Here is a 54,676-nt window from a genome sequence, read left to right on the forward strand (position 1 = left end):
CCGTTGAGCCGCAGCCGGCCGCGCTCGCGGATGGTCTCCACGCGGGCGTCGACGGAGTGCGTGGCGACGGTCTCCGGATCCTCGCCCTCGAGACCGAGCAGGACCGCCTTGTTACTGCCGTGGCCGTGCCCGGTCGCGCCGAGCGAGCCGAACAGCTGCGACTCGACGCGGGCGGTCGCGGTCAGCAGGCCGGCGTCCGCCAGGCCGTGCACGAAGGTCCGGGCCGCTCGCATCGGGCCCACGGTGTGTGAGCTCGACGGGCCGATCCCGATACTGAACAGGTCGAAAACACTGATCGCCATCCGTGTGGAGGTCCCTTCCGGTCGTCGTTGACCGAGTGGTGTCCTCCCCACTCTGTTGGACCGATGTCCTCCAGAGGTGCCTCGCCCGTACGGTGAAGGTGCCTGAGAGATTCTTGGGGAGAGTTGCTCCTACGGCGCCCGGGTCCGAGGGCGTCTCTCCCAATTCCACGCCGTAGCGAGCATGTGCTCGGTGCGGTGCATCGGTGTGCGGGGGCGGAGGGTTCGATGCGGAGCATCGTGCCCTTCGCACCCGTGCGGCGAGGTGCCGTGCCGAGTGCAGCGCAGTAGGCGTGGGATTGGGAGAGACGCCCTTTGCCCGGGTCTCTCCCGCACGGGTTCATGCGGCTGTTGAATTAGCTTCCGCACGCGACGGTACGGCGGCCTCCCGGCTGCCGTCAATCCGGCCGGTCCGCGCGGCCCAGATCTCGAAGAACCAGGTGAACAGCGGCGGAACACTCGCGGCCAGCGCGACCAGCGTGACCGGCCACGACCAGCGCAACGGGCCGCGGACGAGCAGCACCGTCAGCACGTAGACGACGAAGATGCCGCCGTGGATCGGGCCAAAGATCTTGACCCCGAGCTCGTTGTCGGACAGCACGTACTTGAACAGCATGCCGATCAGCAGGCCTGTCCAGGAGACCGCCTCGGCGATCGCCACCACCCGGAACCACCGTGAGTGTGTCATCGCGCCCGACCCTAACAAGCCCCGCAAACGACGACCGGGGTGGTCCAGGGGCGTTCCCCGATGCCGACGAGCAAGCGATTGCCGAAGGATCGGGGGAATGAAACCGAGAACATTGGCGTGGACTGTCGCCCTGACCGTCGCCGCCGCCAGCCTGACCGTCCTCCCGGCCTCGGCCGCCGTGCAGTGGCGGGACTGCGTCGCCGAGGGCAACGACGACCCAGCGGTCGTCCAGGGTTCCGAATGCGCGACACTCCAGCTGCCCGTCGACTGGCGGAACCCGGACGGCCCGACGTTCGGGTTCGAGATCGCCCGCCGGACGGCGAAGCAGCAGCGCGTCGGCGTCCTCGTCTTCGGCCCCGGCGGCCCGGGCGACTCCGGCGTCGACCGGATCAAGACCGGGATCAGCCGGTTCAGCCCGCAACTGCAGGACCGCTTCGACATCGTCAGCTTCGACCCGCGCGGGATCGCCCGCAGCAACCCGGTGCGCTGCTCGGCCGAGCTGATGGCCAAGCTGCCGTCCCCGATCATCAAGAGCCCCGCGGAGTTCACTGCGGCGGTCGACTTCAACCGCCGCCTCGCCGACGACTGCCGCACGCACACCGGCCCGCTCTACGACCATGTCGACAGCTGGCAGACCGTCCGGGACGTCGACGCCATTCGCCGCGCCCTCGGCGAGCGCCAGATCTCCTTCCACGGCAGCTCGTACGGCACGCTGCTCGGCGCCCAGTACGCCGAGACCTACCCGCGCAACGTCCGGGCGATGGTGCTGGAGAGCGTGCTCGACCACAGCCTGGCCGGGCCGCGCGAGTTCCTCGACGTCCAGGCCGCCGGCGTCCAGGACTCGTTCGACGAGTTCGTGAAGTGGTGCGATCGGACGACGTCGTGCGCGCTGCACGGCCAGGACGTCCGGGCCATCTGGGCCGATGCGCTGGCCCGGGCGGGCAACCAGTTCCAGCTCAGCTTCAGCACCTTCCGGATGCTCTACGGGCCGCAGTGGAACGCGCTCGCGGAGTCCCTGCAGAAGCTTGCCGTCAGCAAGCAATCCGCCGCGCTGGCCGCGCACCCCTTCATCCCGTTCTGCCAGGACTGGAATCTGCGCATCACCAACTACCGTGACTACGCGAGCCTTCTCGACCGGTTGGCCCGCAAGAACCCCGACATGCCCTATCCGGGTCAGCTGATGGCCGTCTCGGTCTGCCTCGGCGCACCGAAGGCCAACAACCCCCAGCACCGCCTCGACGTCCGCAACCTGAAGACGCCGATCCTGCTGGCGAACGCGCTGCACGACCCGGCGACGGCGTACCCGATGGCCCGCAGCGTCGAGCGCCAGCTCGGCCGGCACGGTGTGCTGCTCACCTACGAGGGCTGGGGACACGGCAGTTACAACAAGGGCGCCTGCATGCTGTCGACGGTCGACAGCTACCTCATCGACCGCTCGGTGCCGAAGCGCGGTACGTCGTGCCCCGCGATCCCGCCGACCGGCTGAGACTCAGACCGCGACGCCGGTGATCTCGAGCACCCGGTGCAGGTGATCGCCGCGGCGAGCGCGCTTCGACAAGGCGCTCAGCTCGGTGCAGGCGGCGTCGAGCGCCTGGGCCTGCGTCCGGCAGCGATCGACGTACCAGAACGGATCGTCCGGCTGCGGATCATCCGCGTCGTCGATATCGGCGTACCAATGCGCCTGGCCGTAGTGGACGACTCGCACTCGCAGGTTCATGACTGCTCCCCCGTTGGATCTCCCCTGATCCTGAATCCGAATCCGGCCGGCGCGTGACCGCGGCCCCCCACTGTCACGCGCCGGGCCGAGTTCGACCCTCCCCGACGACTACATCGTGCGAGCACCCACTTGTGTTACCGCAAGTGATTGCTAATTTTAAGTGATCGAATGACTACTGTCCGTTGAGGTGCTGCCGGGTCCAGGCCTCGAGCCCGTCGGTGGTGATCGGCAGCGCCTCGGTGAGGATCTCCAGCCGGTCGGCGTGCACGACGACGTTGTCCTCGATCCGGATGCCGATCCCGCGCAGCTCGGGCGGCACGGTCTCGTCGTTCGGGTGGAAGTACAGCCCCGGCTCGACCGCGAGCGCCATCCCGGCCTCGATGTCGCCGGCGAAGTACGTCTCCGGGCGCGCGGCGTCGCAGTCGTGGACGTCGAGGCCGATGTAGTGCCCGGTGCCGCAGACGATGAACCGGCGGTGCTGCTGACCGTCCGGCCCGAGCAGCTCGTCGATCGACGTGTCGAGGATGCCCCAGTCGCGCAGTCCTTCGGCCAGCACGACCATCGCCTCGTACTGGAAGGCCCGGTACGGCGCTCCGGCCTTGACCGCCCCCAAGGCGGCGAGCTGCGCCTTGTGCACCAGGTCGTGGACCTGCCGCTGGGCCGCGGTGTATTCACCGGTGGCCGGGAACGTCCGCGTCACGTCGGCGGTGTAGAGCGTGCGGGTCTCGACGCCGGCGTCGAGCAGGATCACGTCACCCTCGTTGACGGCGCCGTCGTTGCGAACCCAGTGCAGCACCGGCGCATGCTTGCCGGCGGCAACAATCGATGCATAGCCGACGCCGTTGCCCGCCGTCCGGGCGCGACGGTCGAAGGTGCCCTGCAGCCAGCGCTCACCGCCGCCGCGAATCGCCTCCGGCAGCTCGCGCGCGACGTCCCCGAAGGCGAGCACGCTGGCCGCGACGGCCTCGCGCAGCTGATCCAGCTCCCAGTCGTCCTTGATCCGGCGCAGCTCGGCCAGCGTCTGGCGCAGCGAGTTCCCGTCGTACGGCGACGTCTGCACCAACGCGTCCAGCATCGGCTCCACACCGGGCACCGACAACATGTACGGAACCGCGCCGCGGACCGCGGAAGGCAGCTCCTCGATCGGCCGGCAAGCGATCTGCAGCGCATCCGACCAGTCCTTCAGGCCGGGCACCGGGCCGATCCACAACTCGCCGTCGCGCGCGTTCGCGAAGAAGTCGGCCTCCTCCGGCCCGGCGGTCTCGCGCAGGTACAGCGTCGCGTCGCCGTCCGCCGACAGCACCAGGACGGCGCCCTCCGCCTGGCAGCCCGTCAGCCAGACGAAATCGCTGTCGGCGCGGAATTCGTAGTCGGTGTCGTTCGAGCGCACCGGCGCCCGGCCGGCCGCGAGCGCGATCCGGCGGCCCGGCAGCGCCGCGCTGAGCTTGCGCCGATGCTCGGCGGCCGCCTCGGCCAGCCCGGCGGGCACGGTGATCGAGCGGTCCACCGGCCCCCAGCCGCGCGCGATGGACTCGCGGAAACCCTTCGCGTCGATCGGGCGGTAGGACTTGGGCGTCGGGTCGGTCCGCTCTTCCTCGGTCATGCGCTGCGCTCCCCTGGGCTGCTGACGGCTGTACACCTCATCAACTCAGGTCGCGGTGACTGAAATCAAGCCTTTAACGACTCCGGAACGCGGCCAGAATCGCCACCTCGGAGTCGGTCAGGTACTGATGCAGGTCGGTCGCCGCTTCGGCGTACTTACGAGCCTCCAGCAGGTCGAAAAGTGCCCGATTCCGGGCAATGTAGGGCTCGTGCAGCTCGCGCGGCGCGGCGATCACGTGGAAGAGCAGGCGCAGCTCGGCGAGCAGGCGGCCGGTCATCGCGTCCATCCGGGCGCTGTCGGCCAGGCCGATCAGGTGCTGGTGGAAGCGCATGTTCGCCGTCCCGACCGCGGCCCAGCGGTCGGCGAGAGCCGCGGCCTCGGCGGCCTCGACGTCGTCGAGCAGCGGTTCGAGCCGGGCGGCCGGCAGCTCGGGCTCCCGGTCGGCCAGGCCGCGGACGACGTCCACCTCGAGGACCCGGCGGAGCCGGTAGAGGTCGACGACGTCGTGCTCGTCCAGCTCCGGGACGAAGACGCCGCGGTGCAGTTTGTAGATCAGCAGACCCTCGTGGGTGAGCAGCCGGAAGGCCTCGCGGAGCGTGTTCCGGCTGACCTCCAGCACCTCGGTCAGCTCGACCTCGGACAGCTGGGCGCCGGGCGGCAGCGCACCCTCGGTGATACTGCGGCGGAGGATGTCGGCGGCGCGCTCCGCGGAACTGCTGCGATCCAGCCGGGCCACGTCGGCGGCCACCGTCCGCAGCCACGCCTGGCGGCTCTCATCCACCTCACCGGTGCTCATGGGCCGCATCATAGAACAAACCTCTTGCAGGATTGTTCAACAATCTCTTAGCATGACGTATGGATCTCAACGCGGATCTCGGGGAAGGTTTCGGCTCCTGGCCGATGGGTGACGACAGCGCGCTGCTCGACGTCGTCACCAGTGCGAACATCGCCTGCGGTTTCCACGCCGGCGATCCCTCGATCATGCGCCGCGTGACCGGCCAGGCGGTCGAGCGCGGCGTCGCGATCGGCGCCCACGTCGGGTACGCCGACAAGGCCGGCTTCGGCCGCCGGTTCGTCGACATCGAGCCGGATGCGCTGCGCGACGAGGTCGTCTACCAGATCGGCGCGCTGGACGCGTTCGCCCGGATCGCCGGAGACCGCGTCCGGTACGTGAAGCCGCACGGCGCGCTCTACAACACGATCGGCCACCACGAGGCCCAAGCGGCCGCCGTGGTCGGCGCCGTCGCCGACTACGACCGATCCCTGCCCGTTCTCGGTCTGCCCGGCTCGGCCTGGCTGCGGCTCGCGGCCGAAGCCGGGCTGACCGTCGTCCACGAAGCCTTCGCGGACCGCGCGTACACGCCGGAGGGGACGCTGGTCTCGCGCCGCGAACCGGGCTCGGTGCTGCACGACGCCGACGAGATCGCGGCCCGCTGTACGGCGATGGCGACCGGGCAGCCGATCAAGGACCGCACCGGCGCGGACCTGACCGTCGAAGCGGCGTCCATCTGCGTGCACGGCGACACCCCGGGCGCGGTCGACATCGCCCGCCGCGTGCGGGCCGCGCTGACCGACGCCGGCGTCCGGCTGAGCCCGTTCTGATGCGCATCCTGCCTGCGGGCGACCGGGCCCTCCTGGTCGAGCTCGACGACCTCGACGAAGTCCTCGGGTACTACGCCGCCCTGCTCGCGGAGCACCCCGCGGACGTCGTCGACATCGTCCCCGCCGCACGGACCGTGCTCGTCACCACCAGCGGCAGCCTGGAGCCCTTGGAGCGACACCTGCGCGCCGTCCGGCCGACGCAAGCCGCGCGGAACGCCGGCGACCTGCTGGAAGTCCCGGTCGTGTACGACGGCGCAGATCTCGCCGACGTGGCCGAACTGCTCGGCTGCAGCACTGCCGAGGTCGTCGAGCGGCACACTCAGGAGGAGTGGACGGTCGCGTTCTGCGGCTTCGCCCCCGGCTTCGGCTACCTGACCGGGACGGCCGACTGGAGCATCCCCCGCCGGTCGTCGCCGCGGACGAAGGTCCCGGTCGGCGCGGTCGGGCTGGCCGGTGAGTTCAGCGGCGTCTACCCCCGCGAGTCGCCCGGCGGCTGGCAGCTGATCGGACGGACGTCGTTGCAGATCTTCGATCAGTCCCGCGACCCGGCCGCGCTGTTCCACCCCGGCCGCCAGGTTCGCTTCGTGGACGCCGGATGCTGACCGTTCTGGAAACCGGGCCGTTGGCAACCATTCAGGACCGCGGCCGGATCGGCCAAGCCGCATTGGGGATTCCGGCCTCGGGCGCCTGCGACGCTTCGGCGTACGCGTTGGCGAACCGGCTGGTCGGCAACCATCCGGGTGCTGCCGCGGTGGAGCTCACCTTCGGTGGTCTCGTCCTGCACGCGGACGCCGATCTCACGCTCGCGATCACCGGCGCGCCCTGCTCCGGCGTACCGCTGAATGCGCCGGCCGTTATCCGCGCCGGGACTGTGCTGCGCTTCGGCCCGCCGCGCTCCGGGCTCCGCACGTACGTCGCTGTCCGCGGGGGCATCGACGTACCGGCCGTCCTCGGCTCGCGGTCGACCGATCTGCTGTCCGGCCTCGGCCCGGAACCGCTGCAGACTGGGCAATCGCTGCCGATCGGGTCCAGCTGTGGGCCGATGCCGGGTGTCGACCTTGCCCCGGTCGCCGCCCCGGCCACCGGCAAGGTCGACATCCGGGTCACCCCCGGCCCGCGCCGGGACTGGTTCTCCGACGCGGGCTGGAAGTCCTTCCTCGGCCAGACCTACTCCGTGAGCGCCAACAGCAACCGCGTCGGCGCGCGTCTCGACGGCGACCCGCTGGAACGCTCCCGCACCGGCGAGCTCTCCAGCGAAGGCATGGCCCTGGGCGCCATCCAGATCCCGCCCTCGGGCCTCCCCGTCGTCTTCCTCGCCGACCACCCCGTCACCGGCGGCTACCCGGTCATCGCCTACGTCGCGACGCCGTCCCTGCCCGCCTGCGCCCAGCTCCGCCCCGGCCAGCCCGTCCGCTTCAGCGTCTGATCAGGACGGCCAGGAGTAGACCTCCTTGCACTGCGTGACGCTGCCGCGGATCGGTGTGGGCTGCTTGAAGCCAGGAGTCTCCGGGAGTTTGACCCAGCAATCGGACCTCGGCTTGGTGCTCAGATAGATCTGCTTCCCGTTGGCGTAGCCGCGGATCACGTACGCGTTCGCCTTGGGGTCGTCCGCGTCGTAGCGGCCCCAGTCGACCCGCCCCTCGGTCGGCGCGAAGTAGAAGCCGTCCGTCAGATATGCCTCGATCGCCGGCTTTCCGGGAACCTCGACGGTCACCCGATCCACCGGCCCCGCGAAGATACCCGCGTTGCGGGCGACCGACCGCATCGGATCGCCGCCGAGGTACTGCTGCTGGCTCCGGAGGCTCGACTCGCTGATCTTGCCGCCCGCCGTGCGGCTGCACAGCCAGAACCCGGTCTTCGGCGTGAGGACGTCGGACGCCGGCGGCTGGGTGTCGTCCTGCCATTCGTCGACCTTGCCCTCAGCGATCAGCCAGGTGTCGACGACCTTCGGGTCCAAGATGTCGGTGAACTGGAACGCGCGGATCGGCTGGTAGCCGCGGAACGGCTTCGGGAGTTGCTTGACGGTGATCTCGTCGGCCTCGGCGAGGCACTCCTGCTGGAGCTTGGCGGTCTCCGCCGCCGTCAGCTGCCGCACCCGCTCCTGCCCGGCGGCCGGCGCGTCGGCGTCACGGAGCGCCGGTACGGCGACGGCCAGGCCACCGCCGACCGCGAGGACGGCCACCGCGGCGGCGATCGGGACCAGGGCGCGGCGCTTCGGCCGGGACTGCTCGTCCTCGAGGGCTTCCAGGAGTTCGGCGCGGAGTTCGTCGTGGCGCGGCAGCGGGCGGTCGGGCCGCGGGTTCAGCAGCTCTCTCATGACAGGTTCTCCAAGGACTCGGTGCTGACGACGCTGAGGTCGCGAAGACGTTTGCGGGCGCGCGAGAGCCGCGACTTGACGGTGCCGAGCGGGACGTCGAGCGCCACGGCGGCGGACTGCGCGTCCAGGCCGCTCCAGAAGCAGAGCTCGACGATCTCCTGCTCGTGTTTCGGCAGCTTGCGCAGCAGGGCGCGCAGCCGCTGGGCCTCGCGCTCGTCGTCGATCCGCGCGGCCACGCCCTCGGCGTGATCCGGCTCGTCCACCGCGGTCTGCCGGAGCAGGTTCAGCCGCCGGAAGCGCTGCCGCCGGAACTCGTTGCGCAGCACGTAGTCGGCGGTTCGCAACAGCCAGGGCAGCGCGGAGTCGTGCACCAGCTCGACCTCGGCGCGCCGCCGCCAGCCGTGCAGGAAGACCAGCGACGTCAGGTCCTCGGCGTCACTCCAGGACGCCGTCCGCCGGAACAGGAAGTTGTAGACGGCGGTGGCGTGGCGGTCGAACAGGGAACCGAATGCCTCGGTTTCGCCGTCGACCGCCCGCCGCCACAACTCCTGGTCACTCATCGTCGCGGGCAACCCCTCTGGTCCGCCTGGTCTGGCCGCAAGGACCATCACGTCACCACCTCCAGATCGTCCCCCGCCAGGGGGTCTCACTGGATATATGTCGTGAGTGGCGAACCGGGATCCCGGTCAGTTCGGATAGACCGCGATCTCGTCCACGAAGACCCAGTCCGCGGCGTTGCCTTGGGCGTACTTCTCGTATTCGACCTGGACGTACCGCGCCGTGGCCTGCACCGGCAGCCGGAACCATTGGGCCGACGAGACCGAGGTCGCGGCCAGCTCGGTGAGCGCCGTCGGGCTGTTCCCGACCGAGATCCGGACCAGGTCCGGCGAGTACTTCGTCACCCCGTCGTAGTTGTCGTGCACCTCGACCCGGCCGAACGATTGCGCCGAGCCGAGATCCACGAGCACCTTCACCCGGCCCGTCGTACCGACGCCGTACTTGTAGCCGTAGCTGAGCGAGTCGTCGTGGTGACCGGCGATCACGCCGTCGGTCGACTCCTTGTTACCCGCGTCGGGGTAGCCGGCCTCGGGTGCGGCCGTTTTCGTGTACGCCGCTCCGGTCGCCAGACTCGCGGGGGCGGTGGCCGAGTACGCCTCGAGCTCGTCGATCAGCATCACGCCCGCGTCCCCGCCGTACGTCTTCTGCAGCGTGAAGCGGATGAACCGCGCGTCGGTCGGCGGGAAGTCGAACTCGAACCAGATCCCGGCCTGGTCGTTGGTGGTCCCGGGCAAGAAGCCGCGCTGCTTCCAGTTGTTGCCATCGGCACTGGTCGAGACGGTGATCCGATCCGGCCGGTAGGCCGGGTACTCCTCGTAGGCGTGCACCCGGGCCGAGTCCACCCGCTGGGTCGACCCGAGGTCGAACGTCACGGTCGCCGTCGGCTGCCCGGCGCCGAAGCCGTAGGTCCGGCCGTCGTCGTGCGCATCCGCGAGGACGCCGTCCGTGGACTCGATCCCGCTGTCCGGCTTGCTGTTCGGCGCCGGGCTCACGGTGTAGGTCCGCCCGCCGAGCACGTTCGCCTTCGCGAGCTTGCTCCCCGCGACCTCGATGCCCTTCAGCGCGTACGGCGTACTCCCGTCGAACGTGATCCGAACCGACCGGGCCTTGCCGTTGATCCCGGCGAAGGCGCCACCGCCGCCGGAGTACGCCGTCGTCCACCGGCTGCCGTTGTAGGAGACCTGCACCGTGTAGTTCGCGGCCGGGGCGCCGGCCCAGTTCAGCCGCAGACCGTCCAGCTGGATCTGGCGATCGAAGTTCAGCTGCAACCACTGACCACCCGGGGTCGCCGGCTGCCAACTCGTGCTGTCGTCGCCGTCGATCGCGGCGGCCGCGTTTCCACTCGACGCGCTCACCTCGGCGGTCCGGGCGAGATCACCGGCGACCGGCTTGCCGGCCGCGGCGTCCAGCGCGAGCTTGCGGATCCGCGCCTGGTAGCCGGTGTCCGGGCTGTACTTGTCGGCCTTCTGGGTCAGCGCGGTGGCCAGATCCCTGGCCAGCTTGGGATTGGTCTTCCCCAGGTGGTTGAGGACCTCGTAGTCCTCGATCCCGTCGCGCAGGGACTCGTAGCGGATCGAGGACTGGATCGTGTTCCGATCCTCGTCCGGCCAGACGATGTAGTGATCGCCCTTCGACTCCGTCGTGTTCAGGTCGGCCAGCCAGCCGCTCATCGAGTAGTGCAGGTAGCCGTTGGCCCCGCGCGAGTAGGCGTACCAAGGGGTCAGCCGCTGGTTGAACTGCGGCTGGTCGATGAAGCGGTTGAGGTAGTTGCCGACCGGGATGTTGCAGTTGTAGAAGTACAGATCCTTGCCCTGGGCCCGCAACGCGTCGTACGCGGCCTGATTGGCGTCGTAGTTGAGCAGATTCGGGACGACGACGGCCATCTCCTTCGACACACTGGCCGCGACCGGCTCGTGGAAGGCGGCGTCTCCGACCGGGACGTTCGGCCACTTGCTCCGCATCCGGGCCAGGATCCCCCGCCAGGCGGCCTCCTCGTCACCGCCTTCGATCCCGGGCTCGTCGCCGACGTGCATCCAGTAGTCGAGCCCCGTCGTCCAGCCCTTGGCGTCCAGGTGCTGCTTGAGCGCGGGGATGAACTGGTCGATGAAGTTCTTCGCCTTCGGCGAGTCCCAGTTCACGTAGTTGCGCTGCCCCTTGCCGCCGAGGCCGTCGATGATCTCGACCTCGCGGATGTCGTCCTGCGGCCGGCCCCAGTTGTAGGTGTCGGCCGAGACCCAGAACCCTTCCAGCCGCTTCACCACGCCCCGGGCGACCATGAACTCGACGATCTGGTCGATCCGGCTCCAGTCGAAGGTGTACACGCCGGTGGCGTTGCTGTTGTTGGTGACGGTGGTGTTGCCGTCGATCAGCAGGTTCACCAGCGGCAGTGTGAGCGTGTTGGTCCGGTGTCGCTTCATCTGCTCCGCGACCCGCTCCAGCAGCTCCCAGTACTCAGGGGTGTAACGCTCGTACTTGTAGGTCTCCTCGACCGTCCGGCCCTCCGGCGCCCAGGACAACTCGCCGAAGAACGTGTTCCACAACGTGGTCTCGAAGGTCTGGTCCTTCGGATCCGGCAGCGTCACCGCCCGGACGTCGATCGAGATCGGCACCGCGATCGGGCCCTTGTTGGTCGTCACCGTCACGGTTCCGGCGTAGAGCCCGGCGGTCGTACCCTTCGGGACTGCGGCGGTCACCCAGATCGAGAGCGACGTCCGCGGGCCGACACTCGCCGTCCGGTCGTTCGACAACGGGTCCGGGAAATCCCCCGGCGCCTTGCGGACCGCCGGATACATCTGCTGGGACCCGAACCGCGTGTTCGAGTTCAGGTACTTGTAGGTCACGAAGTTGTACGACAAGTTGCTCGCGGCAATCGACTTGGCGCCGCTGGTCAGCGCCGAGAAGTCGACGCCTTGCACGGTCAGCGTCGAGGCGGAGCGGACGACGATCTGCGCGCTCTCCTCCTCGTTGATCGCGGCATCGAGACTGATCGCCCGTCCGGACTGCTTGCTCGGCAAGGTGTCCCGGAACACGCTCGTACTGGACGGCTCGGTCCAGTAGTCGACCCCAGGCGCGGCCTGCACAGCCCGGCCGGTGGGCGGCGACGTACCGGCCTGAGCGGTGGGCGCAAACGCGAGCGCGGCCACGACAACTGCGGCGGCAAAGCGACGGACGAACGACATGAGGCTGTCCTCTCGGGGTGGTGAGCGGCCCCTGATACCCACCACGATCAACGCCGCCGCACGTCGCCGTCCAGAAGATTCCTTAGACCACTGCCTTGAACCGCTGGCGATACTCCGTCGGCGTCGTCCCCAGTTGGCGGGCGAAAGCCCGGCGTAAGGTCTCGTCGCTGCCCAGGCCGCTGAGCTGGGCGGCGGCAGTGATGCTGTGTCCGTCCAGCAGGAGTTGCTGAGCGCGATCGAGCCGGACGCGCTCGATCCAGCGGCCTGGCGTGGTCTGGAGTTCGGTCTGGAACAGCCGGGTCAGATGTCGCGGGCTGACAGCGGCCAAGGCGGCCAGCGCGGGCAGGCTGTGATCGGCCGCTGGATCGGCGACGACCGCAGTCGTTGCCGTTCGCAACGGATCGCTACGGGCCGGCGGCGTCGCGAGCGCGGTGGAGAACTGCGACTGCCCGCCGGGCCGCTGCAGGAACACGACCAGCTCCCGCGCGACCTCGCGGGCCGCCTCGGCGCCGTGGTCGGCCGCCACCAGCGCGAGCGTCAGGTCGATTCCCGCGCTGATCCCCGCCGAGGTCAGGTAGCGGCCGTCGGTGACGTGCAACGCGTCCGGCTCGACGTCGATCTCCGGGTAGCGCCGCGCGAACGCCTCGGCGTGCCGCCAGTGGGTGGTCGCTCGCCGGCCGTCGAGCAGGCCCAGCTCGGCCAGCACGAACGCGCCGGTGCAGACCGACGCGACCCGCCGCGCGTGATCCGCGAGGACGGCGACCGTCGTCCGGACGTCGTCGGGGACACGCTCGGCCAGGTGATCGGCGCCGGCGATCAGCACCGTGTCGACCGGGCCGACCGCCGCGGGTGCGAGCGTGTCGGCCAGCTTCAGGCCCGACGCAGCTGTCACCGATCCACCGTTCGGCGACACCAGGACCGACTCGTACCGCCGGCCCGCCCGGTTCGCCTGGTGCAGCACCTCGAGCGGGCCGGTCACATCGAGCAGCGTGACGTCGTCGTACACGACGAACGCGACCCGACGGGTCCGAATCTGTGGTTGATGCGGCCTTTTGGACATGTCGCCAGCGTAGCCCCGGCGGCCACCCTGGTGACATGAGTGAAGAGATCGCCGGGATCAAGATCCCCGACAGCACCCTCGCGCGCGCGGCCACCGAGCTGGTCCGCGACGCCGCGACCGACCTCGTCTACCACCACTCCCGCCGGGTCTACCTCTTCGGCGCCCTCCGCGGCCAGGCCGACGGCCTGAGCCACGACCCTGAGCTGCTGTACGTCGGCGCCCTGTTCCACGATCTCGGTCTCACCGAGCGCTACCGGCGGACCGACCAGCGCTTCGAGCTCGACGGCGCGGACGAGGCCCGCCGCTTCCTGCACGCGTACGGCATCCACCCCCTCGACGCCGACAAGGTCTGGACGGCGATCGCCCTGCACACCACGCCGGAGATCCCGCTGCACATGGCCCCCGAGATCGCCCTGGTCACCCGCGGCGTCGAGCTCGACGTCCTCGGCCTCGGCCACGACGCCCTCCCCGCGGCGCACCGCGAGGCCGTCGTCGCCGCCCACCCCCGCCCCGACTTCAAACCCCAGATCCTCGCCGCCTTCACCGAAGGCCTCGCCGACCGCCCCGCCACCACCTTCGGCAACGTCAAAGCCGACGTCCTCCGCCACTTCGTCCCCAACTTCCACCCGACCGACTTCGTCGAGCTCATTCAGAACTCCCCCTGGCCGGAGTAGGCAACGACATGAGGTAGTCGCCTCCCGCAGCTCCGGCGCCACCGCCTCAGGCGGGACGCCGGAGCGCCGCAAGCACTACCTCATGTCGTTAGCGACATCAGGCCGCGCGCCGCCGCAACACCGTCGTCGCGCCGATCGCCAGCCCGAACACAGCCAGCCCGGCCAGCAGCCGCAACCAGCTGCGCCCGCCCTCACCGCTGGCCCCTGCCAGCTTCAGCGAGTACGCCGTAGCTCCCACAGCCCCTTCCGGTGCGCCGAACGGCATCGACTCCGCCTTCGCCCGCTGCGCCGAAGCCGACAACATGCTGTACCGCCGCCCAAAATCAAGCGTCGTCTCGTTGCCCTTCTTAGCCAACGTCTGCGCCCCCTCGGTCGACAGCCGCCGCGCCCCCTCCGGAATCGCCTTCGTCCCCTCGGCGGCAGTGTTCAGCCCCTCGGCCAGCTTCCCCGACCCCTCAGCCGCAGCCGTGATCCCGGTCGACAACTCCTTCGACCCCGCAGCCAGCTTGTCCGACCCGTCCTTGGCCTTACCGGCACCGTCCGCGAGCTTCGCGGTTCCTTCGGACAGCAGGAACAACCCGTCATCGAGCTTCCCGGTCCCGTCGGCCAGGACCCCGACACCACCGCCGAGCCGCTTCGTACCAGCCGCGAGGTCGTTGGTTCCGGTCCGCAGCCGCTTGGTCCCGGCCGCCAGATCGTTGGTACCGGTGGACAACCGCCGCATTCCGCCGGCCAGCTCGTTCGAGCCGGACCGCAACCGCTTGGTCCCGGCCGCCAGGTCATTGGTTCCGGTCTTCAGCCGCTTGGTCCCCGCCGCGAGGTCGTTCGTCCCCGTCGTCAACCGCTTGGTCCCGGCCGCCAGATCGTTCGTGCCCACCGTGAGCCGTTGCGTGCCGGCCACGAGGCCGTCCGCACCAGCGTCGAGCTGACCGATACCGGTGCCCAGCTCGCCCATCTTGAGGTCGATCAGGCTGGCGCCGTCCGAGAGCTGCTCGAGCGCGGCGAACAGTTGCGTGCCACCCGCTTGGATCTGTGCGACTCCGGCCTGCAGGCCGTTCACACCGCCACGCAGCGTCTTGTCCGCGGGCGTGTCATCGGCCTTGCCGATCGCTCCTTGGACATCCTGCACGACGCTGGAGACCAGCTCACTCACCCCGGCGTCCACAGCCTGCAATCCCTGCGCCAGACCGGGCTTGGCGTCCGGGCAACCCGAGACGCGATTGTCCAGACCACACTGCAGCTGCTCCAGGCCTGGAACGGCTCGCTGGGTCAGTCGGCCCTTGAGGTACGCGAGTGCCACCTGCAGGGTCGCCGAGCTCGGGAGCGGCTCGTCCAGGTCACCGGGCCCGCTACCGATCGAACCCATCCGCGCCAGCGCCGCGTCCAGGATCATCTTCTTGACCGCGTTCTCCTCGGCGCCCTTGTTCGCATCGCCGGCCGGTCCGTTCAGCACCGCCGCGGCAGCGCCGTAGCACTCCTCGCTGTAGCCCTTGTTCGGCTTACCGTTGCTCACGGCATCGACTGCGTCGGACAGACAGTCCACGCCGCGGCGCATCTTGTCGATGCCCGGACCGGACGCCTCGAGCTGCTGCTTGATCCGCTGCAGCCCGCCGAGCAGCGTGCTGCTGTCGTTGACCGAGCCGATACCACCGCGCAGTTGCTGGATCCCCGCGTGCAGGGGCTTGGCGGCTTCGGGCAGTTGGCCGATACCGCCGTACAGGAGGCCCAGGCCGTCCTCGACACCCTTGAGGCCTGCACTGACCTGAGTCAGCCCGGTGATGAGGGCCGGACCGGCGCCGGTCGCCGTGTCCAGACCGCCCGCGAGGGTGCCAGTACCTGCCTTGAGCTGGACGGCCCCGGTGTTCACCTTGGTGGTGCCGGCCTTGAGACGGCCGGTGCCGGCATCCAGGTCCTTCGCACCGGCCTGGAGCCTGCCGGCACCGGCGTCCAGATCCTTCGCACCGACCTGGAGCTTTCCGGCGCCCGCGTCGAGATCCTTCGCGCCAACCTGAAGTTTGCCTGCTCCGGTGTCGAGATCCGTCGCGCCCTTCTTCAGCTTGCCGGCGCCGGCGTCCAGATCCTTCGCACCCCGCTGCAGGCGGCCCGCGCCCCCTTCGAGGTCCTTGGCGCCCTTCTGGAGTTTGCCCGCACCCGCGTCGAGCTCCTTGGCGCCGGCTTTGAGCTTGCCGGCGCCGTCGTTCAGTTTGTCGGCGCCTGCGGCGGCTTCGCCGGTCTTGGTGCGCAGCAGCGAAGCGCCGGTGTCGAGGTCGGCGAGGCCGCCGGCCAACTGGGCGGCGCCGGAGGTCAGTTGGGTGGCGCCGGGGGCGGCTTTGCCGGCTAGGCCCTCGTTGAGGGTTTTGGCGCCGGCATTGAGTTGGAGGAGGCCGCTGAGGAGTTTTTCGCCGCCTTCGCGGAGTTTGACCAGGTTGGCGTCGAGTTCGCCGCCGCCTTCGACCAGGTCGACGCCTTTCTCGGCGCCGGTCTGGTAGCCGGAGACGGCGGTCTTGAAGGTAGGGCTGTCGAGGGGGCTGACCGGGAGCGCGGTCAGCTCGGCCTCGGGGACGACAGCGTTGTCGACCTCGGCCGACCAGCCGAACTCGGCGGTCGCGGCGCCGACCGGCGGGAAGAGGGTGACGGTGAAGCTGAGCTTCGTGCCACCCTTGCCGTCACCGGCCTTGTTCGCCTCGTTCGACTGGACGTCGCCGAACTCGGGCGGCAGCACCGTCGTCAACTGGCCGACCATCGGGATGACGACGTCCGCCTGCTCGGTGACCTTGCGGCCGTAGCCGTCGGTGATGGTCACCGGCTGGGACTTCCCGGAGTTGTTCTCGACCAGGTAATGCGCCGCGAGCCGGCCCTTCTTGCCAACCGCGTCACCCGGCTTCTTCAGCTTCTTGCCGTTCAGCGTGTAGGTGACCGCGACGGTGATCGGCAGCTTCTTCTTGTCGAAGTCGCTGACGGTCCGCAGCCGCTGCTCGCCGTGCACCGAGGTGTCGACGGTCATCTTGCCGTCCTTGACCGTGAACCCGCCGAACCCGTCCAGGTTGCGCAGGCCGTCGGTCGAGACCGGGTTGTCGAGTTTGACCTTGCCGTTGCCGATCAGCGCGAGCTGCTCGTAGACGCGGGCGCCCTCGACCTTGCCGCTGGCGTCGAGCCGGGCCTGCACGGTCTCGGTGTTGGTGACGACGACGGGGTCGGCCGTCACGGCCCCGGCGGTCGCCAGGGCCTGGGAGGTGGACAGGGCAAAGGCGATCGGGACGGCGACGACGGCCGCCGCTGCCCGAGTGATCCGTTGGGCGGTCACGGACGCTCTCCTTCGACGGTGGCGAACTCACGGGTCTCGTTGACAGGAAGCTCTTCGGTCGGCTCGCCGTCCGGCGGCGGCACCTCGGTGCGGGCCTCCGGTTCGGCCGGGGTCGCGGGCTGCGGCCGCTGGATCGAGGTCGCCAGGAACCCGATCCCGGCCGCGAGCAGGACGCCGGTCGCCGCGGACGGCGACTGCGCCAGGAACGCCGGGCTGTCGGCCGTGTACGTCTCCTCGTAGACGGCGACCATCGCGGCCGCGCCGAGCAGCAGCGTCCACAACGGCAGCCGGTTCGCGGAGCCAGCCGCGAACAGCACGCAGACGGCCACCACGAGCACCGCCGCAACCGCCCGTCCGGACGCCGAATCGGGCAGGTAGAGCGCCCGGACGGCGAACCCGAGCCAGGCGACGAAGAGCCCGATCACGAAACCGGCGGCCCGCTGAGCCGGCGTGCGTTCCTGCACCAGCCCCACCACACCCCCCAGGGCCCCGCCGACCAGCGCCACGTGCTGCGTGTCCAGACCGAGGGCTTCCCCCACCAGACACAACAGACCCGCGACCACGGCCAGCAGAGCACCGCATAGCAAGGTACTGCGCTGCATATGAGTCCTCCACCTCACTGTGGACTCCGGGACCCCCTCCGGAAAATCCAAGATTCACGTACTTGAACTACTGTTCAGTACAAGAGCTGAAGGACGTTCGTACCAGGCGGTAACCTCGGCTTCAAGACCGGAACGGTACCGACTCGGAAATCGGCCGATTTCAAGTGTTTGAAGGGCTTTCCAGGGCCTGTTTGCCAGGACATAGGATGCCGATATGACGCAGAATTCTGGGACGCCCGGGATCGACAGCTCCGTCCCGCCGAGCGGCACCGGGTGTGCCGAATGCCTGGAGCACGACGGCTGGTGGTTCCACCTACGCCGGTGCGCGCAGTGCGGCCACATCGGCTGCTGCGACTCCTCCCCCGCGCAGCACGCGTCGGCGCACGCCGAGCAGACCGGTCACCCGATCGTCCGCAGCTTCGAACCCGGCGAGGACTGGTTCTGGCACTACGGCGAGTCGCAGTACTACAACGGCCCGGAGCTCGCGCCGCCGCAGTCCCGCCCGGAGGACCAGCCCGTGCCGGGGCCGGCCGGGAACGTCCCGGCCGACTGGCAGCAGCACCTCAACTGAACTGGTTCAGAGCACGAAACCGGTCGGGAACGGGTCGTCGGGGTCCAACAGGTAGTTCGCGGTCCCGGTGATCCAGGCCCGGCCGGTGATGGTCGGTACGACGGCGTCGTACGGGCCGACCGTCGTCCGCTCGATCAGGCGGCCGGTGAAGCGGGTGCCGATGAAGGACTCGTTGACGAAGTCGGTGTCGAGGGCGAGCTCGCCGCGGGCGTACAGCTGGGCCATCCGGGCCGATGTCCCGGTGCCGCAGGGCGAGCGGTCGAACCAGCCGGGGTGGATGGCCATCGCGTTCCGCGAGTCGGCGCCGTCCAGCCCGGGTGCGGTGAATTGGACGTGTTTGCAGCTGTGGATACTCGGGTCGAGCGGGTGCACCGGGCGGTCGGTCGCGTTGATCGCGGCCATGATGTCGAGCCCCGTCCGCAGGATCTCGTCTTTGTACTTCCGGTCGAAACCCCAGGCGATCCGCGTGATCGGCAGGATCGCGTAGAAGTTGCCGCCGTAGGCCAGGTCGTAGGTGATCGACCCGTAGCCCGGGACGTCGACCACGGCGTCCAGCGTGTGACTGTACGACGGGACGTTCCGTAGCGTCACATGTTCCGCACGACCGTTGCTCACGGCAACTTCGACGACGACGAGGCCGGCCGGAGTGTCGAGCCGCACCACCGTGACCGGCTCCTGGACCTCGACCATGCCGGACTCGACGAGCACGGTCGCGACGCCGATCGTCCCGTGCCCACACATCGGCAGGCAGCCGGACACCTCGATGTAGAGCACGCCCCAATCGGCGTCCGGGCGGGTCGGCGGCTGCAGGATCGCGCCGCTCATCGCCGCGTGCCCGCGCGGCTCGTTCATCAGGAACTGCCGGAGGCCGTCGAGGTGCTTCTCGAAGTACTCGCGGCGTTCGGCCATCGTCGCACCGGGGATGACGCCCACGCCGCCGGTGACGACGCGGGTCGGCATCCCCTCGGTGTGCGAGTCGATCGCCGTGATCGTGCGGACCGATCTCATCGCAACGACTCCACAGCCTTCTGCATGTCCTGCTCCAGTTGGGCCAGGTTCTCCGGAACGAGCGGGCCGCGCGGCGGGCGGCACGGGCCGCCGTACCGGCCGACGTAGTCCATCCCGTACTTGATCGCCTGCACGAACTCCGTCCGCGAATCCCATCGGAACGCCGCGACCAGCGGCTCGTACAACGCGCGCGCCTCCTCCAGCTTGCCCTGGACGGCGAGGTCGAACAAGCGCACCGACTCGGCCGGAAACACGTTCGGGAAACCCGCGAACCAGCCGGTCGCGCCCATCAGCAGCGCTTCCAGGGTGAGATCGTCGGCCCCGGCGACGACGGTCAGCCCGGGCGCCGCCTCACGGATCTCCAGGATCCGCCGGACGTCTCCGGAGAACTCCTTCACCGCGACGACGTTCTCGATCTGCGCGATCTCGGCCAGCAGGCCGGGCGTCAGATCCACCTTCGTGTCGATCGGGTTGTTGTAGACCATCACCGGCAACCCGGCCTTCGCCACCTCGCCGAAGTGGTGCAGCACCTCGCCCGGGTTGGCCCGATACATCGTCGGCGGCAGGCACAGTACGCCGTCCGCCCCGTCCTCGGCCGCCCGCTCCGCCCAAGCTCGCGCCTGGTGCGCCCCCACCCCGTGGACGCCGACCACCACGACCCCGTCGTTGCCCACCGCATCGATCGCCGTCCGGGCCACGGCTCGCCGTTCGTCGTCACTCAACGACGAGTACTCGCCCAGCGACCCGTTCGGCCCGACGCCCCGGCATCCGTTGTCCACCAGCCAGCGGCAATGCTCGGCGTACCGGTCCAGATCCACCCGCAACCCCGCGGGCGCCGACCCGTCCTCGGCGTACGGCAACGCCGTCGCCACGATCACGCCATCCAACGTCTCACTCACAGCTCTCTCCTCCGTCATCTGCCAAATCCCCCAACCGAACCGGCACCGCGACCACCCGCTTCACCGCACCCCCCGAACAGACCCGCCCCTGGCACATCCCCAACCCCATCCGGCTCCCCAACCGAAAGACCCGCCCCTCCCCTTCAACCCCCACCAGGTCTATGGCCCGAACCTCCTCACACCGGCAAACCACCGTCTCCCCACGCACCCACCCCGCAGCCCCATCGCCCACCGGATAGGCGCGACTCAGAACCCCCACCACACTCCTGGTTTTCTTGAGGTCTTCTTGTGCAGTGGACTCGAATCCCGCGTGACGGGCGGCTGCAACTCCGGCGACTCGCCCTTCGGCGGCGGCGAGTGCGGCACCGCCGATCCCGGTCAACTCACCGGCAGCGAAGACTCCGGGGGTGGTGGTTTGCTGGTTGGAGTCGACGCGGACGACGCCGTCCGACAGCTCGCACCCGGCGGCGGTGGCCAGCTCCAGGTTCGGGATGAACCCATGGCTCACGCAGAGCGCGTCACAGGAGATCCGGCGCCGGGTGCCCGGGATCGGCGTCCAACTGGAGTCGATCCGAGCAACCGTGACGGACTCGACGTGATCATCGCCGTGCGCCTCGACCACAGCCCAGCCATGCCGAACCGGAACGCGATGCCGAGCCAGCGCACCGGCGTACTTCAGAAACTCAGGAAGCTTGCTAGCAGCAACTAATGGCGCCGACGCCCAGCCCCGGCCGATCGTTCGCAAGGTGTTGGCCTCGAACAGCCCAGCGATCCGCGCGCCGACCTCCAGCAACGACTCGGCCACCGGCAACAGGAACGGCCCCGTCCCCGCGACGACCACCCGGCGACCGACCCCGATCCGCTGCCCCTTCGCCAGCGCCTGCGCAGCCCCCGCGGTGTAAACCCCCGGCAGATCCCACCCCGGAAACGGCAACACCCGATCGTAGGCCCCAGTAGCCAACACCACCGCCCGCGCATCAACCGCAAAGACCGCCCGCCCCACCGCATCCGCAGCCCCCCGCTGCACCCACACCCGCTTCCCCTCCACCGCCCACACCGAACTCTCCCCCAACCACTCCACCCGCTCATGCCCCAACAACCGCTCCCGCACCCCCGCAAACCCCTTCCCCGGCCGCTCCACCCCCACCTCAGCCTGCCGATGAAACTGCCCACCCACCCCCCGCCCCGCATCAACCAAAACCACCGAGGCCCCCACCTCCGCCGCCCCCAAAACCGCCGCCATCCCACCCGGCCCACCCCCCACCACAACCACATCCGCAACCACCGCGCCCCGCCCACCCCGAGCCGGCGCCACACCCCCGGCAGCCACCCCGCCCGAAGCGAGCGCCTCCACGCGGCCGCCGGCCGTCGCGCCGACTGCCTCCGAGGAAGTACCAACGAGCGCCTCACCGCCCCCGACCGCGGGCAGAACAGCTCCGTCTTGGGTGGCGACACCGGGCTGACACGCACAGCCGCCAGTCGTCCCGGCCGATGCAGACGGACGAACGCCGCCAGGCGACCCGCAACCCTCCGGCAGAACAACCCCATGCTGGCCGGTGACCACACCGCCGGGCTGGCCCGGGCAACCGCCCGTCGTCTCGGCGGATGCGGACGCAGGAGCGTCGCCGGGGGGCTCGGGGAGGACGGCGCCGGGTTGGGTGGTGATGGTGTCGCCGGGGGTTATGGCGCGTTGGCAGGCTCGGATGTCGGGGGTGCCGTTGACGACGACGAGGCAGTCGAAGCAGGCGCCGATGCCGCAGAAGACGCCTCGGGGGCGGTTGTGGATGCGGGTGGTTCGCCAGGTGTCGCGGCCGGCGGCGAGGAGGACGGCGGCTACGGTTTGGCCGGCCAGGGCTGGGACCGGGTGGCCGTCGACGGTGACTGGGATGGGGGTGCCGGGGGTGGGGTCGGCCAGGTAGGAGGTCATGCGCCGATCACCGCAGGGCGGTCGACGCGGAAGGGGTGTGGGTCGATGTGCGGGGGTTGCCGGAGCATGAGCTCGGTGATCAGCCGGCCGGTGGCGGGGGCGAGTCCGATGCCGGCGCCTTCGTGGCCGGTCGCGTGCCACAGGCCCGGCACCCGGGGATCCGGCCCGATCACCGGCAGGTGATCCGGAGCGTACGGACGAAACCCGCCGTACGCGCGCATGACCGGCACCGCCCGCAGGAACGGGAACAACCCGACCGCCTTCGCGGCCAGCTCCCGCAACACGCGCACCCGCAGGCTCTCGTCGAACCCGATCCGCTCCCGGCTCGACCCGATCAGCACCGTCCCGGCCCGCGTCGACTCCACCACGGTCGACGTCTGCAGGTCGGCGTCCGCACTCCCGACCGCGCCCACGTAGTCAGCGTCGTACACCTTATGCCGAACACAAGCCGGCAACGACGACGTCACCAGAATCATCCCCCGCCGCGGCAAGATCCGGATCGGCGCGCCCGCCGCCTCCGCGAACCCACCGGCCCAAGGCCCACAAGCATTCAGTACGGCGTCGCACCCGATCACCTCACCGCCGGTCTCCACCCCAACGACCCGCCCGGACGCCGACCGCCGCACGCCAACCGCCTCGACACCCGGCACCACCGTCCCACCCCGCGCCCGAACCGCCTTCAGCAAAGCCGTTGCCGCCAGCACCGGTTGCACCTGCGCGTCGTCCGGGTAGTGCACGCCCACAGTCACCCGCCGCGTCACCAGCGGCTCCAACTCGAAGACCTCCGCAGGCGTAAGTACCCGAGCATCAACCCCCGCCGCGACCTGCCCAGCCGCGAACGCCGTCAGCGCGGCCGGATCGCCCGTCCCCACGACGACGCCACCCTTGGCCTCCCACTCGACGTCGGCGCCCGCCAACCGCCCGAGCACCGTCTCCCACTCGGCCCGCGACGCGATCGCCAGCTCCAGCTCCGCCCCCGGCCCCTTGTCCGAGACCAGCACGTTGCCTTCACCGGACGCCGTCGTCCCACCGGCCGGCCCACCCCGATCGATGACCGTGACCCGCACCCCGGCCAGCGTCAGCGCCTCCGCGCAGGCCGCGCCGACAATGCCCGCACCGACCACGACCACCTCGGCACCGGCCACGAGCCCTCCACAGATCGTTCATTAAACTGAACGATCCGAGCGTACGTCGCCCCGCGGCCTCAGGTCAACGGGTGCGGACCGGGCCCGCCCGGAGCGGCGTCCGGCGGGTATTCCAGCAGCAGCACCGACCGCACCGGCCCGCCCACCGCCGCGTACTCGTGCGGCCCGGCCGCCCGGAAGGCGAGGTAGTCCCCCGGGCCGAGCTCCTCACTCCGCCCCTGCGAGGTCACCCGCAGCCGACCGCTCAAAACAACGTGATGCTCGATTCCAGGATGCCCATCGGAGTGCTGGACGGCGTCCGGCCGCACGTCCTGCGTGTAGATCTCGAACAGCCCGCCGGCCGGCTCGACCCGCCGCAGCATCCGCAGGTCGATCGCCTCCCCGGACAGGACGCCGGTCTCCGCACCCCGGACCACGACCAGCTCCGCCGTCGGCGCCTCGTTCAGCAGAGCGGACACCGGCACCCCCAGAGCGTTCGACAGACTGAACACCGTCTCGATCGTCGGGTTCCCGCTCCCGGACTCCAGCTGCGACAGCGTGCCCTTTGCGATCCCCGATCGCCGGGCCAGCTCGGACAGCGAGATCCCCTGCTCGTCCCGCCGAGCCCGCAAGTTCGCCCCAAGCACCCGCCCCGCACTCATAGCCCCGGAGCATGCCACATCGAAGCTCAGGGAATGACCCGCTGCCGCCGCAGCTCGGCGAAGATCCGGAAGAACATCTCGTCGGTCGCGACGTAATCGTGGAACCCGGCCCGCCGGATCTTCGACGAGTCCGCGAAGAAGTCGTAGTCCCACCCGAACACGAAATCGGCGAACGGCCACGACGAAACCTCGGCGTACGACGTCGCCGCCAGCCCATGTGTCGCCTGCAGTTGCTTCCAGGCCGGCTCCTTGTCGGCCATCACCTCGGCCAGCGTCATCCGCAACGGCGGCGCGACATCCATCCCGAACCAGTCCGCGATCCGCGGCCACAGCTCGTTCCACCGGAACAGATCACCGTTCGCGATGTTGAACACCTGATTCGCCGCGGCCGGCGTCGTCGCGGCCCAGACCGTCGCCTTCGCGAGCAGCCCGGCATCGGTCACCTCCAGCAACGCGTCGTACGCCCCCGGCTTCCCGGGGAACCGCAGCGGTACGCCGAACTCCTTCGCCAGCGAAGCCTGGACGGCGATCGCCACCGCCAGGTTCATCGGGTTGCCGAGGGCAACACCGCCGACCACCGACGGCCGCAACGCGGACCACTCCCACGCCTTACCCAGTTGCCGATCCGCCAGGAATCGCTGCTGATCGAGATTGAACTCCGGCGGCAGGATCGGCGGATCGTCCTCCCGCGCGGGCGTCTTGAACGGCCCGAGATGCGCGCCGTACACCTTGTACCCCTGCATCAAGCTGATGTGCCGCAACCCCTTCGCGACCGGCTCGATCGCGTCCACGACGTTCACCAGCATCGCCAGATTCGGCGCGACCAGCTCGGCCCAACTCGGCCGATCCTGGTACGCCGCGTAGAACAGATGCGTCACCTCGTTCAACCCGGCCAGCTTCGCCCGCACGTCGTCCGGATCGAGCAGATCGACGGCGACCTGCCGCACCCGCCCCGGTACGTCGACGCCACCTCGCCGGGACAAACCGATCACGCGCCACTCGCCCGACGCCGCCAGCTGATCGACCAGCTTCGTGCCGATCACCCCACGCGCCCCCACCACCAACGCCACTTTCTGCATACCGAAGAGCCTCGCTGAGCTGCGAACATAACTCCAACGCATATTTCTCACGTCTGCCATAAACTGAGCTCATGACGACGTTGCGGCAGCTCGAGTACCTCGTCACGGTCGTCGATACCGGCTCGTTCACCAAAGCGGCCGAGCTGCTCCACGTGACCCAGCCCGCCCTCTCCCATCAGATCCGCGCGCTCGAACGCTCAGCCGGCGGCCCGCTCCTGGAGCGGCTCCCCCGCAACATCCGCCTGACCTCGACCGGCCGCGCGATGCTGCCGCACGCCCGCGCCGCCCTCGCCGACGCCCAGCGCGCAGCCTGCGCGGCCCGCCAGGCCGCCGGCCTCGAGGTCGGCGAGCTCCAGATCGCCACCCTCTACTCGATCACCCTGGGCATCCTCCCGGCGGCACTACGCCGCTGGCGCCGGCACCACCCGGACGTCGGCATCCGCCTCTACGAGCACCGGCACACCGACGAGCTCGTCGAGGCCATGAACGCCGGTGAGGCCGACCTCGCGATCGGCCCGGAGCCGGCCGACTGGACCGGCGTCGTCCACCCGCTGGGCAGCGAGGAGTTCGTCGTCGTAGTCGCGGCCGACGACCCCGCGGCGTCCGGCGAGACCATCAGTCTGCAGGCGCTCGCTGATCGCGCGTGGGTCCACTACGCGCCGACGCATGGGCTGGCCGCCGTCCTCGATCGGGCTTGTGCACAAGCCGGTTTCGAACCATTCGTTGCCGTGCGCACCGAACAGACCGCCGCCGCGCCGGCGCTCGCGACTGCAGGCCTCGGCCCGGCTCTCGTCCCCGACAACATCCTCCCGGCGAGCTTCGACGGCCGCATCCTCCGCCTCGACCCGCCGGTCCGCCGTCAGCTGACGGCCTACACCCGCGGCGAGCCCGACCCGCTGGCCGCCGCGTTCATCGCATCGCTCAGCTGACCGGCATCGGCAGCTTGTCCAGCGCGTCGACCAGCGGCGCCAGCTCGGGCACCTCGGTCGCCTTGCGCAGCGCCTCGGTCAGTACGGCGTCGTGCGTCGGCTGGGCCTTGTCGAGCAAATCGCGACCGGCCTTGGTCACCTCGGTGTAGATGCCGCGCCGATCGGTCGGGCAGAGGTAGCGCTCCAGCAGCTTGCGGTCCTCCAGCCGGTTCACCAGGCGCGTCGTCGCCGACTGACTGAGGACGACGGCGTTCGACAGCTGGTTCATCCGCAGGTGGTGCTCGTCCTGCCGGGCGAGGACATCCAGGACGCCGTACTCGCTCACGGACAGCCCGTGCCGCTTCTGCAGCGCGCGCTCCAGCTCGTCCTCGATCCGGGCATGGAGAGCGGCCAGGGTCCGCCACCCCTGCGCCCGCGCCTCGGCGGCGTCATCCGGTAGGCCCATGGCTCCTCCACTTGAACTTTACGATTGCATGCGCAATCATAGCGCTTGTGCAATAGCCCGCGTCTGCAACTATCGCGGACGCCGGTAACAGTCTTAAGACTACATTCGAAGGAGCGCAGAACCCATGCCCGCGATCGAACCCGAACCCGGAGCGCAGCGGAGGGTTGCCCTTTTCGCACTCGCGATCGGCGCGTTCGGTATCGGCACCACCGAGTTCGTCATCATGGGCCTGTTGCCCGAGGTCGCCACCGACTTCGGCGTCAGCATCCCCGCCGCCGGTCTGCTGATCTCCGGTTACGCGCTCGGCGTCGTCGTCGGCGCCCCGCTGCTGACCGCGATCGGGGCCAAGATCTCCCGCAAGACCGTGCTGGTCGCGCTGATGGGCGTGTTCATCGCCGGCAATCTGCTGTCGGCCCTGGCCCCGACGTACGGCGTCCTGATGACCGGCCGGATCGTCGCCGCGCTGGCCCACGGCGCGTTCTTCGGGGTCGGCTCGGTGGTGGCGGCGTCGCTGGTCCCGAAGGCGAAACAGGCCAGCGCGATCGCTTTGATGTTCACCGGCCTGACGGTCGCGAACGTGTTCGGCGTCCCTGGCGGGACGGCGCTCGGTCAGCAGTTCGGCTGGCGGTCGACGTTCTGGGCGGTCACCGCGCTCGGCGTGATCGGCCTGCTCGGGATCGTCTTCCTGGTCCCGCGGCAGGACACCACCGAGGGCCCGGGCCTGCGTGGCGAGCTGGCCGTCTTCAAGAACGTGCAGGTCTGGCTGGCGCTGGCGATGACCGCGCTCGGCTTCGCCGGGGTGTTCGCGTCGTTCACCTACATCGCGCCGATGATGACCGAGGTCGCGGGCTTCTCGGCCGGCGCGGTCACCTGGCTGCTCGTGCTGTTCGGCGGCGGGCTGGTGATCGGCAACCTGCTCGGCGGCAAGGCTGCCGACCGCTCGCTGATGCCGAGTCTGTACCTGATTCTCGCGCTGCTGGCCGCCGTCCTGATCGTGTTCGTCTTCACCGCGCACGCGAAGTTGCCGTCGGCAATCACCATCGCGCTGTTCGGCGCCGCGGGGTTCGCGACCGTCGCGCCGCTGCAGAAACGCGTGATGGACAAGGCGGCCGGGGCGCCGGCGCTGGCCTCCGCGGCCAACATCGCCGCCTTCAACCTCGGCAACGCGGTCGGCGCCTACCTCGGCGGCCTGACCATCGAGCACGGCCTCGGCTACACCGCCCCGAACTGGGTCGGCGCCGCGCTGGCCGCCTCGGGCCTGATCGTCGCGCTCGCGTCCGGCCTGCTGGACCGCAAGCGCACTCCTGTTCTCGTCACTGCCTGATCTCTGTAAAGGAAGAGCTTTCTGATGATCCCCACCGTGAAACTCAACAACGGCGTCGAGATGCCCCAGCTCGGGTACGGCGTCTTCCAGGTCCCGGACGCCGAGACCACGCCCGCCGTCGCGGCCGCTCTCGAAGCCGGTTACCGCAGCATCGACACGGCGTCCATCTACGGCAACGAAGCCGGCGTCGGCAAGGCGTTGGGCGCCGCCGGCATCGATCGCTCCGAGCTGTTCATCACCTCCAAGCTGTGGAACGCCGACCAGGGCTACGACGCGACCCTGAAGGCCTATGACACCAGCCTGGAACTGCTCGGCCTGGACTACCTCGACCTCTACCTGATCCACTGGCCCACCCCCGAGCGCGATCTGTACGTCGACACCTGGCGAGCCCTGGAGAAGCTGGCCGCCGACGGCCGCGTCCGCGCCATCGGCGTCTCCAACTTCCAGCCCGAGCACCTCGACCGGCTGGCCGAGACCTCCGGCATCACCCCGGCCGTCAACCAGGTCGAGCTGCACCCGTTCCTGCAGCAGGACGCCGTCCGCAAGTACGGCGCGGACTTCGGGATCCGGACCGAGGCATGGAGCCCGCTGGCCAAGGGCGGCTCGCTGCTGACCGACCCCGTCGTCCAGGCGCTGGCCGAGAAGCACGGCCGGACGCCGGCCCAGGTCGTGCTGCGCTGGCACCTGCAACTCGGCAACATCGTCATCCCCAAGTCGGTCACCCCGGCGCGAATCAAGGAGAACTTGGACGTCTTCGACTTCACCCTGTCGGCCGACGACCTCGCCACGATCACCCCTCTGGACCGTGGTGAGCGCACCGGGCCGGACCCGGACACGTTCAACGCCGCGTGAGATAGAAGTCCGAGACGGCGTGGAAGGACTTCTTCGGCTCCCAGCGGTACGGTGACGCGGGGTCGGCGGAGTCCTTCCGCAGCACCTTGACCAGGCTGTACGACGCCATGTCCTCGTCGTGCGGCCGGTCGTCCGGGCGATGCGGGGCATCGGGTGCGATGAAGGTGTACATCGACGCACCGAGGAAGCCCTCCGCGGTGAAGACGCGGAGCATGTTCACCAGGTGATCGGCCTGGGTCTGCTCGTCCCGCACGTACTGCGGCGGGATCACTGGGACCTCACCGCTGAAGTCGACGATGTCCCAGCCCATGCCGCCCAGCTCGGGCGCGCCGGTGAACGTGCAGGAGCCGAACTCTAGGATCAGGATCGGCTTGCCCCAGCGCCGGAACCGCGCGAGCTCCTGGGTGTGGCCGGCCGGGTCCTCGTGATAGCCGTAGTAGTCCAGCCCGACGATGTCGAACAGCGACCAGTCGACGTTCTCCAGGTCGTGCGCGGCGCCGTAGGTGATCCGGCCGTTGAAATGCGTCCGGGCCACCTTGACCATCCGGGCGGTGAAGACGCGGAACTTGCGCTGCAGCTCGGGCATGTCGAACTCGCCGGCCTGCAGGTACTCGATCCGCTCGAAGAAGTTCGCGCCCGGGATGATGTCCGGCGTGAACAGCATGAACTCACAACCCACCGCGAGGATCACCTCGCGGTCGTGACACCGGCGGAGCCGCTCGGCCTCGATCGCGACCGCCCGGAGCTTCGCCAGCTGCGCCTCCTGTGGCTCGTCGAACGAGCGCGGCTGGATCGAGACGGTCAGACCTTCGTCCAGGGCCGCGGTCGCAGTCTCGGTCAGACGGCGGACGTCGCTGCCGTAGATGCTCACCCAGTTGGCGTGCAGCCGGTGCCGGATCGCCCGGATCTCACCGCGCATCACGTCGTCCCGCCACCACGGCCGCCCGTCCGCACCGAGGAAACCGGTGCCGACGTCGTACGCGACGCCTTTCAGCGACAGCCGGGGCCGTCGTGGCGCTGCCGCCGCCGAAGCGGGGAACGCGGTCAGTCCGGCAGTGCCGGCCAGCAACCCGAGTCCGGCCGTTCGCCGCAGGAACTGGGCTCTGTCGATCTCCGAAGCGTTCATGGTGCCGAGTCTTCGCGACGGCGATCGCGGTTTCGTCGTACCTCCGTCCCTGCGGCTCCGACTTTGGTCGCTAACACACTGTGCTCCGATCTGACACACTGTTTCAGTGCGAGCTGCAGATGAACGGACAGCGCTGGGTTCGGTCTGGCTCCGGGCCGAGGCGGAGGCGACCCGGGCGCCGTTGACCCGGGAGCAGATCGTGACGACCGCGATCAGCCTGCTGGATGCCGACGGGCTGGATGCGTTCTCGATGCGGCGGATGGCGGCCGCACTCGGCACGGCCGCGACGTCCGCGCTGTACTGGCGGGTGGCGAACAAGAACGACCTGCTCGAGCTGGCCGTCGACGAGGTCCTCGGTGCGGCGGTCGTCGAACCGGCCACCGGAGACTGGCGCGACAAGCTGACGGAAGTGGCGACATCGGCGTACCGGGCGCTGTGGGAACACCCCTGGGCGCCGCAGCTGTTGGCGACCCACGCCGGGCTCGGGCCGAACTATCAGGCGCTGACCGACCAGTTGGTTACCTTGCTGTCGAGCGCCGGTTTCAAGGGTGTGCACCTGGATGCGGCGGTGTCGGCGGTCTTCCATTACCTGGTCGGATCGGCGGTCACCGATTCGGCCTGGTCGGCGATGGTCCGGCGCAGCGGGCTGACCGAGCGGCAGTGGGCGCGGCAGGCCGGCGACCAGCTCGGCGTCGGCGCGGAGAGCCTGGCCGCGTACCTGAACCGGGCGAACCGGGCCGGTCCGGAGGCCCGATTTTCCTCGGGATTGCGGGTGATTCTGGTCGGCCTGCGGCCCCGCCAGCTGACCTGAGCCGCCGTGACACAGGGATGACCCGTCACCGATGTGCCCCGGTCAATCGCTTGCACCACTGAGCGTCGCCGTACAACTCTTCACGGTTAGAAGGCTCCGACCCGCCCGGCGGCGCCTACGACACTCTGGAGTGTGAGGCATGACAGCAAAGCTCAAGCTCACTCGCGCCGCGTTCGCCGCGGTGATCCTGCTGACCGCGTCCATCGGGGCCGTAGGCCAGGCGCAGGCCGCACAGCCGACGCCGTCGCCACGGATCGTCGGCGGCACGCTGGCCAAGACCGCGCAGACCCCGTGGGCGGTCGCGCTGAACAACAGCGGATCCCCGGCGGCGAGCGGGCAGTGGTGCGGAGCGACGCTGGTCAAGCCGAACAAGCTCGTCACTGCCGCGCACTGCGTCGAGGAGCCGATCGCCACCTACACCGCGATCCAGGGCCGCGACGACCTGACGAAGTCCAACGGCAAGACCTCGAAGATCGCGAAGATCTGGAAGGACCCGCTGTACGGCAAGGAGGCCGGCCACGACGTCGCGGTCGTCACGCTCAAGACGCCGTTCACCGGCGTCCCGACGCTGCCGCTGGAGACCAAGCGCTCCGCGGACGCCGTCGGCTCGAAGCCGACCGTCTACGGCTGGGGCAACACGCAGGTCGAGGACCAGGTGGACCAGTTCCGCAAGGTCGTCGTCCCGGTGCTCGGTGACGCGTACTGCAAGCAGGCCTACGCCGACGAGGGCTACGTCGCCAACGGCGAGATCTGCGCCGGGTACAAGAACGGCGGCAAGGACTCCTGCCAGGGCGACTCCGGTGGCCCGCTGGTCCTGAACGGCCGCCTGTTCGGCGTCGTGTCCTGGGGGATCGGCTGCGCGCTCGCCGGCAACCCGGGCGTGTACGCCGAGGTCGCGTCGTACCACACGGAGCTGACCAAACAGATCAACAACTAGCTCGGACTGCGGGTGGCCGGTCCACGGGGATCGGCCACCCGTTCCTTCGTCTCAGAGGTCGGCCAGCACCGAGCCGGGGTTCTCGAAGGCGTCGGCGACGAAACGCAGGAAGCCCGCCGCGGTACCGCCGTCGCAGACCCGGTGGTCGAAGACCAGTGACAGCTGGGTCAGCTTGCGGACCGCCAGCTCGCCGTCCACCACCCACGGGCGATCGATGATCCGGCCGACGCCGAGGATCGCGACCTGCGGATGGTTGATGATCGCCGCGCTGCCGTCGACGCCGAAGCTGCCGTAGTTGTTCAGCGTGAACGTGCCCCGATTGAGCTCCTCGGGCGTGAGCTTCCCGAGTCGCGCCGACTCGGTCAGCGTCCGAATCGCGCCGTCCAGCTCGCGCGCCGTCAGCCGATGCGCATTCGCAATCGCCGGCACCACGAGACCACGGTCGGTCTGCGCGGCCAGCCCCAGGTTCACCCCGTCGTACTGAACCAGCTCGTCACCGTCGACGAACCCGTTCAGCTCGGGGTACTTCGCCAGCCCGGCAACCACGAACCGGGCCATGTAGGCCAGCAGACCCGGGCCGTCCTTGGTTGCCTTGCGCAACTCGATGAGCGCGGTCGCATCGACGTCCACCCAGGTGGTGGCCTCCGGAATCTCGCTCCGGCTCCGGCTCAGCGTGGCCGCAACCACCTTCCGGAACCCGCTCATCCGCTCCCGCCGCAACTCCGGGAGGCCCGTCCGCTCGACAACCTTCGGAGCGGCCAGCACCCCCTCGACGTCGCGCCGCACAATCAGCCCGCCAGGCCCAGATCCGTTGATCTGTCGCAGATCGACTCCGCCGTCCTTGGCCATCCGCCGCACCAACGGCGAAACCACCCGCACAACCCCGCCTTCGACCCGCGCACTCTGCACCGGCTCAGCACTCCGCACGACCTGCTCGCGTGCGCTTTCCCCGCCTCGCACCTGCGGGCGCCGCCGGCGACCTGCGCCGCCGTCCGCCGTCCCATAGCCGACGAGCACGTTCCCGGACCCCGCGCGCTCCTCCTCGCGGTACGTCTCACCGGCCGACTCGCCCGCGATGGTGATCAGCGGCTGGCCAACCGGAACAACCGTCCCGACCTCACCATGCAGCTCAGCGACCACCCCGGCGTACGGCGACGGCAACTCGACCACCGATTTCGCGGTCTCGACCTCGGCAACCGGGGTGTCGACGGCAACGACATCCCCCGCCGCGACCAGCCAGCGCACGATCTCGCCCTCGGTCAGCCCTTCCCCGAGATCCGGCAGCAGGAACGTGTTCACGAGTCCTCCCACTGGAGGTTGTCGACGGCATCGAGAATCCGGTCCACCCCCGGCAGCTGGTGCTTCTCCAGCTTCGGCGGCGGGTACGGGATGTCGAACCCGGTCACTCGCCGGATCGGAGCCGCCAGCGAGTGGAAGCACCGTTCGGTGACCCGGGCAACGATCTCCGAGGACACACTGGCGAACCCACTCGCCTCGGCGACCACAACCGCCCGCCCGGTACGCCGTACCGCCGCACAGACCGTCTCGTCGTCGAACGGCACGATCGACCGCAGATCGACGACCGTCAGCTGCCGACCTTCGGTCGCCGCGACCTCCGCCGCCTCCAGCGCGACCGGCACCGACGGCCCGTACGCGATCAGGGTCGCGTCCGCGCCGTCTCGGCGTACGACGGCCTTGCCGATCCCGGGCTCGGCTTCGGTGAGGTCGACCTCGTCCTTGGCCCAGTAGAGCTTCTTCGGCTCCATGAACACGACCGGATCCGGCAATTCGATTGCCCTTCGCAACAATGTGTACGCGTCGGCAACGGTGCTCGGGGCAACGACCGTCAACCCCGGCGTGTGCGCGTAGTAGCTCTCCGACGAGTCGCAGTGGTGCTCGACGCCGCCGATCCCGCCGGCGTACGGCATCCGGATCACCATCGGCAGCTGGACGCGGCCGCGGGTGCGGTTCCGCATCTTGGCGACATGCGACACGATCTGCTCGAACGCCGGGTAGCCGAACGCGTCGAACTGCATCTCGACGACCGGCCGCATCCCGTTCATCGCGAGCCCGACCGCCATCCCGACGATGCCCGACTCGGCCAGCGGGGTGTCGAAACACCGCTCCTCGCCGAACTCCGCCGTCAGCCCGTCGGTGATCCGGAAGACGCCGCCGAGCGGACCGACGTCCTCACCGAACATCAGCACCGTCGGGTCGGCGTGCATCGCGTCGCGCAGCGCCTGGTTGAGCGCCTGTGCCATCGAGATCTTCACGTGCGTCATGGCTTCAGGCCTCCTCTCGCGACAGCTCGTCGCGCAGGAACGCCGCCTGCTCGGCCAGCTGCGGCGTCTGTTCGGCGTACAGGTAGGCGAACAGGTCTTCGGGGTTCACGGTCGGCTCGGGCATCAGGCCGTCGCGCAACTGCTGCGCGACCTGCGTGGAGACCTGCTCGGCGCGCTGCTTGAGCTCATCGGTCAGCAGGCCGTTGTGGGTCAGATAGGTCTCCAGGCGCTTGATCGGGTCGCGCTGCAGCCACGGGGTGACCTCGTCGTCCTCGCGGTAGCGCGTCGCGTCGTCCGCGTTCGTGTGCGCCTGGACGCGGTAGGTGTGCGCCTCGACCAGCTGCGGCCCTTCGCCGGCGCGCGCCTTGCCGACAGCCTGCCCGAGGATGGCGAGCAGCCCGGCCAGGTCGTTGCCGTCGGCACGTTCGCCGGGGACGCCGTACCCAATGCCCTTGTGCGCAAGGGACGGCGCGACAGTCTGCTTGGACAGCGGGACAGAGATCGCGTACTCGTTGTTCTGCACGAAGAACACGACCGGCGCGTGGAAGACGGCCGCGAAGTTCAGCGCCTCGTGGAAGTCGCCCTCGCTGGTGGCGCCGTCACCGCAGAGCGCCATCACGACGGTGTCCTCGCCCTTCAGCCGCGCGGCGTGCGCAACCCCGACGGCGTGCGTCAGCTGGGTTGCGAGCGGCGTGGCCTGCGGTGCGACGTTACGCGCGTACGGGTCGTAGCCGGAGTGCCAGTCGCCGCGCAGCAGCGTCAGCGTCTCGATCGGGTCGACGCCGCGGCTCACGATCGACACCGTGTCGCGGTACGTCGGGAACAGCCAGTCCCCATCGCGAAGCACCATCGTGGCGGCGACCTGACAGGCCTCCTGCCCGTGCGACGACGGGTACACGGCCAGCCGGCCCTGCCGGACCAGCGCACTGGCCTGATCGTTGATCCGGCGACCCTTGATCAACTCGACGTAACCGTCGGCCAGCGCCTGCTCGGAGGGCAGCTGGTACGACGGGTGTTCATGCGGAACGCCGTCCTGGTCGATCAACCGGACAGGTTCGGCGGAGGGGAGCAAACGCTCCTCGACGGTGGTCATAAACCCTCCAGCGCAGGGAGACGGACGGTGCCCATATCGTCGTCGTTCTGGCCATTCGGATCTATAGCTGGGAGAATTGCTGGACCTTTGGCGCTCTTGACGGTGATTCGAGGTTCATATGTCCGACGATGAGATCCCGCACCAGGCCGGTCCTGGACGGATGGTCATCGCCCCGGCGCTGGACGAGACCGACCGGCAGATCGTCGAGGCGCTCGGCCGCGACGGCCGGCTCTCGATCCGGGCCCTCGCCGACCTCGTGCACATCTCCCGCGCGAACGCCTACGCCCGCGTCGAGCGCCTCACGACGACCGGCGTCATCACCGGGTTCACCGTCACGGTCGACCCGCTCAAACTCGGCCTCGCGACCTCGGCGTACGTCACGCTGAGTCTCCGCCAGAGCTCCTGGCGGACGCTGCGCGAACAGCTCCAGGCCATCCCCGAGGTCAAACACATCGCTCTGGTCGGCGGCGACTTCGACGCCATCCTGCTCGTCCGCGCCGCCGACAACGAGGGCCTCCGCCGCGTCGTCCTCGAGAAACTCCAAGCCATCCCCGAAGTCCTCGCCACCCGCACCGCCCTCATCTTCGAGGACCTGGGCACCCTCTAACACCCACAGGACCGCCGCACCACCAGCTCCGCCGGAAACGCCACCGCCTCCGGCACAACCCCCTCCACCAACTGCCGCACCACCTCCGCAGCCATCACCTCCACCGGCTGCCGCACCACAGTCAACGGCGGCCAGCAGTACTCCGCCTCCGGCGTCCCATCGAACACCACCACCGCCATCTCCACCCCAGCCTCATGAAACGCCCTGAGCAACCCCACCCCCTGCAAATCCGAGGAAGCAAACACCGCAGTCACCCCGGTACGCCGCCCCACCAACCGCAACCCCGCCTCATAACCCCCCTCCCGCCCAAACCCCACCCGCTCAACCACGTCCGCGCTCAGCCCCGCCTCCCCGAGCGCATCCCGCCAACCCTGCTCCCGCTCAGCACCACCGGCACCTACTACCAGCGCGATGCGTTTGTGACCGTGCCAGATGAGGTGTTCGACGGCGGTGCGCGCGCCCTCGCGGTAGCGCGGGCCGACGGAGCTCACGCCCGGCAGCATGCGATTGACCGCGACGACCGGCAGTTCGGCCCCAGCGAGATCCGGCGCCTCGCTCGGCGTGACCAGCACGAGCCCGCTCACCTGCCGCGCCAGCAACTCGGCGACCTTCGCGCGCTCGGTCGCCGGATCCCCGTCGGTGCTCGTCTGCAGTACGACGTACCCCCGCTCGGCGGCCGCCCGGTCGATCGCCTTCGCCAGCTCCGCGAACAACGGGTTCCCGCCGTCCGGCGTGATCAGCCCGAACGTCCGCGTCGACCCGACCTTCAGCGCCCGCGCCGTCGCGTTCGGCCGGTACCCGAGCACGCGGATCGCTTCGAGAACCCGCTCCCGCGCCGCCGGCGACACCGCCCGCGGCCCGCCGTTCACCACATAGCTGACCACCGCCGTACTCACCCCGGCGTACTCCGCGACCTGATTACGAGTGACCGGCGACATAGCCCTGATGATACCGTTCTACACGAGTAGATCTACACGAGTAGAAAGGCTCCGCCATGGCCCGAAGGTATGCCGTCGCCGGTACCGGCTCCCGCGCCCGCGACTACGTCCGCGCGATCTTCCAGGAGCACCCGGCCGACGCCGAGCTGGTCGCGCTCCTCGACCCGAACCCCGGCCGCCTCGCCTTCCACCAGCAGTACGTCGCCGAGCTCGGCGGCGGCCCGCTCCCGCAGTACGGCGCCGACGACCTCGAACTGATGGTGAAAGAGCAGTCCGTCGACCGCGTCATCGTCACCAGCCCCGACTACACGCACGCCGCCGTCGTGTCCCGTCTGCTCCGCGCCGGCGCCGACGTCATCGTCGAGAAGCCACTGACCATCGACGCCGAGGGCACCCGCACGATCGCCGCCGCGATGGCGGAGTCCGGCAAGTCGGTCGTCGTCACCTTCAACTACCGCTACTCACCCCGCAACAGCGCGTTGCGTCAACTCATCGCGGACGGCGCCATCGGCACCGTCACCAGCGTCGAGTTCCAGTGGGTGCTCGACACCCGCCACGGCGCCGACTACTTCCGCCGCTGGCACCGCGAGAAGCGGAACTCCGGCGGCCTCCTCGTCCACAAGGCCTCCCACCACTTCGACCTGGTCAACTGGTGGATCGCCTCCGAGCCGACCCGCGTCTTCGCCTCCGGCGGCCTCTTCTTCTACGGCGCCGACAACGCCGCCGCCCGCGGCCTCGGCCCCCGCCCCGAACGCGGCACCGTCGACAACTCCGCCGCCGACCCCTGGCTCCTCGACCTCCGCGACGACGACGCCAACCGCCGCCTCTACCTCGACAGCGAGCAGTACGACGGCTACCGCCGCGACCAGGACGTCTTCGGCCCCGGCATCACCATCGAGGACAACCTCGCCGTCGTCGCCGAGTACGCCAGCGGCGCCCGCCTCACCTACTCCCTCAACGCCCACTCCCCCTGGGAGGGCTACCGCGTAGCCGTCAACGGCACCGAAGGCCGCGCCGAACTGGACGTCGTAGAACGCGCCGCCGTCCTCGACACCCACATCGACCCCAGCTACCCCTCCGCCACCACCATCCCCGGCACAGTCCGCTCCAACGGCGAACGCCTCACCCTCCAAACCCACTGGTCCCCCGCAGCCGAGATTCAAATCCCCCAAGCCCCCGGCGGCCACGGCGGCGGCGACACCCTCCTCTACGCCGACCTCTTCCAAGCCCCCACCAACGACCCTCTCTCCCGAGCCGCCACCCTCCGCGACGGCATCAACGCCATAGCCGTAGGCATAGCCGCCAACCACTCCCTAACCACCGGCCACCCCACCAACATCCCCGACCTGAACCTCGCCTAGCCCCGTCTCGCCGACAATCCGCTGGACGGTCGCCTGCAGTGAGCTGTCCGCCCCGACAACCCGCTCCCGCGGCCGCTCCAGCAGATCCCGTTCCAAGTACCACTCCGCCATCTCCGCGGCACCGAAGGCCGCAGCCTTCGCCCGCGTCGCGTGCCGCCGCACAGTCTCTTCGAACGGCACATCCAGGTAGTAGAAAGACGCTGCGACGCACGTAGTCCTGCTCAATCACCGCCACACCACGCCCGTACGCCGCTCGCACCCCCTCGACCACCGAACTCTTCCCCGCCCCGGAATTGCCGCGCACGACGATGAGACGCGGCTGCATCACAGCCTGCGGAGGTGGTTGGTGAGGTTGCCGCTGAGGCGGATGCTGACGATGCGTTCGGTGAAGCGCCAGGTTTGGTTGTGGCGTTCGAAGGTGTCCTGGTAGCGGCCGGTGGCGATCAGTTGGGGCGACGCGTTGGGGAGAGCCTGGACGACGGTTACGCAGGAGCGGGCTGTTGCGGCGTCGCCGTCGAAATCACCGTCGTCCACGAGCTCGGCGTACCGAGCGATCAGGTTGTGAATCTCTTGGTACGCCTGCTCATCCACGGTTTCGGACTGTACTACCAGTCGGCCGGCGCGCCGGGGCGGTGCGTGCCGAAGGTCCACTCGTACCCCTCGACGTCGGCGACCCGGCACCGGTAGTTGCCCCACTCACTCTCTTCGGGCTCCCACACCGACTCCGCGCCCGCAGCGACCGCGGAACGGTAGATCGCTTCTACTTCGCCCCGTTCGTCCACTGCGACGTAAACACCGTGCCCAACCGTGTCACCCTTCCGCGCCGGCCGCTCGTAGCCCACCTCATCGGTGAAGAGCGTGAACGCAACCCCGCCGTACCGCACCTCGGCGTGGGCGATCCCGCCGTTGCCGTCCGGCACCTCCATCGTGGTCTCGAACCCGAAGGCCTTCTCCAGCCACCGCAGCGCACCGACCGCGTCGCGGTATCCGAAGTAGGCATGAAACGTCGCGGTCGCACCGCTGCTCTGACTCATACCCCCAGCATCGCCCTGGTAGCGGACACCCCCCGTCCGCTACCCAGCGCAGTTTGCCGATCGAGTTCCGGAAAAAGGCCGGACAAGTTCCTGGTCCGGGCCGGAGGCGTCGACAAGGATATGAGGCATGGGACAACCAGTGGTGCTGATGCCGAAACCGATGCACGCCGCCGTCGCCGCGGGGCTGAGCGGTCACTGTGAGCTGATCAAACTCTGGGAGGCGAGCGATCCCGACGCCGTGCTCGCCGCCCGGCGCGACGAGATCGTCGCCGTCGCCACCGGCGGCACCCCGATCGACGGCCCATACCTGGATCAGCTGCCCGCGGTGAAACTCGTGGCGAGTTTCGGCGTCGGGTACGACCACATCGACGCGGCCGCCGCGGCCGAGCGCGGCGTCGTGGTGACCAACACCCCCGGCGTCCTGGACGACGAAGTCGCCGACACGGCCCTCGGTCTGCTGTTGATGACCGTCCGCGAGCTGTCCCAGGCCGAGCGCTACCTCCGGGCCGGCAAATGGCAACAAGCCGGCGCCTATCCGTTGACGAAGGCAACGATGAACGGCCGCCGGCTCGGCATCCTCGGTCTGGGCCGGATCGGTCAGGCGATCGCCGACCGGGTGCAGCCGTTCGGCATCTCCGTTGCCTACCACAACCGACACCCGAAGGACGTCGAGTTCCCGTACTACGAATCCCTGGTCGAGCTGGCCCGCGCCGTCGACACGCTGATGATCGTGATCCCCGGCGGCGAGTCCACCCGCCACCTGGTGAACGCCGAGGTCCTCGAAGCCCTCGGGCCGGAGGGGATCCTGATCAACGTGGCCCGCGGTTCGGTGGTCGACGAGCAGGCCCTGGTCGACGCGCTGCGCTCGGGCGCCATCCAGGCCGCAGGACTCGACGTCTTCGAGCACGAGCCCAAGGTGCACCCCGATCTCCTCACCCTGCCGAACGCCGTCCTCCTCCCGCATGTCGGTTCCGCCACCGTCGCGACCCGCGCAGCGATGGGGAATCTCGTCGTGGAGAACGTCGTCAACTGGCTGACCTACGGAGCGCCGCTGACTCCGGTGCCGGAGTCCGAGGGCCGCTAGCCTCCGTGCGCGAGTCGCGGAGGTGATGTACATTGAGATTATAAAAACACGATCGTATGAAAACCGGGGATTGATGAGCAAACCAGTAGCGATTGCGGTGACCACTCTTCTGACGGTTGGCCTGTTGGTCAGCTGTGGGAGCTCCGACCAGTCGGCGCCCGAGTCGTCGCCGGCCCCGACGACGAGCCCCACAGCCGGCGCGAGCGTTGCACCGGCCTGGAAGCCCTGTGGGGTCAAGGTTCCGAAGGAGGTCGTCGCCGGGCTCGATGAACGGCGGGCCGCCGCGGTCCGGGCGCGCGAGTGCGCGACCATCGCAGTCCCGGTCGACTACGGCCGGGCGGACGGCCCGACGATTCAGCTCGCGATCACCCGGATCCGCTCGGCAGACGCGGGCCGGCGGCTCGGCTCTGTCGTCTACAACCCCGGCGGGCCGGGCGCCTCCGGCCTCGACACCGTCGCTGGGATGGCCACTCGGTATCGCGACGTACTCGAGCGCTACGACCTCGTCAGCTGGGATCCGCGCGGCGCCGCGGCATCGGCCCCGCTGACCTGCGGGAGCTCCGGCGACGGCGCCGACGCGCTGCCGCCAGGCGTGCCGACAACAGATGCGCAGTGGGCGGCGCTCGGGGCCGCAGCGCAGCAGTTCGGCCGGCAATGCGCCAAGTCCGGCGGGGAGCTGCTGAAACACCTCGGCCTGTTCGACTCGGCGCGTGACCTCGATCGAGTCCGCGCCGCGGTCGGCGACGACAAACTCCACTACGTCGGCGTCTCGTACGGCGGTCAGCTCGGAGCGGCGTACGCCGAGCTCTTCCCGGATCGGGTCGGGCGGATGGTGCTGGACGGTCCGGGGACGCCGGCCCGGACGTACGAGCAGACCTTGCTCGATCAGGCCGCCGGCGCCGAGCTCGGCTTCCAGCAGCTGGTGGCGAGCTGCCTGGCGAAGCCGCCGTGCGCGCTCGGCCGGAGTCTCTCCGACGCCAAGGCGAAGCTCGGCGCCTTCCTGACCAAGCTCGACGCGAAACCGCTACCGACCCGGCAGGCTCAGCAGCCGCTGACCCGCGTCGGCGTCGTCTCCGCGATCAGCACCGGGATCACCGACCCGCCGCTCTGGCCGCAGCTCGCGCAGTCGCTGGCGGCGGCGTACCAGGGCTCGGGTGACGGGCTGCTCCTGTTCGCGACCGCGATCGGCCGCCGGCCGGACGGCTCCCGCTCGAACCTGCCGACCATCAACTCCGCGGTGAACTGTCTCGACCACCCCGGCGCGATCACCGTCGAGAAGGTCCGGGCAGCGGTCCCCAAGTTCGCCCAGGTCTCTCCGCTGTTCGGCCCGGTCAGCGCGCTCCGCCTGCTCGAGTGCGTCGGCTGGCCGGAGGCCGGTGTCGGCCGGGAGCGGCCGATCGACGGCGAGGGCGCAGCGCCGATCGTTGTCGTCGGCAACACCGGCGATCCGCTGGGCCGTTACGAGTGGGCGCAGGAGCTCGCGACCATGCTCCGCTCGGCCAAGCTCCTCACCTGGCAGGGCACGGGTCACGGCGCCTACGGGCAGATCGACACCTGCGTCGACAAGGCCGTCAACAAGTACTTGCTCACCGACGAACCCCCGGCAGCCCAGACCTGCCCAGCTCGCTGATCGGAGGCGACAGCCATGCCAAGCGACTCAAGCCGTCGGGAGATCCCAGATCCGCTCGGTCTCCCAGGCGTACTCCCACGCCTGGATATCCGGCGGCTCGATCCCGAAACCGGTCAGGATCGCGCAGACCTGCTCCCGGTGATGGTTGGCGTGGTTGATCGCCTGCGCGATGAAGATACCGACCCGGGTGCCGCGGGTGTTGTCGTCGACGATGATCACCCGCTCGACGTCGATCGGACCGTCGAGGAAGGTCTCCCAGAGCGCGCCGGCCTCGTCGTTCCAGCGCCCGAGCAGCTCAAGGCCGGCGCTCTCACCGCTGTCCACGAAGCCGAGCGGCTGGTCCGCGATCCGGCGCAGGTAGCTGCCGTCACACCGGATGATGTGGTCGAGCGTGGCGAGAATCCCGCCGTACGTGCCGACTCCGGTCACCTCGAGCTGATCGGCCGTCAGCGCCTGCTCCCGGCAGAACCGGATCAGCCGCCCGGTCGCCCAGTTGTTGTGCCGGATCGGGTCACGCAGTACGTCGTTTGCGCCCATACACCTCAAGCTAGCCCGCGCGCCGCGCCCGCGACACGGGATTTCCCGCGGTCAGGAGCCGGCGATATTCGCCATCCACCCGATGCCGAACTTGTCCGTCACCATGCCGAACTCGTCACCCCACATCTGCTTCTCCAGCGGGACGGTCACCGTCCCGCCGTCGGACAGCTTCGCGAACCACCCGCGCAGATCCTCGGCGTCGTCACCGCTGAGGCTGACGGCGACGTTGTCGCCCGGGTTGTACGGCATGCCCTCGGGGGTGTCCGCCGCCATCAGCGTGAACCCGCTCGGCGTCTCGAGCTGGCCGTGCATGAGCAGGTTGTCGTCGCCCGGGCCGTGCCCCGACCCGAACTCCCCGAACGTGCTCACCGTCAGCTCCCCGCCGAAGACCTCGCGGTAGAACTCCAGCGCCGCCCGCGCGCTCCCGTCGAACTGAATGTACGGATTCAGCCGAGATGCCATCAGATCTTTCCTTCCCCCTGCGAGAACCACCCTGTGGCCGCACCATAGACCCGGTCCCGGACGCCTGGCGATACCCCGGCCCCGCCGATCCCGCATGGTCACCGCCCGGACGCCGACCGTTCGCCCGTCCGTTTCCCCACCACTCACCCGTCCGTTCCCCTCAGCACTCACCCGTTCGTCCGCCCGCAACGCTCATCCGTTCGCTCGCCCGGACACACCCCGCCCACCGGGCGGGGCGATGATCCGGGCCCTGGTTAAGGTCTGGACATGATCCTGCGACACATCACGATCGACGCCGAAAATCCGTACGAGCTCGGGCAGTTCTGGAGCTCGGTCACCGGCTGGCCGCTCGGCGACGGCGACGAGCCCGGCGACGACGAGGTACTGGTCGAGGCGCCCGCGCCGGTGCCGGGCCTGCTGTTCATCCGGGTGCCCGAGACGAAGTCGGTGAAGAACCGCGTGCACGCCGACTGGGTGCCCACCGAGCGCACCCGGGACGAGGAGGTCGAGCGGCTGCTGACCCTCGGCGCCACCATTCACGACGACCACCGCAAACCCGACGGCCCTGGCTGGGTCACGATGCTCGACCCCGAGGGCAACGAGTTCTGCGTCGAGCGCAGCGAGGCCGAGCGCTCCGCCTGATAGTCCGCACTCCGCTTCGTTGGAGCAGGCAACCTTTTGACCCCGGCTCGCCGTTAACTGCCGCAGCGGCAGGAGAAGACGGCCCCGAACACGCGCACCAGCCGTGATCGAGGCCACACTCTCCGAGATTTTCGCCGCGGCGCACAACTTCTCCGATGCCCTCCGCATCGTCTGAAGTGTCATGAGCTAACGGCGCTGCCACCGGCAGCAGGAGCTGGGGGATTCTGGTGTTCAAAGGGGTACTTTCGCTTGCGCTGATCACGGCGAGCGTGAGCGGAACGGCCGTCCTGGCCCCGGCCGCGAACGCCGCCGCCATCGGGCAGTCGGCCGTTGCCGCAGGCACCTACCCGTGCCCCGGCTACAGCACGATCGACGACGCGGTGCCGCTGAGCGCGGTCATGAACGACACCTTCATCTGGAGCAAGTTCAAGGCGACGAAGGTCGGCGACGGGAAGGGCAACATCAACTGGAAGGCCAACCCGTACAAGAACCCGAGCTGGTACATGTGGCTGCACTCGCTGCGCTGGATCGGCCAGGGCATCACCGCCGGCAGCAACGGCGACAAGGCCGCGCTCGCGCACGTCACCGCCATCACCCGGGACTGGGTCAAGGACAACCCCTACTCGTGGAAGGCGAACGCCGGCGCGCACGAGGCCACCATGCACCGCACCAACGTCCTGCTCTGCCTGCGCCAGGCCGTCCTGAAGAACCTCAAGGTCACCACGCTGCCGAGTAGCTACGCCTGGCTGGACGCCGCGCTGATCAACCACGCCAAGTTCATGGTCGCCAACTGGGGCGGCCCGGGGAACCACGGCACCGACGAGAGCATCGCTCTGTTCGGCGTCGGGTGCACGCTGAACCGCAGCGACTACAAGAAGACCGCCCAGGACCGGCTCGCGAAGGGCATCACCACCGCGATCGACGCCCAGGGCGCGACCAACGAGCAGGCGACGGGCTACGCGCAGTTCAACTACACGCTCTGGGGCCGCGCCGAGGCCGCGCTGCAGAACTGCGGCGTCAACCCGGGCACGACCATCAAGGCCCGCCGCGCGCTGCTCGGCACTTTCATCGCCCACGCCACCACCCCGCTGGGCATGCTGCACCAGATCGGCGACACCGAGTACGTGAAGACCAACAACGCCGCCGGCTCGCCGTTCGAGTACGCCGCCACCCAGGGCAAGGCCGGCAAGGCGCCCGCCGACCGCGTCAAGATCTACTCGGCCGGATACGTCTTCGGCCGCTCCGGCTGGGGCTCGCCTCAGACGCCGTTCGCGAGCGAGTCGGCGTACAGCCTGCGGTTCGGCCCGAAGCGGGCACTGCACGGTCACAGCGACCACACCTCGCTGACCTACCAGGCCCGCGGCCGCGACATCCTCATCGACCCCGGCTACGCCGGTTACGCCAACAAGACCTGGCGCGCCTGGCTCACCGGTCCCGCCGCGCACAACGTGATGACGACGCCGAAGCTGGCCGACACCAACCCGGTCACCAAGCTCACCCGCTCCGCCGTGAAGCCCACCAACGACTTCTACGAGCTGAGCGACGCCCCCGCCGCCGGCGTGACCCGGGTCCGCTCGGTCCTGGTCCTGCGCAAGCCCGACGTCCTCGTCACCCTCGACCGCGCCACCGCCAAGACCTCCCAGCAGTTCCAGACCCTCTGGCACCTGCCCGCCGACCAGCGCGCCACCGCCTCAGGCCGCGGTACCGCCGTCGCCAAGAAGTCCGGCGACAACAACCGCACCGTCCTCATCCAGCTCCCCTACAAGGGCGCCCTCCCCGCCGGGGCCACCCAGGTCAAGACCGGCCAGAGCAACCCCATCCAAGGCTGGCACCTCCCCCACATCACCACCCGCAAAGCCGCCTCGACCGTAGTCTTCAGCCGCGCCGGCAAGTCCGTCTCCATCCTCTCCCTCGTCATCCCCACCCGCGCCAACGGCGCCGTCACCTACAAAGTCCGCTCCGTAGGCACCACCTACGTCGTAGACCTCACCATCGACGGCACGAAAGCCTCCTTCGGCATCACCGGCGGCGGCACCCTGGTCCGCCGCTGACGCCACCTCCACCAGTCCACGAGCGGTGACCGGTAAATGACAAGAGATTGATCTTTCAATCAATCTCTTGTCTGCCGAATGCTGGATGGGCAGTCAGTAAGCCGCCTAGACAGTGAAGGTCACCCTCATGATGAAGGCTTTGATCACGGCCGTTGCGATCTCCGGCGCGTTCGGCGCCGCCGTCCTACCCGCAGCACAGGCTCAGCCGCCTGCGCTCGCTCCTGTTGTTGCGGAACAGGCGGCTGAGCTGACCGCCGCGCAGCAGAAGAGCGCTGTGTTGCGGCTGCTGGCCGCCTACAGCTCGAACGACCCGGCAGCGTTCAACACCATCAACCCGCGACGCTTCGTCCAGCACCATCCCGAGATCGCCGACGGCGTCACCGGGCTCAAGGCCTGGCTTGCCGCGATCCCCGCAGGGAAGATCTCCGTCACCCCGGTACGGGTCCTGAGCGACGGCCCGTACGTGATGGTGCACTCACTCACCAAGCTGCCCGACGGCGACCACGCGGCCTGGGATGTCTTCCGGTTCGAGAATCGGCAGATCGTCGAGCAGTGGCACGCGCAGCAGCGCGACACTCCGCCCAACGGCGCCGGCCACACCCAGTTCGACGGAGCGACGGCGATCGAGGATCGGCATCTGACCCAACAGAACAAGGCGCGCGCCTGGACGGTGCTCACGAAGGTCTTCCGGGACGGCGACTTCGCACTGCTCGACGAGCCGTTGTGGAATGCCCGCGACTACGTGCAGCACAGCCACCTCGTCAACGAGGACGGCGCCGCGGCCAGCCGAGAGGCCTTCCGGCAGGCCTTCGAGTCCGGGGCGATGGAGTACACCAAGGTCGTGAAGATCCTCGGCGAGGGGAACTTCGTTCTGAGCATCGGCGAACTGAAGCTCAACGGGCAGCCGGCATCAGCGTTCAATCTGATCCGGTTCAAGGAGGGCAAGGTCATCGAGCACTGGGAGATCCTTCCCCTCGCGGCGCCGGCGGCCGGCGCGAAGAACGGTAACGGCCTGTACAACTTCCCGCAGGACTCGCTGGTCCCAGGCACCTTCTGATCCTCGGACCTACTGACCAGCCGAGGGGCCCGGCCGGCAGCCGGGCCCCTGTCCGGGGTTGCCGCTGGCTTAGCCGTGAAAGCCGGTGGCGCGGTAAGTTGGGAGGGTTCAGCCGGAGCCGTGGAGGGGTGAGTTGAGTCGTCGGGAGGCGGGCCGGGAGTTGTTCGTCGGTCCGTGGAGGCTCATCACCGGGCGGTGGATGGCGCTCAGCGGGTCGCTGACCGTGCTGGCGCTGCTGGGCGGTACGACGGCCGCCGTGGTGGGCTCAGCGCGCGAGGAGCGCCCGGTGGCGAGTGTGGCGGCGACGGGCGGCGTACCGAGCGCGGCGCCGGCCGATGACAGTACGCCGAAGCCCGCGCCGACGGTTCCGAGTCCGGTGCAGCCGCCGGTGACTGGGCGGCCGACCAAGCCGGGGCGGTCGGATTCTGGGCGGCTGGGGCCGTGGGAGAACCTGAGTCACCGGATCTCCAGTCCGGCGAAGATCCGGGCTGCGGTCCGTGGTGACGGCGTGTTCTTGTTCGGTGACAGCATCTCGGTGCAGGACGGTCCGGCGCTGGAGAAGCTGGTGACTGCGCAGACTGGCGCGGCGGTGGCTGTGCACGACTGGTCCGGCCAGCCGACGTCGGCTGCGGTCGACGCGCTTGCCGAGTGGTCGCGTAAGTACGGGCTGCCTCGGCGGATCGTGATGGCGGTTGGCAGCAACGACATCTTCGACCCGGCTGCGTTCGCGGCCGAGGTGGAGCAGGCGATGAAGCTCGCCGGGCCGGAGCGGACGGTCTACTGGGTGAATGTGCACGCCAACCGGTTCGGCGTACCGGAGCGGGTGCGGAGCGCGGACCGGGCCAACAGCGCCGCGATCAATCAGACTCTGGACCAGGCGGCCGCGCGGCACCCCAACCTACGGATTGTGCGCTGGTCCGAGTTCCTGGCGGCGCGGCCGGGGCAGATTGCGAAGTATCTGCGTGACGGCATCCACACCACCCAGCCCGCCGGCCAACGTGCCCGGAACGCGCTGATCACCCAGGCGTTGAAGAGCGGCGAATGAACCGCCTGGGGCCCGCTCTGGTCGCTGGTGCGGTGCTGATTGGCACTCTGCTGGTTCCAGGTCGGGTCTCCGAGTCGAAACCGGGCCCTGCACCGCGGGCGGCGGTTCCGCAGCCACAGTCCGCGCCAACGGCCAAGGCGCTGGGAGCGACGTACGCCTGCCCGACGTACTCCGGGATCGAGCGGCCGAACCCATTGCGCGAGCTCTACCGAGACAGGTTCACCTGGGGGACCAGTCCGGCGTACCAGGTCGGCAACGGGCGCGGAAACGTGAGCTGGCAGGACAACCCGACCGGAAACCCCAGCTGGTACATGTGGCTGCATTCGCTGCGCTGGCTCGGGCAGGGCATCCGTGCGGCCGGTAGCGGGGACATGCGGGCGCTGCAGCGCGTGGACACGATCGCTCAGGACTGGGTGCGCGATAACCCGTTTCCGTGGCGGGACGACGCCGGTGCGGCGGAGTCGACGATGCACCGAACGAATGTGCTCATCTGCCTGCGCCAAGCGGTGCTGTCCGGGAGGCGCGCCACGCAGCTGCCGGCGGCGTACAGGTGGATCGACAAGGCGCTGACGGACCATGCGCGTTTCCTGCAGCGGCACTGGAGTGGTGACTGGAACCACGGGACCGATGAGAGCCTGGCGCTGTTCGGCGTCGGCTGCACGCTGGGCCGTGCGGAGCTGAAACAGCTGGCGGTCGATCGGCTCGCTGTCGGGCTTCGGACCGCGATCGACGTCCAGGGCTCGACGAATGAGCAGTCGACGTCGTACGCGCAGTACAACTACTCGCTGTGGGGGCGGGCGATCGCCGTCCTGGAGAGGTGTGGCGTCGACCCTGGTCCGGCGATCAGAACGCGACGGACGCAGATGGCGAGCTGGCTGGCGCTGGCGACAAACTCACTCGGCTACCTGCACCAGCTCGGGGACTCCGAGGTCGTACGCACAACTCCGGTCGTCGGCACGCCGCTGGAGTACGCCGGAACGCTCGGGCAGCGTGGGAAGCGGCCTACGCAGCGCGTGGGGATCTTCGCCGCCGGATACGTGTTCGGTCGGACGGGATGGGGCGAACGACGTCCGTTCGACCAGGAGTCGACATACAGCATTCGGTTCGGGCCGCAGCGCCGGCTGCACGGACACGACGACCACATGTCAGTCACCTATACGTCGCTGGGGCGGGACATCCTGGTGGACGGCGGTCATCCGGGCTATGTGGCGAACGCCGTACGTACGTGGGCCAGCGGGCCGACTGCGCACAACGTGATGACTGTGTCGGGCACTGCGCTGCCGGGGCCGGCTACCAAGCTGGAGCGGTCTGTCGTGCGAGGCAACTCCGAGTATTACCGGCTCAGCGACACGCTCGGCGGCGTCCGCACGCGCGACGTTCTGGTGCTCAAGGACCCGGATCTGATGATCGTTCTCGACCGTGGCTCGTCGCGGGTCAGCCGGTCATGGGAGACGCTGTGGCACCTACCTGCCGACCAGCAGGTCACGCTGCTGGACCGCTACTCAGCAACCGCCCAACGCCCCGGTGACAACCGCAAGACGGTTCTCCTGCAGATACCCGACCGGCAGCGGCGGACGCCGGCCGTAGTCGACTCCGCCTGGCATTACCGCACCATCAACCACCGCTCCACGGCTCCCGTCCTGAAGTTCAGCCGGTCCGGCCGCAGCGCCTCCATCCTGACGGCCATCATCCCCACCAAAGCCACCACTCCGGTCAGCTACACCCAATCCGCGACCGGTCTGACGCTCAAGGTCGGCCAGACCACCGTGCGGGTCGCTATCGGGCCAGATGGCACGCTCCGGCGCTTACGCTGACCAGATAGGCCAGGTCACGTTCGGCTTCGGCCCGTTCGCCTTCCAGGCAGTCAGAGCGGCTAGGCGGTCTGTAGCGCAGGCTTCCAGCCCGCCGGCGGGTCCTCACCGACGCGGCCGTCGACCGCCTCCCGAATCAGGTCGGCATGTCCGGTGTGACGCCCGTACTCCTCGATCAGATCGCACAGCAGCCGCCGCAGGCTCGCATGACGCCCGTCCGGCCAGCTGACATGCGCCAACTGGTCAAGCCCACCCTCCGCCAACGTAGCGGCCAGCCGAGCCCGCGAACGCTCCACAGCCCCGTCCCACAACGCATACAGCTCCTCCGGCGTATCCTCCGCCGCCGAAACGAACTCCCACTCGTTGTCGTCCCGCCACCCGTTCCCGCTCCACGGCTCCCCGATCGGCAAGCCCCTCAACTTCACGGTGAACATGTAGTCCTCGTTGGCCGCCAGATGCTTCAGCAACCCACCCAACGTCATCCGCGAACCCCCAACCCGCACCGCCAGCCCCTCCACCCCCAACCCGTCCGCCTTCCACCGGAACGTAGCCCGCAACCGCTCCAACGCCCCCACCAACTGCTCAACCTCACTACCCGCCACCGGCGGCTCCCAAGCACTCTCACTCATCCCCCGACCGTAACCCCCATTCCGGACACTCCCCTTCCGGAACAGCCAGTAGCCGTAAGCGCGTCCTCCGACGGCCGCAGCCTGCTCCTTGATCGCAAGCACCCGCTCGCGCGCCTCTGCGGTCAGCGCGTCCCTCACCGCCGCAGGCAGCGCTGCACCGCTCGTCGGCCAGCGCACCGACTACGGCAAACCCGTCCGCGACCTGTGGAGCTGGCGCGTAGATCTCCAGGTCGATGTCGGGGGCAACCACCACACCGATCGCCACGGAGCCGACGACGACCGGTACGCCGTACTGGCGCCAGCGGGCGAGCAGGTCGAGTTCTTGGAGGATGTGGTGTGCGAGCTGGAGGCGGGTGTCGGCTCGGGCTTGGGCGGTCATTTGTTGGTGTAGGTGGCTAGGCCGTCGAGGACTCGGGCGAGGCCGAAGTCGAACCAGGTGTCGAGGTTGGTGGGTTGGGTGGCGGCGGATTGGGCGAGGGTGGTTAGCCAGGGGTAGCGGCCGGAGTCGACGGCGCCTGCGAGTTTGGCCAAGTGGGTGGACCACCACTGGGGGTTGGTGACGCCGGTGTCGCGCGTTGCGTCGGCCTCAGCGGCAGTCAGCATCGCCATGCCCTGAACGTACCCGCTGACGGTCAAATAGGCAGCCAGCGCGGACTGATGGTCGAGAGCATCCAGTGCGGCAAAGTAGCGGTCAACAGCAGCCAGTACGCCGACGCCCAGCGGCGGCCGGGTTGTCGCGAGCGCGCGCAGGGCCCACGGGTGCCGGCGGTACAGCGACCACTCCTGTCGGGCCTCGTGCTCGACCAGCGCCCGCCAACCACCCCCAGTCGGCGGCGCCGGTCGCGGAGCCGCGAGTACGGCGTCCACCATCGCAGTGACGAGCTCATCGCGCCCAGAAACGTGCCTGTACAGGGAGCGTGCGCTCACCCCGGTACGCCGAGCCAGCAGCCCGATCGTCACCGCATCCAGCCCCTCTGCGTCGGCGAGCGCCACAGCCGCCCGTACGACGTCCGCTCGGCTGCTCAACCGCCGTACAGGTCCAACCTGCGCTCGCACCGGCCGCACACCATCACGCCGCGCGCGATACGCCTTCCCCTGACACGAACGACCGCAGTACCGCCGCGGCCGCCCAGACGTCGCCACCTCGATCGACGCACCGCACTGCGCGCACTGCACGTCGCCGTCCCCTTTCGTCACATGCACCTGCGTGACGGAACACCTCCGCCTCGGCGCCGAGGCCCAGCTGGTCCACACCCTCGCCAACGACGAGATCCTCATCGCTGAAGGCACAGACGGCATCCAAGCCATCTCCACCTGGTCCCTGACCAACGACGCCGACCCATCACCCACAACACCCCAAATAGCAGCCCTACAAGCCGCCCTGGCCAAGCACCGCCCCACCACACCCCACCTCTACCTGGCAGCCATGGCCGTCCTCCCCCAGCACCGCAACCAGGGCCTGGGCACCGCCCTCCTCCGCCACCGCCTAGCCACCACGTCCCTACCCACCTACCTAGAAGCCAGCACCCCTCAAGCCGCCGCCCTCTACGCCCGCCACGACTTCCACCCTCTCCCCCAAATCGCCCTCCCCCAAGGACCCACCCTCCACCCGATGCTCCGCCCAGCCTGACCCCTACCGACTTCGGAGCCGCTCCACCAGGGCCGCCGCACGAGCGCCCGGCAGCCGCTCCAAGAGCGCTAGCGCCGCGCCCACCTCAACCGACCCCAGCACATCGAATGCTGCACCCTCCAGTGCATCGAGCACCGGCCCGCGCCACTCGCTCTGCTCACAGAGCCGCTCGAGCAACGGCGCCTTGAGCTCCCACGGCACCGGACCGGAGACGCTGAGCACTCTCCGCAGACGCAACCGCGGAGCTCCCTCGACAACCTGCCGCCAAGCGTCCCGAACCTCTGGCCCTTCGAACGGGCCGCACCAGAGCCAGTACGCCATCGGCGCGGCGAGCCGGTCGTCCGGATCATCCAGCAGCGATCGGACCGCCGTCCAGAACGCCACATCGTGCGGCTCGAAGCCGACGTACATCAGCACGGCGTAACACGGCATCGCTCGGTACAGGGCGAATCCGAGCGCCGGGTCGCCGTCGAGCACGTCCGACACCTCGTGCGGAACCTGTGACTCGTCGTCGGGCCACGGTGTCCCGCCCGACCGCCCTGCCCGTGCCGCGGTGGCCCACGCCGTCGCACACGTCCGCTCGAACAGTTCCCGGCCAACCAGCTCGGCGACCTCGTCAACCGTCACTCGGACGCCGATCTGAGGTCAGCTGCTTGCGCATCTGGGCGCACCTGGTTTCGTAGCGGGCGATCGAGCCGTCGGGGTTCTGTTGGTCCCAGGCTTCGAGGCGCTCTTCGTACGCGACGTAGCCCAGCCGCTCGTAGAGAGCACGGGCTCGGGGGTTGCTGAGCTCGACGCCCAGCTCGGCCCGGCTGAGGCCCCGGGCCGCGATGCGCTGCTCGGCGGCGCCGATGAGCGCAGTACCGATTCCACAGGACTGCAGCGCCGGGTGCACTGCCAGCTGCCACAGCGAACCCGCGCCTGGGTGCGGCACGTAGTCGATGCCACCGATGGCCACGGGCAGGTCGGCCTTCGTGCAGACGGCGAGGTAGTCGACCTCCCCGCGCCGTGCTCGGTCGAGCTCCTTGGCCACCTGCGTCAGGTGCAGCTCGCTGCCCGCAAAGCCGCACGCGACCAGATCGGCGTCCGTCAGGTCCCGCACCGTCAGTTCGAGCACAACCGCCGTCACACTCACCACCTCCCCCAGCAGCCTCGCGCGCCCGCACCGCCCTGCCAACCGAGTTTCCGGGGCTGGCCCTGTCGGCTGAGATATTCGCAACGTGCGGAAGGGACTCGTGGTGTTGGCGGTCGTCGGCCTGGTGCTGGCCGGCGTGGCGGTCGCTGTCACGCGGGACCAGCCCTACTACTACCCGGGCGGCTCCGACGTCGTCAGGCTGTCGGCGGACTACGCCCTGAAGGCAGACGGCACCCTCGAGGTCACCGAGACCATCGACTACAACTACGGGCACCTCGGCGACCCCCTCGCCAGGGTGATCCAGGTCCGCCGACCGGCTACCGACGAGCTGTACCGCAGTGTGGACACACGCGGAACGGACCGGGTCTGGAAGGTCTTCGACGTCACCGCCACCGACGCGAAGGGCGCCATGGTTCCGGTCGACGTGCGGGAGATGGACCCGTGGCTGCCACCGCTCACCGACACCGGCATCGACGGCTGGAACAGTCGGCTGGCCGACCTCCATATCAAGGTCGGCGAGCAACTGCCCTACGTCAAGACGGCCCCCACCGACACCGAACCCGTGGTCCGCATGGCGACGTTCGTCGTGCGCTACAAGGTCCGCGGCGCGCTGGAACGGACGAGCAGCGGGTACGAGCTGAACTGGCCGGACCGGCGGCGTTCGGAGGATGGTGAGCGAATGGCATACCTCGATACACCAACGACGACAATCCGGCTGAAGACTCCCAACGCCCCGATCAACCCGTCCTGCGCCGGCCACCGAAACGGCAACGACGGCAAGCGAACCACCTCGGCCTGTACGACCGCGCCAAGCACCTCCCACGAAACCGTCTTCACCACCACCCAGCCCAAAGCCACCATGACCGTCACCGCCGGCCTACCCGGCGATGGCTTCGCCGCCGGCGCCGCAATGTACGACGACTCGCCAACACCCGCCTCCACCTGGCTCCGCCGCCTCCTCATCGCAGCAGCCCTAGTGGCGACCCTGACCATCACCCTCATCTGGCGCCGCCGCCAAACCGCCTGAACTCCCACAGCCTGCTCGCGAAATCCATTGGCGCCCGGCTTGTTCGGCTGATGAACTTCCGCGGACCTACTACTCAACGGAGGTCGTGGTTGTGACAGGTTATGACGTGCTTGCCGAGGTGTACGAGTGGCTCATCTCGGACGGAAAGCTGCCGCCGGCCGAGTTCGCTGCGTCGTTCGACGACGTCCTCCGTCTGCTGCCACCGAAAGCTCGCATCCTCGACTGTTCATGCGGAACCGGACAGCTGGCCGTCGGCCTCGCCGGCCGCGGCATACAGGTCGTCGCAACCGACGCCAGCGAAGCGATGGTCCGCCGCACTGCGGCGTTGTCCGAGGAACACGGCACCTCCGTCCAGACCCTCCAGGCGACCTGGGAAGAGCTGCCCGACCACTTCCAGGACAACACCTTCGACATGGTGTTCTGCGTCGGCAACTCCCTTCACCACGCCGCCGGCGCAACCGGCCGAACCGCAGCCCTGAAGTCCATGTCCCGCCTTCTGCGCCCCGGCGGCCGCCTCGTCCTGACCTCCCGCACCTGGGAACTCGTCAGATCCAGAGGCTCCCGACTCGACATCAGCAACCACCTCGTCCGCCGAAACAACCGCGACGCCGTCATCATCTACCGCTGGGACATCGCCCCCAACTGGGACGACGAACACCACATCGAAATCGCAATCGCCCAAGTAGACCCGACCGGACCAGTCCTCGTCCGCTCCGAGCTCCTGTCCTGCTGGCCCTACCAGCACAAGCAACTAGAAGCCGACCTACACCAGTCCGGCCTCCACACATCCCTGACCACCTTCGACCCCAACGCCGAGAACTACCTCGTAGTCGCCACCAAGCTCTAGGCAGGATCTGCGGACGAACGGCCCCGCCGACGACCCGCCCCATGCCACGAACCGCGCCACGAGCTTCGCGGAGAACCCCGAAACGACGGAACCCCCAGGGCCAGAAGTGCCTCTGACCTGGGGGTTCTTGTGGAGCCGCCTGTCGGAATCGAACCGACGACCTTCTCATTACGAGTGAGACGCTCTGCCGACTGAGCTAAGGCGGCGGGTGCCGGGGAAGAGTGTAGCGGGCGGGTGGGGGTGAGATCTAATCGGATGTGGGGACGGGGGTGGCGGGGGTGGGGTGGCGGGGTGGAAATGTGGGGGAAGAAATGATTTGGGAAATGCGTTGACTTGGGCGGGTCAGTTGGGTGAAACTATTGCCCGCAAGGTTCTGAGACGAGGAGAGATCATGCGCGGCAGGATCAACGAGACGAAGGCATGGCGGCAAAGCCCCATGACTTTGTCGGCGTGCCTGCGAACCGGGCGCCTGGATGA

At 69.3% G+C, this 54,676-nt stretch carries 56 protein-coding genes, 1 tRNA gene and 1 riboswitch (1 of these 58 running past the window's edge); of the genes, 24 read left to right on the forward strand and 33 right to left on the reverse strand.

The features are described 5' to 3' along the window. Together HPO96_RS13700 and HPO96_RS13705 are read right to left on the reverse strand one after the other, a co-directional pair. Positions 1-302: the start of an L-serine ammonia-lyase gene (locus tag HPO96_RS13700; protein ID WP_171673823.1), read on the reverse strand. 1,072 nt of this gene lie to the left of the window's left edge; 302 of the gene's 1,374 nt are visible here — the first part of the coding sequence; it begins with the start codon at positions 300-302; the stop codon falls past the left edge of the window. Between the two features lie 80 nt (positions 303-382). Further along, positions 383-475: riboswitch (glycine riboswitch) on the reverse strand. 164 nt (positions 476-639) lie between these two features. Continuing rightward, positions 640-987, reverse strand: a complete 348-nt coding sequence (locus tag HPO96_RS13705; RefSeq protein WP_171673824.1) for a DUF3817 domain-containing protein — start codon at positions 985-987, stop codon at positions 640-642. Positions 988-1,084: 97 nt separating this feature from the next. Here HPO96_RS13705 and HPO96_RS13710 point away from each other — a divergent pair, with 97 nt between their 5' ends. Next, on the forward strand, positions 1,085-2,473 hold the full coding sequence (locus HPO96_RS13710; protein WP_171673825.1) for an alpha/beta fold hydrolase: 1,389 nt from the start codon (positions 1,085-1,087) through the stop codon (positions 2,471-2,473). Between the two features lie 3 nt (positions 2,474-2,476). On the opposite strand, the gene HPO96_RS13715 is transcribed toward HPO96_RS13710, so the two are convergent. From HPO96_RS13715 to HPO96_RS13725, 3 genes are all read right to left on the reverse strand, one after another. Beyond that, positions 2,477-2,704 (reverse strand): hypothetical protein, encoded by a 228-nt coding sequence (locus HPO96_RS13715; protein ID WP_171673826.1) that lies wholly within the window; start codon positions 2,702-2,704, stop codon positions 2,477-2,479. A 172-nt stretch (positions 2,705-2,876) separates the two neighbouring features. Continuing rightward, positions 2,877-4,307: an aminopeptidase P family protein gene (locus HPO96_RS13720; protein ID WP_171673827.1), complete on the reverse strand. Its 1,431-nt coding sequence runs from the start codon at positions 4,305-4,307 to the stop codon at positions 2,877-2,879. Positions 4,308-4,380: 73 nt separating this feature from the next. Then, positions 4,381-5,103, reverse strand: a complete 723-nt coding sequence (locus HPO96_RS13725; protein ID WP_171673828.1) for a GntR family transcriptional regulator — start codon at positions 5,101-5,103, stop codon at positions 4,381-4,383. Positions 5,104-5,162: 59 nt separating this feature from the next. On the opposite strand from HPO96_RS13725, the gene HPO96_RS13730 reads away from it, so the two are divergent. The 3 genes from HPO96_RS13730 to HPO96_RS13740 are packed head-to-tail and all read left to right on the forward strand — an operon-like array spanning position 5,163 to position 7,335. Continuing rightward, positions 5,163-5,909: a LamB/YcsF family protein gene (locus tag HPO96_RS13730; RefSeq protein ID WP_171673829.1), complete on the forward strand. Its 747-nt coding sequence runs from the start codon at positions 5,163-5,165 to the stop codon at positions 5,907-5,909. Further along, positions 5,909-6,511, forward strand: coding sequence for a 5-oxoprolinase subunit B family protein (locus HPO96_RS13735; RefSeq protein WP_171673830.1), 603 nt, complete (start codon positions 5,909-5,911; stop codon positions 6,509-6,511). The genes HPO96_RS13730 and HPO96_RS13735 overlap by 1 nt, the downstream gene beginning before the upstream one ends. Continuing rightward, on the forward strand, positions 6,505-7,335 hold the full coding sequence (locus HPO96_RS13740; protein ID WP_171673831.1) for a 5-oxoprolinase subunit C family protein: 831 nt from the start codon (positions 6,505-6,507) through the stop codon (positions 7,333-7,335). Before HPO96_RS13735 ends, HPO96_RS13740 begins: the two co-directional genes overlap by 7 nt. Here HPO96_RS13740 and HPO96_RS13745 read toward each other — a convergent pair whose 3' ends face one another. From HPO96_RS13745 to HPO96_RS13760, 4 genes are all read right to left on the reverse strand, one after another. After that, positions 7,336-8,226, reverse strand: coding sequence for a hypothetical protein (locus HPO96_RS13745; protein ID WP_171673832.1), 891 nt, complete (start codon positions 8,224-8,226; stop codon positions 7,336-7,338). Continuing rightward, positions 8,223-8,786 carry an RNA polymerase sigma factor gene (locus tag HPO96_RS13750; protein WP_238355124.1) on the reverse strand — a complete coding sequence of 188 codons (564 nt, stop codon included), beginning with the start codon at positions 8,784-8,786 and terminating at the stop codon, positions 8,223-8,225. Before HPO96_RS13750 ends, HPO96_RS13745 begins: the two co-directional genes overlap by 4 nt. Positions 8,787-8,912: 126 nt before the next feature. Beyond that, positions 8,913-11,963, reverse strand: coding sequence for a glycoside hydrolase domain-containing protein (locus tag HPO96_RS13755; RefSeq protein ID WP_171673833.1), 3,051 nt, complete (start codon positions 11,961-11,963; stop codon positions 8,913-8,915). 82 nt (positions 11,964-12,045) lie between these two features. Continuing rightward, positions 12,046-13,023, reverse strand: a complete 978-nt coding sequence (locus HPO96_RS13760) for a GlxA family transcriptional regulator (protein WP_171673834.1) — start codon at positions 13,021-13,023, stop codon at positions 12,046-12,048. A 35-nt stretch (positions 13,024-13,058) separates the two neighbouring features. On the opposite strand from HPO96_RS13760, the gene HPO96_RS13765 reads away from it, so the two are divergent. Next, complete coding sequence (locus tag HPO96_RS13765; protein ID WP_171673835.1) at positions 13,059-13,697, forward strand: HD domain-containing protein; 639 nt, start codon at positions 13,059-13,061, stop codon at positions 13,695-13,697. Positions 13,698-13,794: 97 nt separating this feature from the next. Here HPO96_RS13765 and HPO96_RS39065 read toward each other — a convergent pair whose 3' ends face one another. Both HPO96_RS39065 and HPO96_RS13775 read right to left on the reverse strand, forming a co-directional pair. Further along, positions 13,795-17,001, reverse strand: a complete 3,207-nt coding sequence (locus tag HPO96_RS39065) for a hypothetical protein (protein WP_171673836.1) — start codon at positions 16,999-17,001, stop codon at positions 13,795-13,797. Next, positions 16,998-17,603: a hypothetical protein gene (locus HPO96_RS13775; protein WP_171673837.1), complete on the reverse strand. Its 606-nt coding sequence runs from the start codon at positions 17,601-17,603 to the stop codon at positions 16,998-17,000. Before HPO96_RS13775 ends, HPO96_RS39065 begins: the two co-directional genes overlap by 4 nt. Before the next feature lie 214 nt (positions 17,604-17,817). On the opposite strand from HPO96_RS13775, the gene HPO96_RS13780 reads away from it, so the two are divergent. Then, positions 17,818-18,174 carry a UBP-type zinc finger domain-containing protein gene (locus HPO96_RS13780; RefSeq protein ID WP_171673838.1) on the forward strand — a complete coding sequence of 119 codons (357 nt, stop codon included), beginning with the start codon at positions 17,818-17,820 and terminating at the stop codon, positions 18,172-18,174. Between the two features lie 6 nt (positions 18,175-18,180). On the opposite strand, the gene HPO96_RS13785 is transcribed toward HPO96_RS13780, so the two are convergent. From HPO96_RS13785 to HPO96_RS13815, 6 genes are read right to left on the reverse strand one after another with little or no spacing between them, the layout of a single operon-like run. Continuing rightward, a complete protein-coding gene (locus HPO96_RS13785) occupies positions 18,181-19,182 on the reverse strand; it encodes a proline racemase family protein (protein ID WP_171673839.1) in 1,002 nt (333 codons plus the stop codon). After that, positions 19,179-20,081: a dihydrodipicolinate synthase family protein gene (locus tag HPO96_RS13790; protein ID WP_337796631.1), complete on the reverse strand. Its 903-nt coding sequence runs from the start codon at positions 20,079-20,081 to the stop codon at positions 19,179-19,181. Before HPO96_RS13790 ends, HPO96_RS13785 begins: the two co-directional genes overlap by 4 nt. Next, positions 20,074-22,008, reverse strand: coding sequence for an FAD-dependent oxidoreductase (locus tag HPO96_RS38225; protein ID WP_238355125.1), 1,935 nt, complete (start codon positions 22,006-22,008; stop codon positions 20,074-20,076). The genes HPO96_RS13790 and HPO96_RS38225 overlap by 8 nt, the downstream gene beginning before the upstream one ends. Further along, entirely contained in the window at positions 22,005-23,153 is a 1,149-nt protein-coding gene (locus HPO96_RS13805; protein WP_171673841.1) for an FAD-dependent oxidoreductase, read from the reverse strand. The genes HPO96_RS38225 and HPO96_RS13805 overlap by 4 nt, the downstream gene beginning before the upstream one ends. Positions 23,154-23,212: 59 nt before the next feature. After that, positions 23,213-23,794, reverse strand: a complete 582-nt coding sequence (locus tag HPO96_RS13810) for a helix-turn-helix domain-containing protein (protein WP_171673842.1) — start codon at positions 23,792-23,794, stop codon at positions 23,213-23,215. Between the two features lie 26 nt (positions 23,795-23,820). Further along, entirely contained in the window at positions 23,821-24,873 is a 1,053-nt protein-coding gene (locus HPO96_RS13815) for an SDR family oxidoreductase (protein ID WP_202885958.1), read from the reverse strand. A gap of 71 nt (positions 24,874-24,944) precedes the next feature. On the opposite strand from HPO96_RS13815, the gene HPO96_RS13820 reads away from it, so the two are divergent. Next, positions 24,945-25,802: a LysR family transcriptional regulator gene (locus tag HPO96_RS13820; RefSeq protein WP_171673844.1), complete on the forward strand. Its 858-nt coding sequence runs from the start codon at positions 24,945-24,947 to the stop codon at positions 25,800-25,802. Here the strand turns inward: HPO96_RS13820 and HPO96_RS13825 are convergent. Beyond that, positions 25,795-26,247: a MarR family winged helix-turn-helix transcriptional regulator gene (locus HPO96_RS13825; RefSeq protein WP_171673845.1), complete on the reverse strand. Its 453-nt coding sequence runs from the start codon at positions 26,245-26,247 to the stop codon at positions 25,795-25,797. The genes HPO96_RS13820 and HPO96_RS13825 overlap by 8 nt on opposite strands. Before the next feature lie 124 nt (positions 26,248-26,371). Between HPO96_RS13825 and HPO96_RS13830 the strand changes: the two genes are divergently transcribed. Continuing rightward, on the forward strand, positions 26,372-27,571 hold the full coding sequence (locus HPO96_RS13830; RefSeq protein WP_171673846.1) for an MFS transporter: 1,200 nt from the start codon (positions 26,372-26,374) through the stop codon (positions 27,569-27,571). A 24-nt stretch (positions 27,572-27,595) separates the two neighbouring features. Then, positions 27,596-28,423: an aldo/keto reductase gene (locus tag HPO96_RS13835; protein WP_171673847.1), complete on the forward strand. Its 828-nt coding sequence runs from the start codon at positions 27,596-27,598 to the stop codon at positions 28,421-28,423. Here HPO96_RS13835 and HPO96_RS13840 read toward each other — a convergent pair. Then, positions 28,410-29,549, reverse strand: coding sequence for an abortive phage infection protein (locus tag HPO96_RS13840; RefSeq protein WP_171673848.1), 1,140 nt, complete (start codon positions 29,547-29,549; stop codon positions 28,410-28,412). The genes HPO96_RS13835 and HPO96_RS13840 overlap by 14 nt on opposite strands. 106 nt (positions 29,550-29,655) lie before the next feature. Between HPO96_RS13840 and HPO96_RS13845 the strand changes: the two genes are divergently transcribed. Both HPO96_RS13845 and HPO96_RS13850 read left to right on the forward strand, forming a co-directional pair. Then, positions 29,656-30,360 (forward strand): TetR/AcrR family transcriptional regulator C-terminal domain-containing protein, encoded by a 705-nt coding sequence (locus tag HPO96_RS13845; RefSeq protein WP_171673849.1) that lies wholly within the window; start codon positions 29,656-29,658, stop codon positions 30,358-30,360. A 139-nt stretch (positions 30,361-30,499) separates the two neighbouring features. Then, a complete protein-coding gene (locus HPO96_RS13850) occupies positions 30,500-31,297 on the forward strand; it encodes a S1 family peptidase (protein WP_171673850.1) in 798 nt (265 codons plus the stop codon). A gap of 51 nt (positions 31,298-31,348) precedes the next feature. On the opposite strand, the gene HPO96_RS13855 is transcribed toward HPO96_RS13850, so the two are convergent. From HPO96_RS13855 to HPO96_RS13865, 3 genes are read right to left on the reverse strand one after another with little or no spacing between them, the layout of a single operon-like run. Then, complete coding sequence (locus tag HPO96_RS13855; protein WP_171673851.1) at positions 31,349-32,596, reverse strand: 2-oxo acid dehydrogenase subunit E2; 1,248 nt, start codon at positions 32,594-32,596, stop codon at positions 31,349-31,351. After that, positions 32,593-33,579, reverse strand: a complete 987-nt coding sequence (locus HPO96_RS13860; protein WP_171673852.1) for an alpha-ketoacid dehydrogenase subunit beta — start codon at positions 33,577-33,579, stop codon at positions 32,593-32,595. The genes HPO96_RS13855 and HPO96_RS13860 overlap by 4 nt, the downstream gene beginning before the upstream one ends. A gap of 4 nt (positions 33,580-33,583) precedes the next feature. Further along, complete coding sequence (locus HPO96_RS13865; RefSeq protein WP_171673853.1) at positions 33,584-34,672, reverse strand: thiamine pyrophosphate-dependent dehydrogenase E1 component subunit alpha; 1,089 nt, start codon at positions 34,670-34,672, stop codon at positions 33,584-33,586. A gap of 118 nt (positions 34,673-34,790) precedes the next feature. Between HPO96_RS13865 and HPO96_RS13870 the strand changes: the two genes are divergently transcribed. Then, a complete protein-coding gene (locus HPO96_RS13870) occupies positions 34,791-35,279 on the forward strand; it encodes an Lrp/AsnC family transcriptional regulator (protein ID WP_171673854.1) in 489 nt (162 codons plus the stop codon). Here HPO96_RS13870 and HPO96_RS13875 read toward each other — a convergent pair. Further along, complete coding sequence (locus HPO96_RS13875) at positions 35,276-36,217, reverse strand: LacI family DNA-binding transcriptional regulator (RefSeq protein WP_171673855.1); 942 nt, start codon at positions 36,215-36,217, stop codon at positions 35,276-35,278. The two genes, HPO96_RS13870 and HPO96_RS13875, sit on opposite strands and share 4 nt — an antisense overlap. Before the next feature lie 56 nt (positions 36,218-36,273). Here HPO96_RS13875 and HPO96_RS13880 point away from each other — a divergent pair, with 56 nt between their 5' ends. Next, positions 36,274-37,578, forward strand: a complete 1,305-nt coding sequence (locus HPO96_RS13880; protein WP_171673856.1) for a Gfo/Idh/MocA family protein — start codon at positions 36,274-36,276, stop codon at positions 37,576-37,578. On the opposite strand, the gene HPO96_RS39885 is transcribed toward HPO96_RS13880, so the two are convergent. Genes HPO96_RS39885 through HPO96_RS13890 form a run of 3 tightly spaced genes read right to left on the reverse strand, consistent with a single transcriptional unit; the run spans position 37,493 to position 38,612 of the window. Continuing rightward, on the reverse strand, positions 37,493-37,903 hold the full coding sequence (locus HPO96_RS39885; RefSeq protein WP_420371461.1) for a P-loop NTPase family protein: 411 nt from the start codon (positions 37,901-37,903) through the stop codon (positions 37,493-37,495). The genes HPO96_RS13880 and HPO96_RS39885 overlap by 86 nt on opposite strands. Then, a complete protein-coding gene (locus HPO96_RS13885; protein WP_171673857.1) occupies positions 37,903-38,169 on the reverse strand; it encodes a nuclear transport factor 2 family protein in 267 nt (88 codons plus the stop codon). Before HPO96_RS13885 ends, HPO96_RS39885 begins: the two co-directional genes overlap by 1 nt. Positions 38,170-38,183: 14 nt before the next feature. After that, positions 38,184-38,612 (reverse strand): VOC family protein, encoded by a 429-nt coding sequence (locus tag HPO96_RS13890; RefSeq protein ID WP_171673858.1) that lies wholly within the window; start codon positions 38,610-38,612, stop codon positions 38,184-38,186. A gap of 127 nt (positions 38,613-38,739) precedes the next feature. Here HPO96_RS13890 and HPO96_RS13895 point away from each other — a divergent pair, with 127 nt between their 5' ends. Both HPO96_RS13895 and HPO96_RS13900 read left to right on the forward strand, forming a co-directional pair. Further along, the gene (locus tag HPO96_RS13895) at positions 38,740-39,696 is read left to right on the forward strand and encodes a 2-hydroxyacid dehydrogenase (RefSeq protein WP_171673859.1); all 957 of its coding nucleotides are present in this window, start codon (positions 38,740-38,742) and stop codon (positions 39,694-39,696) included. Between the two features lie 73 nt (positions 39,697-39,769). Then, positions 39,770-41,326, forward strand: coding sequence for an alpha/beta hydrolase (locus tag HPO96_RS13900; protein ID WP_171673860.1), 1,557 nt, complete (start codon positions 39,770-39,772; stop codon positions 41,324-41,326). A gap of 27 nt (positions 41,327-41,353) precedes the next feature. On the opposite strand, the gene HPO96_RS13905 is transcribed toward HPO96_RS13900, so the two are convergent. After that, complete coding sequence (locus tag HPO96_RS13905; RefSeq protein ID WP_171673861.1) at positions 41,354-41,863, reverse strand: DinB family protein; 510 nt, start codon at positions 41,861-41,863, stop codon at positions 41,354-41,356. A gap of 51 nt (positions 41,864-41,914) precedes the next feature. Next, the gene (locus tag HPO96_RS13910) at positions 41,915-42,325 is read right to left on the reverse strand and encodes a VOC family protein (RefSeq protein ID WP_171673862.1); all 411 of its coding nucleotides are present in this window, start codon (positions 42,323-42,325) and stop codon (positions 41,915-41,917) included. Positions 42,326-42,592: 267 nt separating this feature from the next. On the opposite strand from HPO96_RS13910, the gene HPO96_RS13915 reads away from it, so the two are divergent. From HPO96_RS13915 to HPO96_RS13935, 5 genes are all read left to right on the forward strand, one after another. Continuing rightward, a complete protein-coding gene (locus tag HPO96_RS13915; protein WP_171673863.1) occupies positions 42,593-42,967 on the forward strand; it encodes a VOC family protein in 375 nt (124 codons plus the stop codon). Positions 42,968-43,236: 269 nt separating this feature from the next. Next, positions 43,237-45,018: a heparinase II/III domain-containing protein gene (locus HPO96_RS13920; RefSeq protein ID WP_337796632.1), complete on the forward strand. Its 1,782-nt coding sequence runs from the start codon at positions 43,237-43,239 to the stop codon at positions 45,016-45,018. A gap of 127 nt (positions 45,019-45,145) precedes the next feature. Next, positions 45,146-46,075: a nuclear transport factor 2 family protein gene (locus HPO96_RS13925; RefSeq protein WP_171673864.1), complete on the forward strand. Its 930-nt coding sequence runs from the start codon at positions 45,146-45,148 to the stop codon at positions 46,073-46,075. Between the two features lie 133 nt (positions 46,076-46,208). Continuing rightward, complete coding sequence (locus tag HPO96_RS13930; protein ID WP_202885959.1) at positions 46,209-47,120, forward strand: SGNH/GDSL hydrolase family protein; 912 nt, start codon at positions 46,209-46,211, stop codon at positions 47,118-47,120. Further along, positions 47,117-48,934, forward strand: a complete 1,818-nt coding sequence (locus HPO96_RS13935; protein ID WP_171673865.1) for a heparinase II/III domain-containing protein — start codon at positions 47,117-47,119, stop codon at positions 48,932-48,934. The genes HPO96_RS13930 and HPO96_RS13935 overlap by 4 nt, the downstream gene beginning before the upstream one ends. Positions 48,935-48,993: 59 nt before the next feature. On the opposite strand, the gene HPO96_RS13940 is transcribed toward HPO96_RS13935, so the two are convergent. Continuing rightward, a complete protein-coding gene (locus HPO96_RS13940; protein ID WP_171673866.1) occupies positions 48,994-49,560 on the reverse strand; it encodes a mycothiol transferase in 567 nt (188 codons plus the stop codon). 88 nt (positions 49,561-49,648) lie between these two features. On the opposite strand from HPO96_RS13940, the gene HPO96_RS13945 reads away from it, so the two are divergent. Continuing rightward, the gene (locus HPO96_RS13945) at positions 49,649-49,951 is read left to right on the forward strand and encodes a hypothetical protein (protein WP_171673867.1); all 303 of its coding nucleotides are present in this window, start codon (positions 49,649-49,651) and stop codon (positions 49,949-49,951) included. Here HPO96_RS13945 and HPO96_RS13950 read toward each other — a convergent pair. Continuing rightward, positions 49,936-50,616, reverse strand: coding sequence for a TetR/AcrR family transcriptional regulator C-terminal domain-containing protein (locus tag HPO96_RS13950; protein ID WP_202885960.1), 681 nt, complete (start codon positions 50,614-50,616; stop codon positions 49,936-49,938). The two genes, HPO96_RS13945 and HPO96_RS13950, sit on opposite strands and share 16 nt — an antisense overlap. 151 nt (positions 50,617-50,767) lie before the next feature. Here HPO96_RS13950 and HPO96_RS39620 point away from each other — a divergent pair, with 151 nt between their 5' ends. Next, the gene (locus HPO96_RS39620; RefSeq protein ID WP_171673869.1) at positions 50,768-51,190 is read left to right on the forward strand and encodes a GNAT family N-acetyltransferase; all 423 of its coding nucleotides are present in this window, start codon (positions 50,768-50,770) and stop codon (positions 51,188-51,190) included. A 3-nt stretch (positions 51,191-51,193) separates the two neighbouring features. Here the strand turns inward: HPO96_RS39620 and HPO96_RS13960 are convergent, their stop codons facing one another. Next, entirely contained in the window at positions 51,194-51,817 is a 624-nt protein-coding gene (locus tag HPO96_RS13960) for a hypothetical protein (RefSeq protein WP_171673870.1), read from the reverse strand. Beyond that, a complete protein-coding gene (locus HPO96_RS13965) occupies positions 51,807-52,319 on the reverse strand; it encodes a GNAT family N-acetyltransferase (protein WP_171673871.1) in 513 nt (170 codons plus the stop codon). Before HPO96_RS13965 ends, HPO96_RS13960 begins: the two co-directional genes overlap by 11 nt. 91 nt (positions 52,320-52,410) lie before the next feature. Between HPO96_RS13965 and HPO96_RS13970 the strand changes: the two genes are divergently transcribed. Both HPO96_RS13970 and HPO96_RS13975 read left to right on the forward strand, forming a co-directional pair. Then, positions 52,411-53,352 (forward strand): DUF2207 domain-containing protein, encoded by a 942-nt coding sequence (locus tag HPO96_RS13970; protein WP_171673872.1) that lies wholly within the window; start codon positions 52,411-52,413, stop codon positions 53,350-53,352. Between the two features lie 91 nt (positions 53,353-53,443). Continuing rightward, entirely contained in the window at positions 53,444-54,199 is a 756-nt protein-coding gene (locus HPO96_RS13975) for a methyltransferase domain-containing protein (protein ID WP_171673873.1), read from the forward strand. A gap of 130 nt (positions 54,200-54,329) precedes the next feature. Here HPO96_RS13975 and HPO96_RS13980 read toward each other — a convergent pair. After that, positions 54,330-54,405, reverse strand: a tRNA-Thr gene (locus tag HPO96_RS13980). Positions 54,406-54,676: the final 271 nt, after the last annotated feature.

Source organism: Kribbella sandramycini, assembly GCF_013131805.1.
In the GTDB taxonomy this organism is placed as follows: Bacteria; Actinomycetota; Actinomycetes; order Propionibacteriales; family Kribbellaceae; genus Kribbella; species Kribbella sandramycini.

What these genes read in the sequence shown, in the direction of transcription:
- HPO96_RS13705 (WP_171673824.1), bottom strand. Translation starts at nt 987, where the DNA reads ATGACACACTCACGGTGGTTCCGGGTGGTGGCGATCGCCGAGGCGGTC.
- HPO96_RS13710 (WP_171673825.1), top strand. Translation starts at nt 1,085, where the DNA reads ATGAAACCGAGAACATTGGCGTGGACTGTCGCCCTGACCGTCGCCGCC.
- HPO96_RS13715 (WP_171673826.1), bottom strand. Translation starts at nt 2,704, where the DNA reads ATGAACCTGCGAGTGCGAGTCGTCCACTACGGCCAGGCGCATTGGTAC.
- HPO96_RS13720 (WP_171673827.1), bottom strand. Translation starts at nt 4,307, where the DNA reads ATGACCGAGGAAGAGCGGACCGACCCGACGCCCAAGTCCTACCGCCCG.
- HPO96_RS13725 (WP_171673828.1), bottom strand. Translation starts at nt 5,103, where the DNA reads ATGAGCACCGGTGAGGTGGATGAGAGCCGCCAGGCGTGGCTGCGGACG.
- HPO96_RS13730 (WP_171673829.1), top strand. Translation starts at nt 5,163, where the DNA reads ATGGATCTCAACGCGGATCTCGGGGAAGGTTTCGGCTCCTGGCCGATG.
- HPO96_RS13735 (WP_171673830.1), top strand. Translation starts at nt 5,909, where the DNA reads ATGCGCATCCTGCCTGCGGGCGACCGGGCCCTCCTGGTCGAGCTCGAC.
- HPO96_RS13740 (WP_171673831.1), top strand. Translation starts at nt 6,505, where the DNA reads ATGCTGACCGTTCTGGAAACCGGGCCGTTGGCAACCATTCAGGACCGC.
- HPO96_RS13745 (WP_171673832.1), bottom strand. Translation starts at nt 8,226, where the DNA reads ATGAGAGAGCTGCTGAACCCGCGGCCCGACCGCCCGCTGCCGCGCCAC.
- HPO96_RS13750 (WP_238355124.1), bottom strand. Translation starts at nt 8,786, where the DNA reads ATGAGTGACCAGGAGTTGTGGCGGCGGGCGGTCGACGGCGAAACCGAG.
- HPO96_RS13755 (WP_171673833.1), bottom strand. Translation starts at nt 11,963, where the DNA reads ATGTCGTTCGTCCGTCGCTTTGCCGCCGCAGTTGTCGTGGCCGCGCTC.
- HPO96_RS13760 (WP_171673834.1), bottom strand. Translation starts at nt 13,023, where the DNA reads ATGTCCAAAAGGCCGCATCAACCACAGATTCGGACCCGTCGGGTCGCG.
- HPO96_RS13765 (WP_171673835.1), top strand. Translation starts at nt 13,059, where the DNA reads ATGAGTGAAGAGATCGCCGGGATCAAGATCCCCGACAGCACCCTCGCG.
- HPO96_RS13775 (WP_171673837.1), bottom strand. Translation starts at nt 17,603, where the DNA reads ATGCAGCGCAGTACCTTGCTATGCGGTGCTCTGCTGGCCGTGGTCGCG.
- HPO96_RS13780 (WP_171673838.1), top strand. Translation starts at nt 17,818, where the DNA reads ATGACGCAGAATTCTGGGACGCCCGGGATCGACAGCTCCGTCCCGCCG.
- HPO96_RS13785 (WP_171673839.1), bottom strand. Translation starts at nt 19,182, where the DNA reads ATGAGATCGGTCCGCACGATCACGGCGATCGACTCGCACACCGAGGGG.
- HPO96_RS38225 (WP_238355125.1), bottom strand. Translation starts at nt 22,008, where the DNA reads ATGACCTCCTACCTGGCCGACCCCACCCCCGGCACCCCCATCCCAGTC.
- HPO96_RS13810 (WP_171673842.1), bottom strand. Translation starts at nt 23,794, where the DNA reads ATGAGTGCGGGGCGGGTGCTTGGGGCGAACTTGCGGGCTCGGCGGGAC.
- HPO96_RS13815 (WP_202885958.1), bottom strand. Translation starts at nt 24,873, where the DNA reads ATGCAGAAAGTGGCGTTGGTGGTGGGGGCGCGTGGGGTGATCGGCACG.
- HPO96_RS13820 (WP_171673844.1), top strand. Translation starts at nt 24,945, where the DNA reads ATGACGACGTTGCGGCAGCTCGAGTACCTCGTCACGGTCGTCGATACC.
- HPO96_RS13825 (WP_171673845.1), bottom strand. Translation starts at nt 26,247, where the DNA reads ATGGGCCTACCGGATGACGCCGCCGAGGCGCGGGCGCAGGGGTGGCGG.
- HPO96_RS13830 (WP_171673846.1), top strand. Translation starts at nt 26,372, where the DNA reads ATGCCCGCGATCGAACCCGAACCCGGAGCGCAGCGGAGGGTTGCCCTT.
- HPO96_RS13835 (WP_171673847.1), top strand. Translation starts at nt 27,596, where the DNA reads ATGATCCCCACCGTGAAACTCAACAACGGCGTCGAGATGCCCCAGCTC.
- HPO96_RS13840 (WP_171673848.1), bottom strand. Translation starts at nt 29,549, where the DNA reads ATGAACGCTTCGGAGATCGACAGAGCCCAGTTCCTGCGGCGAACGGCC.
- HPO96_RS13850 (WP_171673850.1), top strand. Translation starts at nt 30,500, where the DNA reads ATGACAGCAAAGCTCAAGCTCACTCGCGCCGCGTTCGCCGCGGTGATC.
- HPO96_RS13860 (WP_171673852.1), bottom strand. Translation starts at nt 33,579, where the DNA reads ATGACGCACGTGAAGATCTCGATGGCACAGGCGCTCAACCAGGCGCTG.
- HPO96_RS13865 (WP_171673853.1), bottom strand. Translation starts at nt 34,672, where the DNA reads ATGACCACCGTCGAGGAGCGTTTGCTCCCCTCCGCCGAACCTGTCCGG.
- HPO96_RS13870 (WP_171673854.1), top strand. Translation starts at nt 34,791, where the DNA reads ATGTCCGACGATGAGATCCCGCACCAGGCCGGTCCTGGACGGATGGTC.
- HPO96_RS13875 (WP_171673855.1), bottom strand. Translation starts at nt 36,217, where the DNA reads ATGTCGCCGGTCACTCGTAATCAGGTCGCGGAGTACGCCGGGGTGAGT.
- HPO96_RS13880 (WP_171673856.1), top strand. Translation starts at nt 36,274, where the DNA reads ATGGCCCGAAGGTATGCCGTCGCCGGTACCGGCTCCCGCGCCCGCGAC.
- HPO96_RS39885 (WP_420371461.1), bottom strand. Translation starts at nt 37,903, where the DNA reads ATGCAGCCGCGTCTCATCGTCGTGCGCGGCAATTCCGGGGCGGGGAAG.
- HPO96_RS13890 (WP_171673858.1), bottom strand. Translation starts at nt 38,612, where the DNA reads ATGAGTCAGAGCAGCGGTGCGACCGCGACGTTTCATGCCTACTTCGGA.
- HPO96_RS13895 (WP_171673859.1), top strand. Translation starts at nt 38,740, where the DNA reads ATGGGACAACCAGTGGTGCTGATGCCGAAACCGATGCACGCCGCCGTC.
- HPO96_RS13900 (WP_171673860.1), top strand. Translation starts at nt 39,770, where the DNA reads ATGAGCAAACCAGTAGCGATTGCGGTGACCACTCTTCTGACGGTTGGC.
- HPO96_RS13905 (WP_171673861.1), bottom strand. Translation starts at nt 41,863, where the DNA reads ATGGGCGCAAACGACGTACTGCGTGACCCGATCCGGCACAACAACTGG.
- HPO96_RS13910 (WP_171673862.1), bottom strand. Translation starts at nt 42,325, where the DNA reads ATGGCATCTCGGCTGAATCCGTACATTCAGTTCGACGGGAGCGCGCGG.
- HPO96_RS13915 (WP_171673863.1), top strand. Translation starts at nt 42,593, where the DNA reads ATGATCCTGCGACACATCACGATCGACGCCGAAAATCCGTACGAGCTC.
- HPO96_RS13925 (WP_171673864.1), top strand. Translation starts at nt 45,146, where the DNA reads ATGATGAAGGCTTTGATCACGGCCGTTGCGATCTCCGGCGCGTTCGGC.
- HPO96_RS13935 (WP_171673865.1), top strand. Translation starts at nt 47,117, where the DNA reads ATGAACCGCCTGGGGCCCGCTCTGGTCGCTGGTGCGGTGCTGATTGGC.
- HPO96_RS13940 (WP_171673866.1), bottom strand. Translation starts at nt 49,560, where the DNA reads ATGAGTGAGAGTGCTTGGGAGCCGCCGGTGGCGGGTAGTGAGGTTGAG.